The sequence below is a fragment of the Phormidesmis sp. 146-12 genome, from assembly GCF_052939495.1.
The window spans coordinates 1-56427 of the sequence record NZ_JBJPHS010000030.1; the positions used below are offsets into that span (position 1 = coordinate 1).

A 56427-nucleotide genomic window follows, 5' to 3' on the forward strand; every position below is an offset into this window, starting at 1 on the left:
CAATCCTTTCACCAAGCCAACTTCAGACCCGGTGGAACGATCTAGAAATGGGTGCTACTATGCTCAAGCAAGAATTTCTTAGAACTGTTTGAGCCGCTTCCCAGATCCAAAACGACCTTTAAAACAAGTTCACCTGCCTTTTTCCTCTTAGCCCTCCCAACTGCCATGAAACTGGTCTGCGCCCAAAACAACCTCAACACTCACCTCTCACTGGTCAGCCGTGCCGTTTCATCACGCCCCACGCACCCAGTCTTAGCCAACGTCTTACTCAACGCTGATGCCACCACTCAACAAGTCAGCCTGAGCGCCTTTGATCTCAGCTTAGGAATTCAAACTAGCTTTGCTGCCAAAGTTGAAGAAAGTGGCACCCTTACCCTGCCTGCCAAACTGCTCGGTGACATCGTTTCACGCTTGCCTGATGGCGACATTACCTTAGACAGTGACCTCAACGCCGAGACCGGAATGTTGACCACCCTGACCTGTGCATCGGGACGCTATCAAATGCGAGGACTGGGAGCCGAAGAATTTCCCGAACTACCTGCGATCGCAGAGGGCGAATTAGCTCACCTCTCCACCGAAGCACTCATTGATGGACTGCGTGGCACCCTCTTTTCTTCGAGCGCGGACGAGACCAAACAAGTTTTGACGGGTGTTCACCTCAGTTTGCAGCCCGATGGGTTGGAGTTTGCTGCTACCGATGGGCACCGTCTCGCCGTCGTGCAGACCCTCAACCAGGAAGAGGATGGATCACCCGCCAGCAAAACCGAAAACGATGCCAGCTTGAATGTGACGATTCCTGCCAAGGCGCTGCAAGAATTGATGAAAATGTTGGGGCAAAGTGGCGCGTCGATCGCAGTCCGATTTGATCAAGGGCAAGTCGTTTTTGAATGGACGGATCAACGCCTGACCAGCCGCTTGCTAGAAGGGCAATATCCCAACTATCGGCAACTGATTCCTCGCCAGTTTTCGCATCAGATGACGCTCGATCGTCGCCTTCTACTCGGTGCTTTAGAACGGATCTCGGTGTTGGCTGACCAAAAAAACAACATCGTCAAAATGACGCTCGACAGTAGTAATCAAGAACTTACGCTGTCAGTAGACGCTCAAGATGTGGGAAGTGGTCGCGAGTCGATGCCTGCTCAAATCACGGGCGATGGGTTAGACGTTGCTTTTAATGTGAAATACCTTGTCGAGGGTCTCAAAGCAATCAATACATCCGAAGTTCAGATGCAGCTAAATACTGCCACCAGTCCCGCGATTCTCACACCGTTGGGAAGTCTGAAGATGACTTATTTGGTGATGCCTGTGCAAGTAAGATCTTGATCTCTTGATCTATAGCAATCCTAAATGAGTCAGGAACAGATTTTTGTCGCTCCGTTCCAGTCCGCTTCGCCCCCTAAATCCCCCAGAATGGGGGACTTTGAAACTGGGGAATGGGTCTTGAAATCTAGGAAGTCTCTCGGCTCAAAGTCCCCCAAAGTTGGGGGATTTAGGGGGCACGATCAAGTCTGCATTTCACGAGTGATTTGGGATTGCTGTACAAATGTCAACTCTAGAAAATTTGTAGGCTTCGTTGTTTAGATCTTCTGCCCCCCAACCCCCAATTCTGGAGGACTTTAGAGCAAATGTTTGAGTTCAGAGTTCCTCACGGGTGGGGATTTGGGGGCATTTTCAGGTGGATATGGATGAAAAATTTGATCGAATTCACACAATCTGAGTGTTAAAGTCGTTAAGTAAAGCGAACGCTACAAATATTTTTGCAATAAGAGCGCCAGCTTCTCTTTAGTTGCAGCAGGGACTTTTTCTAACGGCGTAAGAATGGCGTATTTCAAGGCGGAGTGAGCGTCAGAAACAGGTGGGTTTTGAGTCAGGCGGCGCACGGTTTCTTGAATAACTTTTTGAGCGTTGGCGGCATTTTTTTGCAAGTTGCCAATCACCATCTCGACCGTTACGCTGTCATGATCAGGATGCCAACAATCGTAATCTGTGACCAGGGCCAGCGTTGCATAGGCGATTTCGGCTTCTCGTGCCAGCTTTGCTTCGGGCAAGTTTGTCATGCCGATTACCGTTGCGCCCCAACTGCGGTGCAGGTTTGATTCGGCTTTGGTCGAGAAGGCAGGGCCTTCCATGCAGACATAGGTGCCGCCTCGATGCAGCGTGACTTCAGAGAAATTGAGATCGGCAACCGTATCCGCTAATAGGTTGGCTAAACGAACGCAAATCGGATCACCAAAGGCAACGTGAGCGACAATGCCATCGCCAAAAAAAGTGGAAATGCGATTTTTGGTACGATCGATAAACTGATCGGGCACCACCATATCCAACGGTTTGGCTTCTTCTTTAAGCGACCCGACCGCCGACGCAGAGATCAAGTATTCAACGCCCAAACTCTTCATGGCGTAGATGTTTGCTCGAAACGGTAGCTCGATTGGCAACAGATGATGGTTGCGTCCGTGACGAGCTAGAAATGCAACTCGCGTATCCTCCAGGGTGCCCAAGATCAGCGCATCCGAGGGTGACCCAAAGGGCGTTGTGATCTGGACTTCTTCTACGTCTTTGAGGGCATCCATTTTATAGAGACCACTGCCGCCGATGATGCCGATTTTTGCTTGAGACATATGAGGTTTTTGCGTTTGCGAATCGGGATTATTTTACTGTGTTCTGTTGAGCTTGAGAATTGAGCAGCCAAAAGCCTGTGTAGGTCATCCCCGAATCGTCGGGTTGGATCAAGAGAAAATGGAGTCCCTGGCTAGCTTGTTTGCGCTGTTGGTAGAGTTGGGCAGCCGATCGTACCTCTGAGTCTTCAAAGGTGGCGACTATCCAGCGATCGACGGCTCCCGCTTCTAAAATGAGTCCGTCGGGTGCGCCTGCAATGTGATTGAGTGAGACAGGTTGGGCGGTTTGTAGCCAGCGAGCGATCGCGAGCGATCGCCGTCCTCCATCAATGACAACCCCCGGAATCAGTGTGATAGAAGCGACACCCAACGCGATCGGCAGCCATTCTGTCGGCATTTCTAGAATGGGAATCAGGCGATCTCTAAAGGCATCTTCGAGATCAGCGGCGGGTAGGGAGGCAAATCGCCAGCGATCGCCCCAAAGATTATCTGGTAGAGGTTGAGGTGGATTTCTCATAAATAAAGAAAAAGAAAAGCGCTAAAGATGGTTTAATAACGACTCGCCATCTGAGGATTCTTGACGTTTCCTCGTAGTCTGTCAAGAAATTTTGGTTAATCGAGCGTGAATTGATCAAACAGCTTATCTATTAAATAGAGATAAATAGAGAACTTTGAACCAGAACGCTGATCTTAAAGTCCTCTAGAATTGGCAGTTTGGGAGGCAGAAGCGCTTGACAACGAAGCAAAAAATCTTCATCGAATTCAAGTTAGCGCCAATGGTCGGTAATTTTTTGGACGGTGCCGAATTTGGGATAATAGAAGATCCCTCCGTCCGCAGGATTTAGGACAGAGATAGAAAATTTTGATTTGCGCCTCAATTTTTAGCGGTGTCATGACTCAAACTTTAGTGGTCAAAATTGGTACTTCTAGCCTGACTCAACCCGAAACGGGACAATTGGCCCTCTCGACGATCGCCACCTTAGTTGAAGTTCTCAGCACGTTGCGGCAGCAGGGTCATCGAGTCGTCTTGGTGTCGTCAGGGGCGGTGGGAATTGGCTGTGCAAGATTGGGGTTAACCGAACGGCCCAAAGCGATCGCCCTCAAACAGGCCGTAGCCGCAGTGGGTCAAGGTCGTCTAATGCGAATTTATGATGACTTTTTTACGGCAATGCAGCAACCGATCGCTCAGGTTCTCTTAACTCGCGGCGATCTGGTCGAGCGAAACCATTATGTAAATGTGTACCGAACGTTTCAAGAATTACTGCGGCTGGATGTGATTCCGATCGTCAATGAAAATGATACCGTTGCGGTCGATGAATTGAAGTTTGGCGATAATGATACGCTGTCGGCGCTGGTGGCGAGTTTGGTGGATGCCGATTGGTTGTTTTTGATGACGGATGTCGATCGTCTCTACTCGACCGATCCCCGTAGCGATCCCAATGCTCAACCGATTTCACTTGTGCAGAATATCGAGCAGTTGACCGTCAAAACGGGCAGTTCTGGCTCTAATTGGGGAACAGGCGGCATGGTGACCAAGATTTCGGCGGCCCAGATTGCCACAGGTGCGGGCGTGAGAACGGTGATCATGCAGGGTCGATCGCCCCACAATTTATTCAAAGTGCTGCAAGGGGAAGCGATCGGGACGCAATTTGAGCCACAGCCCCGACCGATCAACGCCCGCCAACGCTGGATCGCCCACGGACTCATTCCCACAGGCAAACTCTTGTTAGATGATGGAGCCGTCAAAGCCATTCGCAAAGATGGCAAGTCGCTCTTAGCTGCCGGGATCATTCAAGTCGAAGGCAAGTTTGAGAGCCAGGATGCGGTGAAATTGTGTGATCATTCCGGTCACGAAATCGCTAGAGGTCTCGTCAACTACACCAGCACCGAACTCCAAAAAATTCGCGGTCACAAGTCCGAAGAGATTGCCGAAATTCTGGGTTATGCGGGGGCAGAGACGATCGTCCATCGAGACAATTTAGTTTTGAAGTAGAGGCTTCTAGACGCTGGACACTAGACGTTGGTTTTAAAGTCTCCCAGAATTGGCAGCTTGGGGGGCAGAAGATGTAACCAGCGAAGCGAAAGAACTGCATTGGACAGAAGTCGATTTGTCGATTTAGAGAATTGATATCGTTCCTCACGAACCATTTCATAACATTTTGTCGCATTTCCTCAAGCGTTACGCCTGATCGGTAAGATGAAAACTGTCAGTTCGTTTCAGGACGGCTAACGGAGTTTAACAAGATGCAACAAAATCAGAATTTGACGGTTGTGGTCACCGGGGCCTCTTCTGGTGTTGGGTTGTATGCTGCAAAAGCGCTGGCCCTACGGGGATGGCATGTAGTGATGGCGTGTCGAGATCTAGAAAAAGCCAAACAAGCCGCCCAATCTCTAGGAATGTCGCCCGATCGCTACACCTTAATGCACATTGATTTGGGGTCACTGGCCAGCGTGCGTGAGTTTGTCAAAACCTTTCACGAAAGTGGCAAATCGTTGGATGCTCTCGTCTGCAATGCTGCGGTTTATCTGCCGTTGTTAAAAGAGCCGCTGCGATCGCCCGAAGGCTATGAGTTAAGTGTGGCAACCAATCATCTGGGTCATTTTTTGCTGTGCAATTTGCTATTGGATGATCTCAAACATTCCGCTTCGGGTGCAGCAAGACTGATCATTTTAGGAACGGTAACCGCAAATTCCAAGGAGTTAGGCGGCAAGATTCCCATTCCTGCGCCTGCTGACTTGGGCAATCTCGAAGGCTTTGAAGCGGGCTTTAAGGCACCCATTTCGATGATTGATGGCAAACCGTTTAAGGCAGGCAAGGCTTACAAAGACAGCAAACTCTGTAACATGATCACCAGTCGAGAACTGCATCGCCGCTATCATGACTCGACGGGCATTGTGTTTAACACGCTTTATCCGGGCTGTGTGGCAGATACGCCGCTTTTTCGCAATAGCTATCCGCTGTTTCAAAAGGTCTTCCCGTGGTTTCAGAAAAATATTACGGGGGGCTATGTGTCGCAGGAGTTGGCCGGAGAGCGCGTCGCTCAAGTGGTGGCTGACCCACAGTTTAAGCAGTCAGGCGTGCATTGGAGTTGGGGCAATCGTCAAAAAGAAGGGCGTGAGTCGTTTGTGCAAGAGCTATCCGAAAAAGCCAGCGACGATCGTTTAGCTGCTCGCATGTGGGACTTGAGCGAAAAGCTGGTATCCGTAGCGTAGACTTCACCATTCTATTTGTGATTCACCTTTTGATAAGGTTCCCATTCGACATAACGTTTCTCAAAGTACTCTGCGATCGACCTTTTTCAGCCTGAGATGTGATCATCTTGGGTTTTTTGATTTGAGTGAATGAGCGTCGATCGCCAAAATGTCGTTCACAAAACCGATGTCACACGCGGTACAAAAGTAACCTTCTAGAAATTGCTCAAGCGGTTTTTCTTCGAGCACTTCGGGATTGCACTCGTCGATCGCAAGCTGATCTTTTCGGTGATATCCACAGCGTTCTTCGTCACCAAATAAAGCTTTAGGGCTTTTGGCTCCAATCAAAATCAATTTTTTGATCACGTTGTGGTTACTTTGACAGTTGGGGCACAGGTTTTCAGAATTCTCAACCATAGAATCCTAGCGTCTTCAGCGTGAGTTGCATTTTGATGCATTGATCGTAGTCGATCGTCGATTTATTTTCCTAGATTGCTTTTGATGGGAGGAGTGTCGATCGCACCTGGCAAATCCTCACAGTCAAACGTCACAAAAAAGTCACCTGCCGGAACGCTTCGCCGCAGAAAACGCACCATTGCATCCGCGTCACTTCGATTATTAAATTGTCCAATTTCTCTCGGTTTGTGTCCTGGCATCACTGCAACCACCGCATAAGGACGATGGAAATGAGGATTCGGTCGGGAATCTCGCATCGTTTGGCACCTCAATTTACCCATGCAATCTTATTGAAAAGCATAGTCTTACCCGTGTAAAATTGCAACTACCAAGCATGGGTAAAATAAGGGGGTGTTGCATGGGGAATCGTGATGCCAAAAGCTCGGAAAGCCGAACACGGAGAGCCAAAGCGAGATGTGACCGTGACCTTGACGGAGCGCGCGATCGTCGGGCTGGACAATTGGGCGAAGAATCTGGGAATCAGTCGATCGGAGCTGATCACCCAACTGGGACTAGGCAAAATTCAGGTGCATCCCGACTTGAAAGCCTTGGGGGAATCTATAGCCAGTTGTTAGAAGAAGCCGAAGAGCAACTGGCCGAACTAGAAGATCGGCTCGAAGAATCAAAAACAAAAACAATTCGATATGAGCAAAAAATAGAGAAAGTGCGATCGCGCCGCCAACAAATTCTAGAATCGCTGGAATCTTGGCGACAAACCTTGCAGGGCTGATTGGCTCCTCACAAGGCTAGATTTCATCTGCATTCACACCCATTGCTCTCAAGCGATCGGCTAGACGATCGGCACGTTGACGTTCCACTTCCCGACCTTCTGCGCCCGTGGGGATGACTTGACCTTGACGATCGCACCAACGTAACCAAAGTCCAGTCTGCTCTTCAAAGGTTCCTTCCCAGACCGTTAATCCGAGTCCAACTGACTCCAACCAAACGGGGGCAGCGCATTCCCGATAGTTCTTCCCGGTCAACTCCCAAACCTTGAGAAGCGATCCATTCAGTTCGTCCTGACCCTGAAGCTGCTTTAACGGGTCAAACACCGCATAGTAAGCAACACCAATGCGGGCATAGTCAGCTTTTTTGGTAGCCAACTCATTGCCTTTGCGATTGGAGACAATTTCAATACAAACCTCCGGCAGCTTGCCAAACTCCCAAACAAAATAGGAGCGGTTTTGCTTTTGGCTCCAGTCCGCAGGCATTTGAAGATTGAGACTCAGAAACGCATCAGGGACGATCGGGTCTTGCTTTAACGCATAAAACAATCCTACATTTGCCGCCGCAATGAATGAAACTTCTGGCGACCAAGAACTATAGAGCGGTTCTACTAAGAGCCGTTGCTGCTTTTCAGATTGAAAGTTGTCCACCGGGATGTCGTCCTCAATCACCAAATGACTAATATCAAGCTGGGTGACGAGTTCGTCGTTATCTACGTCATTGTTTAGAAGTTGTCCAGTCATGGGCAGTGACCAACGCTGATGCCTTATTATCGTCTGAATTTTGGGTAAGGATTGCGCCAAACCCTGTGGGGCTGATTTATTCTATTAGCATGATTTGCTTGAATGGAAGTTCTTTCGCTTCGTGGTTGAGATCTTCTGCCCCCCAAGCTGCCAATTCTGGAGAACGTTGCTGTTCAGCTGCTGCAAGCAACTTTGGCATCCACGCCAGTAGGGCAAACGCATACAAAAATACATATCTCAATAAGCCCCAATTCTGACCGCTTTATTGCGAATGGTCTCATTAATCAGAGCTTATTGCGAAAAAGGTTGGCTGCTTTAGTGTTGTGTAACTCTAGCTTGCGCTACCCCTAGCGTGTTAAGAAACGTGTGCGTTCGCCCTATCCACGCCAGAGGTTTTCGACAGTCCGCCAGCGTTGTTGTGCTGCTGCGACTAAACGTAAAGCTAGAAGACCTGAGCTTCATTTAGAAGTTTAATATCATCTGCTGTGAGTGCAATCGATGCAGCAGCAATATTTTCTTCGAGGTGTGAGATCGTAGTAGTTCCAGGAATTAAAATGAGATTTGGCGCACGATGGAGCATCCAAGACAAGGCAATCTGACTCGGTTTCACATCTTGACGAGCCGCAATTTCTGTCAGGATTCCTTCGGTATTGGCAAGGGGTGCGCCACGTTTAAGTGGGTGTGCACCAAGTGGTGAGTATGAAATAAATGCAATGTTGTGCTGAGTGCAGTAATCAAGTATATCCTCCCCATTCCGTTCTGCTAGATTTAATCGATTTTGTACCGAAGAAATGTCAACAATCTGACTTGCTGCTTCGATCTGGGCGATCGTCACATTTGATAATCCAATATGGCGAATCTTGCCTTCTCGTTGTAGTTCTGCCAGCATCCCTATGGATTCTGCAAAAGGCACATTTGGATCGGGACGATGCAATTGATAGAGTCCAACTCGATCGACTTTGAGGCGTTGCAAGCTAGCTTCGCAACTGCGTTGTAGGCTTTTGGGTGAACCATCAGTACGAATGTTGTCAGGCGCAGTTTTGAGAACACCACCTTTGGTTGCAATAACGAGATCGTCTGGGTAAGGATAGAGTGCGGATGCAATCAGTTCTTCGTTGTATCCGGGGCCATAGGATTCAGCCGTATCGATGAAATTTATCCCTAGCTCAATAGCACGACGGAGCAACTGTTGTCCGGCTGTCCAATCAGCATAGCGACCAAAGTTTCCAGGCTGTCCAGTCAATCGCATCGCACCGTAACCAAGACGATTTACACTCAAATCACTACCCAGTTGAAAAGTGTTTGCGATCGCCGTTTTTTGAGACTCGTGAGCCATGATGAAATCCTCTAGAAATTACTGCACAGAATCTTGCAAGGGAGTAACAAACTCGATGAGATTGCCGTTATTGTCTTTCACAAAACAGAGCCGAACTCCAGCATCAGGGTAGCTACCCAGTTCAACAAAGGCTGGAACCCTGCGTCGGTTCAATTCAGCTAGTACTGCATCGACATCATCAACTCGAAAACAGAAATGTCCAATACCACTGGTACGTAATCCTTCACCAAAGTCTTTAGTTTCAGGCATCCCAGAGCGTGACTGAGTGCTGCTCACAATTTCAATCCGAAATCCATAGACGTTCAAGTAAGCCAGTTTCAGGTCTGGGAAAATGCCTACTGTCCATTCTCGTTCGATCGTCGCATCCAACTTGTCTCGATACCACGCAAGCGTTTCTTCATAGTTAGAAACATTGAGCGCAACATGGTCGATTTGCAAAGAACTCAGGCTAGATGTGGATACAGGATTTTGAGTCGTCATAATTTTCTCCTTGCTTAGATTTGAATGATTTCGATTTAGATACCAACCCAACTGTGAATCAGTTCAAGCTCTTGCCAGATGTCATCATCTGGTGTGTCATCCTGAAGCATTGAGTGGGTGCTTGAACACGTTGTGCTGCGATGCAGTTTTTGCGGGCAGTCAATTTGGGTCAAATCAGATTTCGGCTGAAATGATTGTGGGTGCGATTGGCGATGCTTGCATGATTGTTTTCCTTCCAACGTTAAGTATTTCCTGTTAGAGCTAGGGTGAATTTGGCGATTTATCGTCGAAACAGCCTCTTTAGTTTGAATTGAGCCAGCGATGAAACAGCCTCGTCAGCTTCGGCATAACGATGTAGGTCATCAAATAGACAAGCGCTCCAGTCAAAATCAAAGTCCGCAGAGGCAGCGGAAACAGGGAGAGAAACGAGCCGAACAGCCAGAGAATCGCTGTAATTAGGGGATAAATCGCAAGCCAAGTTAGCAAAAACATTTTGTAACGTGGTGGTGTAGCTCTTTGGGCTGGATGCATAGAAGAACTTCCTTGCCTGGGATACCTTCTACTCAGATGAAATGCACTCATAATGGCGCTCCTCTGTCAAAAAAAGTAGGCAATTACGTGACGTAACGTTAATTAATTAGCTGTAAATACTTCACCTGGCTTTTCGAGGTCAGCACTTTTTGCCTGTGGGCTTGATTGTTGAGGTAAATCCTGCTTTAATACCGTTACGTCACGTAACTAAAGTATCTTGAGGAAGCAGATCATGTCAAGGGGGGTCAATAAAAAAGTTTCCGTTGCTCGAAGTCCGGGTCGTCCTCGGTCGGATGAGGCTCACCAGCGCATCTTAGAGGCTGCCTACGAATTGATGAATCAGACAGGGTTCAATGATCTGACAATTGAGGCGATCGCGGCTCGTGCTGAAGTTGGGAAGCCCACTATCTATCGCCGCTGGTCAAGCAAAGCCCATTTGGTGATGGATGCATTTCTGGCAGCGATCAATCCAGAATTGACATTCCCAGATAGCGGCTCCGTTAAAGAAGACATTCGTTTACAAATGCAGCAATTGGTAAAAGTACTGCTTAGTCCACCTGGACAGATTATTGCCATGTTGATCGGTGGCGGACAGACAGATACTGAATTAATGGAGGCATTTCGAGAAAACTGGCTGATGCCGCGTCGTAAAGTTGCCAGTGAGGTATTCAACAAAGGCGTTGAACGGGGAGAATTACGCTCTGATGTGGATGTAGAAGTAGCGATTGATTCACTCTACAGCCCGCTTTTTTACCGCTTGCTGCTCAGGCACGCACCACTCACTCAAGATTTTGTAGATGAATTAGTTGATGTCGTAATGAAGGGACTTAGCGTTTAGAGTTTGGAGGAAGCGATCGCCCCATCATCTAACCTAATCTAATCCTAAACATCGACAAGTAGCCTTTAAACTACTGCCACAACCTGAAATATGAGCGGCACAGCTCTAAGTTTAGCTTCAGTTCAACACCCTACACCCCAAACCTCAAATTCGTATTCAACCAAACGCTGAGAGTAGGATTCGGATGACAGAATGGTACGATCGCAACTTCAACCCGCAGGTATCGACATGACTCCCACCCCGATCATCATCGCCAGAGAGGTCGAAAAGTGGTACGGCAACAACTTTCACGTCCTCAAAGGCATCAGTTTGACGGTCAATAAAGGCGAAGTCGTCGTGATGATGGGGCCCTCTGGGTCAGGCAAATCCACCTTTATTCGCACCTTCAACGCCCTCGAAGAGTATCAAAAAGGCAGCATCGAGATTGACGGCATTCAGCTATCGCAAGACATGAAAGATGTGGGAGCGATTCGCCGCGAAGTGGGCATGGTGTTTCAGCAGTTCAATTTATTTCCGCATCTGACGGTGTTAGAGAATGTGATGCTGGCTCCCACCCACGTCCGCAAATGGACAAAAGCCAAAGCCAAAGATGATGCAGGTCAACTCCTAGAGCGCGTCGGCATTTTAGAACAGGCGAATAAGTATCCCGGTCAGCTTTCGGGAGGACAACAGCAGCGAGTCGCGATCGCCCGTGCCTTGGCCATGCAGCCCAAAGTTATGTTGTTTGACGAACCCACCTCCGCCCTCGATCCCGAAATGGTGCAAGAAGTCTTACAGGTGATGCGATCGCTGGCCAACTCTGGCATGACAATGGTCTGCGTCACTCATGAAGTCGGATTTGCCCGCGAAGTCGCCGATCGTGTGGTCTTTATGGACGAAGGCTTACTCATCGAAGACACCACCCCCACCGAGTTTTTCACCAATCCCAAAGGCGATCGGGCTAAAAAATTTCTCTCACAGATTCTGCATTAAAGAGAGACGTAGAGGACGTTAGACGTTAGACATTAGACTGGAGACTTTAAATACTGTCCAAAATCCAAAGTCCAAAGTCCCCCATGTCTGCTGATTTAACAAAAAAGGGCATCTTTCGTAGTGTTGTAGTAAGCCGATCGCCATGCTCGACCCCACACCCGATCCAGCACCCGACCCCACACCCGACCCACAAGACTCGCTAGAATCGTTGCCCGCAATGACTTTAGACGAATGGCTGGACAAGCTGAGACGAGCCGATCGCGCCTTCTACAACATCATGGCTATGGAAGTGTGGTCGATCGCCAAAACAATGGACGGCATCATCCCCGGCTTTTGGAGTCGCTTTATGACCAATCGCCGCATCGCCATGAAGCAATTTATCGAAAAAAGTCGCATTCAACATCCCGGATCAGCCTCAGCAATCGACGAAGTAAAGGAACAAGCAGACAGCGATCGCTAATTAATTTTCTCTCAGCTTCAAGTAGCAGGATTGTAGCCAGAAATGCTTGTAGCACAGCTTAACCATACAGTAGGATCACCGAAGCGTTGACAAAGCAATCCATCGGCTGCTTTAGCTCGTACTCCTGACGTTCCCGCACTAAAAAGACCATGAAAGCTCCTAATTCACTCTCGGTCTGGCAACAACTCAAAAACCGTGAAATCACCTGCGAACAAGCGCTTCATCTGCTGGTCGATTCAGAAAACAACGTCACACTGGAACTATTGGATCGAGAAGTCAGCCATCGATTTTTGCGAGAATTTCCCGATCGCAACGCCCTGCCGCCTCTAATTCCCCTTTTACTGTGGCGCAACTGTTTTTATCTGGGCAGCCCCGTAACGCTCTCTGACAAGCAGGTTCAGGAACTGAGCGATCGCACCTTCACCAACGTCAAAATTATTCCCGTCACCGATAAAAGCTACCGCGCCTGGTATCACACCGCCAACCTCGACCACAATCAAATTAGCTCGACTCCCCTGGTCAACCCCCTCACCGGAGAACTCGAAGCCGAAAACATTGGCGAAGTCACCGAACTCTATCTCTCAAAAGCAGCCGACCAAATCGGACGGATCAGAACCATTATTTCGGGGGCCTTGCGAAATCGGGCCAGCGACATTCACTTAGAGCCGACCCCTGCTGGACTGCGCGTTCGCTATCGAATTGACGGCATTTTGCGCGACATTACCACCCTGCCTATCGAAGTGAGTCGGCGAGCGATCGTCGCCCTCAAAGTCATGGCCAACATGGATATCTCAGAAAGCCGTCGCCCTCAAGATGCCCGCATCGGAGAAAGCTACGCCTCTGGTCAAGACACCGATCTGGGACTGGATATGCGCGTCAGCACCTTGCCCTGTGTCGGCGGAGAAAAGGCCGTCATCCGACTGCTGCCCCGTCAAAATCCCTTCTCAAACATGGAAGAATTGGGCTTTTCTCCCAAAACGCTCGAAATCTACCAGCGCTGGCTGCGTCAACCTCAAGGCATGATTATCTTTACGGGCCCGACGGGATCAGGCAAAACCAGCACTCTGTACACGAGCTTGCAGGCGATCGCTACTGAATTTGTCAACGTCGTCACCGTCGAAGATCCGGTCGAGTACATTCTGCCGCGCATTACGCAAACTCAAGTCCATGAGGCAGCGGGGATGACCTTTGCAGCCGGACTGAGAGCCATTTTGCGCCAAGACCCCGACATCATCATGCTGGGCGAAATTCGCGATCACGAAACTGCTGAAACGGGCATTCGAGCCGCCCTAACCGGACACCTGGTTTTGACAACGCTACACACCAATGATGCAATGAGCGCCGTTCCCAGACTTAAGGATATTGGCCCCGACCCCGGTTTGATCAGTGATGCGTTGTTGGGAGTGGTGGCCCAGCGCCTCGTGCGAAAAAATTGTCCCCACTGCTCTGAGCCTTACCAACCTAGCGAGAAAGATCTCAAAGCTTTGGGCATCGATCGCGACCACATCGGACACGAATGGCGCAAAGGCAAAGGCTGCAATCGCTGCTTTAATTCGGGGTATTTGGGACGCGAGGCAATTATTGAGCTACTCAACGTCGATGATACGCTGCGACAAATTATTTACGAAGGCACGATGACCCAGCTACAGCGCTACTTATTAGATGGCGACAATTTTGACTCGTTTCGGGTGTCGGCGATCGAGAAGATCACCCAGGGGATCACGACCGTCGAAGAAGTGCTGCGCGTTTTGCCTCACAGTTCGCTTTATCGCAAATCAACAATGAGCGAAGTCCGCCCAGCCCACACCAAAAAGAAATTGATGAATGCGTCTGGCAGTTGAGGGCGCAGGCTGTGTCAAGATTTCAGTATCCATGTCTCGTTGGTTGAAGCGATCGCTTCCCCAGTGTCCTCTATGTCCAACTTTGACAGTCAACCGCTCTCTCAGATCAGCGTCACCGAACTGGCCCAAAAGCTGGCCGATCCCCAAGACTTACAGCTTGTCGATGTGCGAGAAGTTTGGGAAGTCGAAACGGCTGGCTTGCCTGGGTTCATCGTGTTGCCCCTGAGCGACTACGCCGAATGGTCTGAAGAGATTCACACTCGTCTCGATCCTCAAAAAGAAACGTTGGTGCTGTGTCATCACGGAATGCGATCGGCGCAAATGTGCCAATGGCTAATTCAACAGGGCTTTACGCAGGTGAAGAATATTATGGGCGGGATTGATGCGTATGCGATCGCCGTGGATCGATCAATTCCCAGATATTAGCGAGGGATGAGGGAGAGCTTCGATGATTTGTTCCCCCTTTGGGGGTAATCCGCTGCGCGAGGAGGCCGTAAATTGCCCGGAAGTCCCCAGAACTGGGGGGTTGGGGGGCAAAAGCGCTGAAGATCGAAGCGAAAGAACCTCATAGAATTTAAGCTGACGAATGTGGGAACCGCTTCGATCGCCAACCAAAGCCTTGTAGACCTGTCTTGTGTCCAAAGTCTAAAGTCTCTTCTGTCTTCCTGCCGCGTTTGCTACCACAGCGATCCCAAATAAAAGCCAAAATCAAGAATCTGCTATCTTAGGTTCAATTGGTGTATCTGACCTGGTTGACTGACAAAACTCCTGAAACCCTCGATTCTTCGTAGGTTGGTGTTGAGCAACGCGAAACCCAACAGCAGTCTTTCTACCGTTGCTAACGTTGGGTTTCACCAGGTTTAACCCAACCTACCTGAAAAGATTTGTCAGTCAATCAGGTATCTGACTGAGACTGAATCCTAGTCTGAGATTTAAGATTTAGCTTTTCAAAATGTCTACTCACATGAATCTGACGAATCGACAGCAGCAAGTTCTTTGGGCAACGGTGCGCCACTACATCGCGACGGCCGAGCCTGTCGGATCTGAGGCCCTCGTGAAAGGATATCAACTTAGCGTTAGTTCGGCGACGATTCGCAATGCGATGGGCTTTTTAGAAAAAGCAGGATTGCTCTATCAGCCTCACACCTCGGCAGGGCGCATTCCGTCTGATTCGGGCTACCGCATCTATGTTGATCAGCTAATTACCCCTTCGACCGAGTTGAGCTATCAGGTTGAGCAATTGTTAACAGGTCGGCTCAATTGGGACGAATGGAGTTTTGAAGCGCTGCTCAAAGGGGCGGCTCAAATTTTGGCGACGTTGAGTGGCTATATTACGCTGATCACGATGCCCTTTAGCCGGACGACTGAGTTGCGTCACTTGCAGCTTGTGCAAATCGACCCCCAGCGCGTCATGCTGATTGTGGTCAATGATACTTACGAAACGCAATCGGTCTTGATGGAGTTGCCGCAGGTTGAGGAAGATGGCGATCCAGAACTGGTCGCACGAGAGTTGCAGATTCTCTCTAACTTTTTGAACGATCAGCTTCGGGGGCGATCGCCTGCTGAGATTGCGACTTTAGACTGGAGTGAGTTGGGGCGAGAGTTCGATCGCTACAGTCAGTTTCTCACCTCGCTGGTCACAGATCTGTCGCGCCGTCTGTCTAAATCATCAGCCCCTACCCAGATTATGGTCAGCGGTGTGTCTGAAGTGCTGCGTCAGCCAGAATTTTCGGAACTCAGCCAGATCAAAACGATCATGCACCTGCTCGAAGAAGAACAACATCAGTTGATGCCCCTGATTTTCGAGCCACCCGATTCTGAACTGTTGGGCAAACGAGTCACCGTTCGCATTGGTTCCGAAAATTCGCTAGAGCCGATTCGCACCTGTACGCTGATTTCTTCGACCTATAATCGCGGCACTGTCCCTGTCGGAAGTGTTTGTGTGTTGGGGCCGACGCGCATGGTCTACGAAGATACGATCGCCCTTGTCGAAGCTACCGCCGATTACATTTCAGACGCTCTGAGTTAGGGATGAGGGATGAGGGATGAGGCTATTTCTCGCTACGGTTGTAAATTCGGGCAGCCCCCTAAATCCCCCACGAGTAGGCGACTTTGAACCAGAATTCTTCTCTTAAAGTCCCTTAGAATTGGCAGCTTGGGGCAGAAGCGTCAAATATCGAAGCGAAGAATTTACCAATTCACGATCAGCGATCGTCCTACCGATCGACGTTACTTGGGATTGGGAGGTTCAAGTTTGTGATGGCAGCAATCACGGCATCGGGTTCGATCGGTTTCGTCAAATAGGTTTGAAATCCGGCGGCCATTACTTTTTGGCGATCTTCTTCTCTGGCGTAGGCGGTGATGGCGATCGCGGGAATGTCTGCTTGCTGTAGTTGCAGTTGGTTGATCAACGTGTACCCATCTTGATCGGGCATTCCAACATCACTGATGAGCAGGTTGGGGACGGCTTGTTTGACGGCAGATAGAGCGGCTTGGACGGATGAAACAGGAGTCACGATCGCGCCTGCTTCTTCGAGCAAAAAGGTCAGGAGGTCGAGGGTGTCTTTTTCGTCGTCTACTACAAGAATCTGCATACCTGCCAAAGGCGCTGACACGAGAGGAGGGGCAGGCGTTGGAGCCGAGAAGTTGTCTGCGGTTTGTTTGAGGGGCAGCTTTACGGTAAAGGTTGAGCCTTGTCCTTCTCCGGGGCTGTCTGCATGGACGGTGCCGCCGTGCAATTCGACGAGATGACGAACGATCGCCAGTCCGATTCCCAGTCCGCCAAAGGTGCGAGTTGTGCTGCCGTCTGCCTGACGAAAGTAGTCAAACACATAGGGCAAAAAAGAAGCGGGGATGCCTTTTCCGGTGTCGGTGATTTGGATTTGAGCAATGCCCCCTTCAGGGTGTGGATCGCTGGCTGTGATGTGAATTTGTACCTGTCCGTTGGGCGGCGTAAATTTGATGGCGTTGGAGAAGAGATTCCAAAAAACCTGCTGGAGCCGACTCGCATCACCAACGATTTGAAAGGCTGGCGCTTCAAGATGATCTGAGATGGAGAATGTCAGGTTGACCGCTTTCGCTTCTGCGGATAATCGTACCGTTTCTAACGCTGATTCAATAATCGGTATGAGGCTGACCAAATTGTGTTTTAAAGTTAGCTTTCCGCTGAGAATTCGAGAGACATCTAAGAGATCTTCGATCAGTTGCGTTTGGATCTGGGCGTTGCGTTCGATCGTTTCCAGCCCGCGTATCAAAGTGGTGCGATCGTAGAGTTTTGCTTTTAATAACTTTGACCATCCCAAAATCGGATTGAGTGGCGTTCGCAATTCATGAGACAGGACGGCTAAAAATTCATCTTTGAGGCGATTAGCTTCTTGTGCTTGCTCATAGAGTTGGGCATTGTCTAATGCGATCGCGGCCCGGTTGGCTAATTCTTCTACAAGTCGGAGATCGGTTTCTGTATAACGTCGCCCGGAAGCAGCGGTATAGCCACAAGTCAACACGCCCAAGCGTCGATCGTGAATCACCAACGGCACCACAATTTCTGATTGAAACTGAAGCGCTCGCATAAATTTTAAATGTTCGTCACGAGTCGCGATCGTTTGCATCCATTCATCCGTGACGACGGGCGTTAGAGCAGATCTGCCACTGGCGATCGCTTGTCGAGTGGGATGATGAGCAAAACGCTGAGACGGGACAAAGGACTGAATCTGAGCAAACCAATCAGTCTGAGCGCGATCGCAATAACTCCAGGCCGCCCGCTGGATCTCTCCTTCTGAAGTGACCACATCAAAAAAACAAAAGTCCGCCAAAAAAGGCACTGTCAGACTCGCAATATTTTCGAGCGTGATTTTGTAATCGAGAGACGCGGTGAGAATGACGCTGGCCTCCGCCAAAAATCGCAGACGATTCTCACTCTCTTGTAGGGCAAGTTCGGCTTGTTGGCGATCGCGTCGAGCCTGGGCTTCTCGCAGGGCCCGCTTGACCGAGGGAACTAGCCTGTCAAGTCGCTGTTTGAGAATGTAATCAGTTGCGCCACTTTTGAGCATCTCGATCGCCAGTTCTTCGCCCAGCGTCCCCGATACGATGATAAACGGCACTTCGGGACGCACACTTTGAGCCACCGCGAGGGCAGAAATCCCGTCAAACCCTGGCAGCGCATAGTCTGACAATATCAAATCAAACGAATCTGTCTCTAGCGCCTCAACAAAGTCCGATCGCGTGTCTACCCGTTTCATTTCACACTCAATTTCTCCGTCTGCCAGTGCAATTTGCACCAGTTCTGTGTCTAACAAACTATCTTCTAACAGCAAAAAGTAAAGTGGACTCATGAGAGGGAAGGGATGAGGGGTTGTCTTCGACACGCTTCGCGAGAGGAATGAAGGATGAATGCAGATATCAAAGATCTGAATTGATCGTTCTTTGCTGATCAGTTAAGTAACGTTGAGGTTGGGAAGACATTAGACAAAAGGCGTTAGGCAAAACAGAAAAGGCGTTAGGCAAAGTAGAAAAGGCGTTGGGTAAAACAGAAAAGACGTTGAGCGAAAGGGAAAAGACGTTGAGCGAAAGAGAAAAGGCGTTAGGCAAAACACAAAAGGCGTTAGGCAAAGTAGAAAAGACGTTAAGCGAAATAGAAAAGACGCTAGACGAAACGCAAAAGACCTTGAGCAAAACAGAAAAGACGTTAAGCGAAAGACCTTTGGCTTTAAATACTATTTTGTCCAAAGTCTTTCACCAAATTGACCACCAAGCAGAAATGAGAGACCAACGATGAATAAAGCAAAACAGTATTAGAATCACAACACAAAGCTTTATTCATCCCTCATCCCTCATTCTTCCTCCCTCATCCCTACCTTCTATCGGTTACTGCTCGCGGAGGGCAACGATCCTGGTGGGGGTTGGTTGACGACGGCCCAGAAGAGTCCGACCTGTTTGATCACATCCACAAATTCGTGAAAGTCGATCGGCTTGACAACATAGGCATTGGCTCCCAACTCATAACAGTTGAGCAAATCAGGTTCCTCACGGGAAGAAGTCAGCACCACCACAGGCACTAATCGAAAGCTAGGCTCCGATCGAATCTGAGAAAGCACCTCCATCCCATTGACTCTAGGCAACTTGAGATCGAGCAAAATCACCACAGGATTGCCTTCCATCCGCATCTTAAAAATGCCGCGACGATAAAGATAATTGAGTGCCTCCTCTCCATCTCGTACGACCACCACTTCATTTGCCAGGTGATTGTCAGACAGCGATGTCAAAATCAATTCCACATCATTGGTACTGTCTTCGACGAGCAAAATACGTCTCATATCCGTTTCTGTCATGGAATCGTTGTCATCTCCTTTACTCCGTAGTGCGTAGTCCGCAGTGTTAGTTTACAGTGCGTCGTCCGTAGTGCGTTGTGAGAAACGCGATTAGGAAAAGCATTCAATAACAGATCTGTAGTGCGAAGACACTGCCCACTAGAGATGCAGACCATTCGCCGCAACAGTTCGCCTCATTAAAACCCTTCTACCCAAAAATCGCGTCTACTGGAAGATAGGGATACAGAGATGCCGATCGCACCTGTGTAACCGTCTACTCGATCAAGTCCGCTTGATTAATCGCAACCGGGTAAACAACTTTGGATTTTGGACTTTAAACATTGGACACTGAACTTTAGCCTTTGAGATTCAGGTCTCCGGTCTAGCGTCTCTCGTCTCCATGCTTTGCCTGTTGCCTAATTTAGGGAATTGATATCAGACTCTACCTGCCTCTTTTGGCAACGAAAAGTAGAACGTCGCACCCCGATCGGTTTCTCCCTCTGCCCAGACTCGCCCACCATGACGGTGAATGATGCGCTGGACGTTTGCTAAACCAATCCCAGTGCCTTCAAATTGAGACTGAGTATGGAGTCGCTGAAAGATGCCAAACAGTTTGTGAACATAGCGCATATCGAAGCCGATGCCATTATCCCGCACAAAAAACACAATTTCTGTTTTCTGGTCAAGGCTACCAACTTCAATTTCGACTTTGGGGGTCAGACGGCTATACTTCACGGCGTTTTCTAGAAGGTTTCGCCAGACGAGCCGCAGCATAGAGGGGTCAGCCTGCACCGAGGGCAATGGGTCAATCTTCCAGGTAATCGATCGTCCCTGAATTTCGACCTCTAATTCGCGCTTGACTTCTTGCAACAGCTCCATCATCTCAAAGGAGATAAAGCGCATCTCCGATCGCCCCATCCGCGAAAAAGACAAAAGATCGTCGATCAAAGTGCCTGCTTGTTTGGTGGTGTGGGCGATCGTGGTTAAGTATCGTTCACTCGTCGGGTCAAGACAGGTTGATTTGAGGTTTTTTTGCAGCAGTTCGACAAACCCACCAATGTGGCGCAGCGGGGCCCGCAGGTCGTGTGACACCGAGTACGAAAAGGATTCTAACTCTTTATTGGCGGCTTCGAGTTGGGCGGTGCGCTGATGGACTCGCGATTCCAAACTTTCGTTTAGCTGACGGATTTCGAGTTCGGCTTGTTTGCGATCGTGGACATCGGTAATCGTCCCCACCCATTCGCGCACCTTGCCATCTGAGTCAAATAAGGGAACGGCGCGAGCTTCAAAGTAGCGATAGTTTTGAGTGGCCGCGCACCAGAGACGACCCGCCGTTTCATAAAAGGAGTGATTGTTTAGCGACTGTTCCCAACGAGCTTTCAGGGTTTCCCGATCGTCAGGATGAACCATTTGCGCCCAACCCCAACCTTGATGCGCTTCCCAAGATTGCCCGGTGTACTCCTCCCAGCCTAATTGCCGCTCGGCAAAGCGCCCTTCTGCATCAGTCGTCCACAAAACAGACGTAACGGTGTTGACGATCGCCCGATAGCGTTCTTCTCCTTGGCGAAGGGCTTCTTCGATCTGTTTGCGGCTGGTGATATCGTGAGCGACCGTATACAGCTTGCCTTCTTTGGGAACGGGAGCCGTCATCCAATCGATCCATTTATAGCTGCCATCGTGACAACGGTAGCGATTCTCAAAATGCAGCGTGTTGGTCCCCGTTGAGAGCTTTTGTATTTCTGCCAGCGTGGAAGCTTGGTCGTCAGGATGCACCAGTTCGATAAAAGGAGTGTTGAGCAATTCGGCTTCGCTGTAGCCCAAAATTTTCTCAAAAGCAGGATTGATTCGCTTAAAGTAGCCATCCACTCCAGCGATACAGAGCATATCCAGCGACAGGGTAAAGAAGCGATCGCGATCGTCTTCGGACTGTTTGCGACTCGTGATATCTTCGACCACCGAGATAAAGTACTTGGGAGTGTCATCGGCATCGCGAACCAGCGAAACCGTGAGGTGAATCCAAACCAGCGATCCGTTTTTGTGAATGTAGCGCTTCTCGATCGCATAGGTTTTGATCGTCCCCGCCAGCATTTGATGAAAGTAGGCTAAGTCAATTTCTAGATCTGCGGCGTAAGTAATCTCTTGAAAGGTTTTTTGCAGCAGTTCTTGGCGAGAATAGCCAACGATCTCACAAAGTTTTTGATTGACTCGCAGCCATTGGCCATCCAGTCCTACATGGGCGATCCCAATGGCAGCCAGGTCAAATGTAGCTTCAAACTCTACGGCCTGCTCTTGTAGAGCCTTTTCTACTAATGTCCAATTTTCGACCGTCACGATCGTTACTCCATTCCAAACAGGATTCTAAAAACGACTCTCAAGCAGCATCTATTTTGCTCTTAGAGAAGAACAAGATTCCGAGGCGATGGCGCGATCGCACAGAACACACTGTCTTCTATCATGCGATGCAGACCGTAAGGTTACCGATCTACCCAAAGATAGAGCTTGTATCGTCTCAAGAAAGATTTTGGATTTACGTAGACGATCGCCTTGCCTGTTTTCAAGGCTTGTAAGTCTAATCAAACCAACAAGATTTGGTATTACTTAACGTCAGTTCGATGAGAGTGACTCGCTTCGTTTCAATCGGCTTCAGCCCCCTAAATCCCCCACAAGTGAGGGACTTTGAACGAGAAATATTGTCTCAAAGTCCCCCAAAATTGGGGGGTTGGGGGGCAGAAGTGCTGAATAACGAAGTGAGAAAACTCCATCGAATTCACGTTACTTAATTCCCATTTCTAAGATTTTTTACCAAAAACCCTCCAGCCAGGAGATTGTTTGCGTTTCTGCGATCGCTGTTTTAGCCCCATATAACGGCTGCGTTTTTGTCTAGCTTTGGTTTGATCAGACAGCCCATCATCATCGACTTCCGGCTTTCTAGCCGTCTCGGTGTTTTCCTCTTTACTCAGCCACCAATCGACGATCAAGCCACTGGCCATGCCTCCGATCGCCCCCAGGACGATACTCATCTCAGCAGAATATCCCAGCCAAAAAAGACTGATCAAAAACAGCAGCCAGATTTGCAACCCTACAGAGAATCCTTTTGAAATCGGTTGTCGTCTTCGCACGGTGTCGATCCTCGATTTGCCCTAATCAACGTCAGTTCGATGAACTTTTTCGCTTCGTTGCTGAGAGATTTGCCCCCTAAATCCCCCATTCTGAGGGACTTTGAATCAGCATAATTTCTTTGAACTCTGGAACTTTTTCTTTGTCAAAGTCCCCCAATTTTGGGGGATTTAGGGGGCTGAAGCCGATTGAAACGAAGCGAGTTACTCTCATCGAACTGACGCTAATAAGATACAGGAAACAGACCCAAAAAGCACACCTTCGATGAAACGGTTGGCGATCGGTTAAACGTGATTTCGATAAAGTGTTTTCGCTTCGTTAATTCAGGAGTTTTGCCCCTCAATGGTCGTTCGATTCGCTGTGAAAGAGAAAATCTAGCACAGAGAAGTGTCTGATGTCGGCCGACTAAAGATGGAAAAACCCCCGATCAATTACCTCAAACCCGTCGAGGCAAAATCAGCATGGCATCTCCAAACGAGTAGAAACGGTACTGCTGTTCGATCGCCACCTCATACAAATTCAACAATCGTTCTCGTCCGATCAGCGCACTCACCAGCATCAACAGACTCGATTTGGGCAGGTGAAAATTGGTGATCAATCCATCAACCACGCGCCATTGATAGCCTGGATAGATGAATAAATTGGTTTTGCCACAGTAGGGTTGCAGTTCGCTTTGGGAGGCTCCTTCGAGAGATCGTACCGCCGTTGTCCCCACTGCAATAATGCGTCCCCCGTTAGCCTGGGTGTGCCGAATCTTCTCAACCGTTTCTACCGGAATCTCAATCCATTCACCATGCATCTGATGTTGGGTAATATCCTCCGCCTCGACAGGTCGAAACGTACCCACGCCTACGTGAAGCGTCACAAACGCCCGATCAATGCCTTTTTCTTGAAGTCGATCGAGCAAACTGGGCGTGAAATGTAAGCCTGCCGTCGGAGCCGCCACCGCACCGGGACGATCGGCATACACCGTCTGATATTGTTCTGGCTGAGATGCTGACTTTGTAATGTAGGGCGGCAAAGGCACCTGACCAAACTGATCTAACACTTCTAACAACGACCCCTTGCGGGTATCTCCAAGAGATCGCCCGTCTGAAACCTCAAACTCCAGAATTCTCCCCCGCGTCGCCTCATCACTAGAAAGCACGATCGCGCTCAGGCTGATTTCACACTCATTTGACTGCGGTCGAAACAAAATCTTGCTGCCAGGTTTGAGTCGTCTACCGGGCTTGACCAGCGCTAACCACTGATTTCTAGCGGTTTCCTCAACGAGAAGCACCTCCACCTCAATGCCGCTAGTTTTTTGCCCATAAAGTCTGGCAGGAATCACCTGCGTATTGTTGAGAACCAGCAGATCACCCGACTGTAATAGATCAGGCAACTCGTGAAAAATATGGTGACTATAGGTGCCACTGTCCACTACCAGCAGCCGAGAATAATCCCTGGGGGCTACAGGATTTTGGGCAATCCGCTCCTCTGGCAGGTCGTAATCGTAAGCGGAGAGTAGCTGGTCAACATCCACGGGGGCGATCGTCCTTTAGCGTCGTCTTCTCATTAAATCACGCCATCCCCTCTCTAAAACGGGTCAACAACAGCCCTGATCCCGCTAGATTGGGGAGATCCCCTCTGGTATATCGGGGGTTTCTGCCCTACTCGTTTGGTGCTGATCCCGTGATGATGAAGAAGTAGCATTTGCTAGGGCACAGAAATCTCTATGGAATACCTCTACTACCTTGCGAATGCCAGTCTAACCCTGCGGATCGTTGAGCAACTGCACACGATGAACCATCTGCCTGTTGGGTTTATGACTGTCATTCACCAGATTGACGGCTGGGTAGTCAAAGTCAAAATGACCCAACCGCTCAACGCGCAGCAGGATGGCGATTTTCGGGCTTTTATGAATGAATTGGGCATTCCTTACCAACCCGGTATCCGAGTGCAAATGGCGCTTTGGGGGTTAGAAACAGGACAGTCTCCGATCGATGTCATGCAGCGTTATCAAGTGGCGGTGGTGTCACACGGTAGCCCCGATCGCAGCGAGATCGAAGAATTTCGTAAACAATTTGTCCAGGGGTTGGGCTACTGTCCAGAGACACTAGCTTAATCCAGGCTAAAAGCGTTTTGAATGTAAGCGTGTAAGGTTAGCTGATAGCGTGGGGTCTGAATCAATCGGTCTTCAGGCGTTCGGTCTTCCAGCCTTGGGAAAGAGCCAGTCAAAGACTGTGCTTTTTTTTTGGGTTGGCTCAAAGCAGGACGACACCGAACGATCGCCACATCAAACCGACAGGGCAAAGACGCGAGATCGGCATGCTCAGTCAAAAATAGCTGGGCCGTTTTCCAGAGTTTGGCTTGCTTGGTGGGCGTGATTGCCAACAGTCCGTCGTTGTCCCAGTTGCCTTTACTGCGGGTTTTGACTTCGACGAAGGCGATCGTTTCCCCAAACTGAGCGACGATATCCAATTCGCCTAAAGGACAGTGCCAGCGTTGATGCAGCACGATCCAATTTTGAGCGGTTAGCCAATCGACAACCAGATCTTCTCCAAGATTACCGAGGCGAGAAGTCTCACTTTTAGACTGATGAGAGGGGTCAGGAGGGTTCACAAATTCAGATAGTATCAGGATGGGGAATTGGAGGGCGATCGTTCTGAGAAAAGTCGCGCAAATCCAAAGTGCCCCAACGATTCGCTCCATCCTGCAAGGACTGAAAAATTAACGCCATGAGTTGCAGAAAGTTCAATCTTTTAAAGTTCAACCTTCTATCAATGCCCGTTCGCTGGTTCAGAAATTTTTGGGCGATCGCCTCAGTTTTGAGTTTGTGGCTGGCGATCGCTTCTCCTGCGATGGCGCTCGATTACGATAAGCAGTTTTTGGTGGGTGAAGATTTTTCGGGGCGGGTGTTGACCGATTCTAGTTTCACGAAGTCCAATCTCAAGAGCATTAATCTGAGCCATGCTGACCTGAGAGGCGTGAGTTTTTTTGCAGCCAATTTAGAAAGCGCAAATTTAGAGGGTGCCAACTTGAGAAGCAGCACGCTGGACACGGCGCGATTAATTGATGCAAATCTGACCAATGCGGTGCTAGAAGGGGCGTTTGCCTTTAATGCCAAGTTTGACGGAGCGACGATCGACGGTGCTGATTTCACGGATGTAGATTTGCGGGCCGATGCTCAAAAACTGCTCTGTAAAATGGCAAAAGGCACCAACCCAGAAACCGGCCGCAAGACGAGAGAAACCCTTTATTGTGATTAGGTTTGAGCCAAAATTCTGTACGATTTCCAGCGTGAACTCAATACATTCTTCGCTTCGATGACAAATCTCAGCAGCCCCCCAAATCCCCCACGAGTGAGGGACTTTGAATTAGAACTCTTGTCTTAAAGTCCCCCAGAATGGGTGGTTGGGGGGCAAAAGTTCTGAACAACGAAGCGAAAAAACTCCATCAAATTAATCAGTTCTGGAATCAGTTCTGGACTCCTCGCAGACAGTCTTCCTCAAGACTTTTAATTTACGTCTCCAGCGATCGGAGCCTGCACCAAATCTCCAAAATTGACGTTGCGCTGGCGATCGAGTTCTCGAATTCGCTGATCTTCAGCGTGGATTTTTTGCTGATAGTATTGACCAAGCTCTGAAGTGGCTACGCAGTCTGTGTTTTTCCACAGGTCGAGAAAGTGACGGCGGCGTTTTTCACACATGACTCGTTCCATTGCGGCGGCGGCCGATCGGATCACTAAGGGCGCTCTGAGAATGTCACTTTTGGTTTTTTCGTCAAGCTCAAAAAGCGAGTAAACCTGAGCCATTTCGCGGGGAAAGTCAGTGCAGCGATCGCGCAATCGAGACAATAAATCGGCGGTCGGATCGGCTTCAGCGAAGTTTTCTAGCTCTACAATTTGCCGCCACAAAAAGCGATGGTGAGACAAACTGAATTCGAGATCTTGAGCATCTAAAGCGGTTTGGATCGCCGATCGGTGGTCTGGTGAATGTAAATAAAGGCGCAGCAGTTGAGTTTCTGACTCGGCTAAGAGAGAGCGATCGCCGGGAGTTTGCCATTTTTGAGATCGACCGTGCCAGCGCTGTCCTTTGACTTGCATCCGCAAATTTTCTTCGAGTTGACGCAACAGCCGGGTATTGCCCTGACTCAGCAATTCAGCACAGTGATGAATGTAGTGAGTCCTGATGCTAGGATTTGGCAGATTTCCTAGTAACGCCACAATTTCAACTATCGATTGCTGAAATTGATCTGCTTGCTTTAGATCTCGACCCTCTAGGATTTGTTGAATTTGCCAGTTAATCCACAAAGGAGCTTGGTTCAGACAGGCTTTACACTCCTCTGGAGAAAGAGCAGCAAATCTCTCCTGACTCATCTGCAAGAAAGGTGACTGTCCAAAATGTACTGAGGAATCTACAAGAGCCTCGTACTCAGCAGGAGAGTGGTTCTGAAGAAATTCATCAGAGTCTTTGCCGAGCGGCAGATTTAGAACTCGTAACTGGATTACTCCACTGTATGCTAAGTCTTCGACCTCTTTAATCACTCTTGCAGCAGCCTTGACACCCGCCGAGTCAGCATCAAAGTTAAGCAAGATCTGTTTTGATTCGGTGTAGCGCAGTAGTAAGTTCACTTGAGCAACACTGAGAGCCGTTCCCAGAGAAGCAACTGAGTTTGTGATTCCAGCAGCATGAAGGGCGATCACATCAAAATATCCCTCAACGACAACAGCCTGATCTTTTTTGGCGATCGTCGCGCGGGCTTTATCCAACCCATACAGCGTTTTGCCTTTGTCAAACAGTTCTGTCTCCGGTGAGTTGAGATATTTGGGCTGTTCGTCGGTCAAAGTCCGGCCGCCAAATCCGATCACCCGCCCCTGCAAATCGTGAATCGGAATCATCAAACGGTTGCGAAAGCGATCGTAGTAGCCATCTCCCGTTTTGCGCGGCACAATCAAACCCGCCTGCTCAACCAGCGCCACCGGATAGTGTTTTTGCTCAACCAGATAGCCATACAGCGTTTCCCAGCCTGCCGGAGCAAAGCCGAGTTGAAACTGCTGAATCGTTTCTACACTGAGTTGACGATCGACCTTGAGATAAGCGATCGCCTCCTTGCCGTGGATTTGATGCAGCGCATGTTCATAAAACCGAGTCGTCAGCGCCAAAATCTCATAAAGCTGCTCTCTGACTGACAACTGACGCTGAAGTTCTTGTCGTTGTTCGGGTTCGAGCGTCTGGACGGGCACCTGATAGCGTTTTGCCAGATCAAACACCACTTCACTAAACGGCCGCTTGCCCAACTCCATGAGAAACTTAATCGCGTTGCCCCCCGCTCCACAGCTAAAGCAATAGTAAAACTGCTTACTCGGACTGACGCTAAAACTGGGCGACTTGTCATCATGAAACGGGCACAAACCGACAAAATCCTTACCCTGCTTTTTGAGGACAACTTGTTCGGAAACAATATCCACAATGTCGGCGCGTTGTTTGACTTGCTCGATCGTATCGGGGTGGAGGCGAGGAACGTTCATGGAGGGAGGAGGGAGGAGGACGGAGGACGGAGGACGGAGGACAGAGGAGGAATGAATTTAGTACATGTGTACTTTATATCGAATCGTGCTGATAGTCTGCCATAAAGGTAAGGGGTTTTTAGAGTTTCAATCACTTAATTTCACAAGATGGTCAACAATCATACGCGACTCCACGATCAGCTTCGGTTCATTGTTGAAATCGACAAGCTTAAACATGTTTTGCGGCAGACCAGTTTAATTGACAAGTCGAGACGAGAAAATGATGCCGAACATTCCTGGCACCTGGCGATGATGGCGATCGTGCTCTCTGAATATGCCGCTCAAACAGTCGATCTGGTGCGCGTTCTCAAAATGGTGCTGATTCACGATCTGGTGGAAATCGATGCGGGCGACACGTTTTGTTATGACGAACAAGGCACAGAAACGCAGGCAGATCGAGAACGTCAGGCCGCTGACAGAATCTTTGGTCTTCTCCCATTCGACCAAACCACAGAACTACGATCGCTCTGGGAAGAATTTGAAGCCAAACAAACCTCAGATGCCCAGTTTGCGGCAGCCCTTGATCGCATTCAGCCCGTGTTACACAACTACTACACTCAAGGCGGCACCTGGAAAAAAGCAGGCGTGACCATCGAGAAAGTGAGAAAAAGGATTGCGCCGATCGCCAAGGGTGCCCCGATTCTCGCCCAGTTTGTTGACGAATTGATTCAAGATGCGGTCGAAAAAGGATATCTAGCATCAGAAACTCCCGCCCAAAGTTCACCGATCACTTAAAAGCAATCTGAATTAAATGTTCAAACCCAGGATTAAACGTTAAAAAGGTGAGAAGCCTGAGACTTTTAGTTTTAAACTTCTAAACTTGGGCAGCGAATGAGATCGAGGGGAACCGCGCAGATGGGACGAATTTTTATTTCAGCCGGACATGGCGAACGGATCAACGGCGTTAACGAACCTGGAGCGATCGTCGCCGGAACCACCGAAGCCAGGGAAATGATCTTGACTCGTGATCTGGTCGTCGCTGCCTTGCGATCGCGCGGTGCCGAAGTGCTGGCTGTACCAGATGACCTCAGTTCTAGTGGCACGCTCACCTGGATCAATTCTCGCGATCGACCTGGAGACGTGGCCCTCGAAATTCGCGCCAATGCCTTCTCAAATCCCGCAGTACGCGGAGCGACGGTCTTCTATATCGCCAACAATGCCCAGCGCAAAAGTCACGCCGATCTGGTGTTGATGGCTCTGCTGCGGCGCGTTCCTCAACTTCCCAGTCGAGGCAGTCAACCCGATACCGCCAGTGGTCTGGGAAGTCTGGCCTTTTGTCGGCAACTGGTGCCTCCGTCTCTGTTGATGGAAGTCGGATTTTTGACCAATCCTGACGATCGCTTCATTCTCCAAAATCAACGTCAAAACCTCGCCGCCGGAATTGCAGACGGTCTGATCGCCTGGAGCCGCACCGTATCCGGACTGCCGCCAACGCCAACCCCGACCCCGACTCCCACTCCTGCAGTTTCTCCCCCAATCACCATCAACATCAATGGGCAAAGCTACGGAGAACAGGGCGTTTTGATCAACGGCAACGCTTTTATTCCGATCGACCTCGTAGACCGACTCGGCGTAGACCTCTCCAAAGCGCCTCAAGTGCGGCGGGTTAACGTTCGTAATATTGTGTTTGTCAAAGCGATCGAACTGCGCGAGTTCAATATTTCGGTCAACTGGGATACTCAGACACGAACGGTGTTTTTGCGATCGATTCTCAAAATTTGTGGAGGGTCACTCGATCGCATTATGGGGCCCGGCAGCACGACGGATGTGCAACTCACCATGTTTCTCAAAAGCAACCATGAAGCGGCCGTGACTCAGTTTCCTGACATTGCCAAACTCTACCGCGAAGAAGGCACCATTGAAGGAGTCAACTACGACATTGCTTTCTCGCAGATGTGTCTGGAAACCAACTTTTTGCGGTTTGGCGGCGAGATCAAACCAGCTCAAAACAACTTTGCGGGACTCGGAGATGTCGGCGGTACGGCCGCAGGGGCTTCGTTTCCTAGTGCCCGGATTGGGGTGAGAGCGCACATCCAACTGCTCAAGGCCTACGCCAGCACAGAGCCGCTCACTCAGGAAAGCGTCAATCCTCGATTTGGCTTTGTGACTCGTGGCGTGGCTCCTTTGGTCGAGTCTCTCAGTGGACGCTGGGCCGCCGATTTGCAGTATGGTGCCAAAATTACGGCGATCTTGAGACGACTGTACGAGTTTGCTCAAATTTTGTAAGCAGAAATCTTATCAGAAGCGCAATCATTCCTCCTTGGGCGGGGGTTCTGTACGGGGCAACTCCTCAGAGCCAAAGGTTTCGGGCCAGGGTCGAGTCATCGTACTCACATCGTCTTCAGTGACACTGGGCGGAAGTTCGATCGTTCCTCCAAAGGTCGAGGCGTTGGAGAGTTTCTTTAAGTCTTGAATGGCTTCGAGAGCAGATTGATAGCGATCGCGAAAGTCGTAGCGCACCATTTTTGACAGAATATTAGCCAATCCGCTACTGACTTGAGCCTTGTCCTGCCAGGTAATTTCTTTAGTGTCAGGGTCTTCTTTAAGCTGGCTGGGGGGCAGGCCCGTCAGCGCTTGAATGCCCATCATGCCGACTGCATAGACATCACTATTGGGTTGGGGTTTGCCTGCGCCCTGTTCGGGGGCCATGTAGCCTTGAGTGCCGATGCCGACGGTGAGATTGGTTTGGGTCTCTTCGCTGGCCAGCTTGTTGTATTGATCTTTGACCGCGCCAAAATCGATTAAGACTAGCTTGCCGTCCGATCGCTTAATAATATTGCTGGGCTTGACATCTCGATGAATGACGTTCTCTTCGTGGACAAAGTGCAAGATCTGCAAAATTTCTTTGAGCACATGGACGACTCTGGCTTCGGGTAACTGTCTCCCTAAGAAAAACTCTTCACTCAAGGGGCTTCCAGCAATGAATTCTTGGACTAGATAAAACTCTTGATCTTCTTCAAAATAAGCCAGCAGGCGAGGAATCTGATCGTGTTTTTTGCCCAGCCGTTCTAAAATTTCTGCCTCCCGCGCAAACATTCGACTGGCTAGCCTGAGATGGCTGGGGTGATTGCTCACAGGGTGCAGATGCTTGACGACGCATTCGGGGTCTTGAGGGCGCTGCAAATCTTTGGCAATATAGGTTTCACCAAATCCCCCTGATGCCAAAACTTTGTCGATTTTGTAGCGATTTTTTAGCGTCTTGTTGGCGATTTCTAGTTCCCGTTCTCGCAGCAAATCTTTGAGATCATCCTGCTCTTCGATAATTTCTTGAATCATCGGTGACCGAGAACGCCGCATCAAAGCTTGGCGAGTCCGTTGACTGTTGAGCCGATCGGTTGCCACACCCATTCCCAAATAAGACATCCCTACCAGCACGATCGCCCCCATCGGAATCGCCGTCGGCAAGATCACCAGACTGTTTGTAAACGCCACATAAGACAGACTGCCCCAGCTAAATGCGATCGCTCCCGCAGCCAACAGTCGAGCGATCGGATGGCGTGTCCGAGTTTGTACAAACGCAGCGCCCAAAACTATCACCAAAACCATCCCACCTGCGGCCACAGGATCAGGAAACGCTTGCCGAATAGATCGATTTTCGAGTAGGGTGGCGATCGCGTTGGCGTGAATTTCGACCCCCGACATATCAGAAAAGGGCGTATTGTGAATGTCGTTTAGCTGCGTTGTAGTCGGGCCAATCAGCACAATTTTGTCTTTGAAAATTTGCCCTTTTTTTAGATACTCACTCTCCCAGTTTTCGGGAGACAAGACATTCCAGAAAGAGATTGTTTCAAAGGTTTTAGCCCCTCCATAAAAGAAGATATTTTCGCCTTGAGGTGGCTCGTAGCTAATCTTGGCCGCCTGTAACGTTGCATCCGCAAAAGACGACAGTTTGGCATCTCGAACAATCTCCGCTTCCTCAGTCGGGAGCGTTGCCAAAAACTGATTGCCCAGGCGATGCATTCGACCATTGAGTTCAACTAAGAAATTAGTGGTGCCGATCGCGGCTCGCTCCGTCCGAAATGGGCAGTAGGGTAGCGAAACGTTGGCTTGTTCTCCCTGACGCACATTTTCATTGTTAAATTTGGCAGCGAGAGAGATCCGTCCGTCATAGCGTTTGAGAACGGTTTGTAGCTGGCGATCATCCTCTGAAATGTCTCGCTGCTCACCGGGTACACAGCCTAACTGCGTCTGATCGGTCGATCCATAGCTGCTGGGCAAATCCCAGATCACATCGACACCGACCGCTTTGGCCCCCGCTTTCATCACTTTATCGATCGTCTGAGCATAAACCGCCCGTCTGAGTGGCCAGTTAGACAACTGTAAAAGGGATTCTTCGTCGATCGCCAGAATGATCACTTCACTCGGAGGCGCAACCGTCCCGCGCACTCGTACTAACAAGCTTTGGGCTTCTCGTTCGAGAGACTGCACCGAGGGTAGATTGGCCGCTGTAACGGTGGCCGCCACAATTGCCCAAACGCCTGTCAGCAGATGTCCAACGTGCTTAATAGAGAGGAACGATCGCGCCTGTTCGGGTCGGGTTGGCTGACTAGGAGAGGGGCGAGTAGTCCGGGCGGCGGGAGAATTTTCATTAACCGGGGAACTCTGGGTGTCAGGTAAGGCCTCGGTCGGCGGCGATGAATCGTGGGGACGAAAGGACGGATTGGGGGGCGGGGTGGACGGATCTCTGGCCATAGTCTGTCTCAGAAGGCGTTTAGGTCTGTTCGATCGGTCTGCACCCATTACGGAGAAGGCTTTCTACAGCCACCATTCCCCTTCCATAAGATAGTACTCTTTATGCCAAAAAGCGATATTTTACTCTACTCAAACCCAGCGATCCCTACCCAGGGGATGATAACCAGTTCTTATCGATTGTGGAGCGAGAGTGAGCCTGTTCCTTAAGGCAGCTTTGCGATCGATCTTGCAGCACATCTCATTCGATTGTTGTAAACTTTTGTAATAATTAGAGGTGTCATAAATCTGTCTTATTGATGAGGAATCTCATCGATCGCTCAGAGTTCACTTTATACAGATTCCTCAAATTGACGAGATCAAATGTCGTTCTAGATATTAGGAGAGTTACCAAAAAGTTGTTGTTTTAAGTGGATAAAAATCCTACTTAGAGTAGTTTTCTACTACATAACCTCTATCTTCAGAGAGATATCTGATAATCACTTCTAAGAATTAAGTGTTGCATGAAAGTTGTCTCGACTTATGGAACAACTTTAGGTCAAGGTTTATCAACAGTTGTCAAAGGATTAATCTCAGCGACGTGATTTTCAGCGATTGACTGGTTTTACATTGCTAGAATTAATTATTCCAATTTTTCTACAATTTTTAGGTCTAAACTTTCTATGCATTATTCAATGAATCGTCTCTCTATATTTGTAGACGGCAACAATATGTTCTACGCTCAACAAAAAAATGGCTGGTTCTTTGATCCCAAGCGAGTCCTAGAGCATTTTATTAGCGAACCAGATGTTGAGTTAGTCAACGCTTTTTGGTACACCGGGCTAAAAGATCCCCAAGATCAACGCGGATTTCGGGACGCATTAATCAGTTTGGGCTACACCGTTCGTACCAAAATTCTCAAAGAATATTATGACGATACATCGGGTCGCTACTCCCAAAAAGCGAATTTAGATATTGAAATTGTTGTCGATATGTTTAACACCGTTGACCAGTACGATCGCGTAATTTTGTTTAGTGGAGATGGCGATTTTGAGCGAGCGATCGAGTTTCTTCGATGCAAAAGTACGCACATTACAGTCGTTTCTACAGAGGGAATGATTGCCAGAGAATTACGCAATGCTACTGACCGCTACATCGATTTAAATGACATTCGGGGGCACATTGAGAAAGCCGATTACTGAAAGCAACCTTCCCCTGATGCTGAGGTGTCAGGCGTTGTGAATAAGCGCCCGATCGTTCGAGTCCAACCTAAGTAGATTTGGTTTGCGACTATTGCTAAACATCTTGGAAAACAGCAAGATATGGGGCGTAAGAAAAAGCTCGATTACGCTTTTGTCCAGTGATTTCTTTTAGAAGACCAATCTCGCTAAGATCCTTGATCAAAGTGTTGGCATTGGGATAGGACAGCCCCGTGATTAACTCAGCATGTTCAACAGTAAAAATGGGCTTGAAATAAAGGCTCTCAAGTAGCGCGATCGCATTACCGGATCGTCGCCCCATTACGCTGAGTACCAATTGGCGATGTTCTTCTTTCAGGTTGACTATTTTGCGGGCGGTTGCAGCGGCTTCCTGGGCTACTTCGTAAACCCCACGCAAAAAAAATTTTAGCCAGCCTTCCCAGTTGCCGCTATCCCTGACAGCCTGAAGGCGATCGTAGTATTCGGCCCGATATTTCTTGAAATAGTGAGAAATGTAGAGGAGCGGTCGTTGTAATGTGTTTTGTTCACACAATAGAAACGTGATAAGTAATCGCCCTGTTCTTCCATTACCGTCCAAAAAAGGGTGAATTGTTTCAAATTGAGCATGAGCCAGACCCACTTTAATTAAGGTAGGCATCGGTTGTGGGCTATGCAAAAACTTCTCCAGATTATCCAGAGATTGAAGCATTTCATACGGTGGAGGAGGAATATAAGTCGCCTTCTCTAATGCACATCCTCCTGCACCAATCCAATTTTGGGTGCGACGAAACTCTCCTGGTTCGCGTTCGTCCCCTCTGACCCCTTGCATCAACTCTTTGTGAATTTCTCGAATCAGTCGCAACGATACAGGCAAACTCTTGAGTCGTTCAAGACCATAGTTGATTGCAGCAATATAGTTGACAACCTCAGCCACTTCTTGAGGATTATCTGGTTCTAAAGCTTGAGATTCAAACTCCAGGACATCTATCAAAGAGGCTTGGGTGCCTTCAATTTGACTCGATAGAACGGCTTCTTTACGAACGTACATAAACACAAACAGATCTGGATTAGGAAGTGCATCGGTTGCTCCGTCTAACCGCCCCAACGCACGATCTGCCTGGGACAAGAGGTTCCACATTTCCTGATCCATAGTGACTTCAGGAATGGGCGGTAGTGGGTTAGGGATGAAAGCCTTGTATCCTCTCATCTGTTCCACATATTGACCCGCTCTAATCCCTCTGACCATTGTTATCGGTTCCGCTAATACTGAATTGTTTGCAACACTATATTATCAAGATCGACCTCTTTTCGTTAATAAGCCCCGTTAACGAGTTGATCTGTGAGAAGCCATAAAAGAATTTTTACGCTGCGTCCAAGGTCTTGAAAGGCACCCTGATATTGCGTCAAAGCCAATCGTTCGGGGATATCGGGTTCAGTCTGAACGTTTACTCAGAGAGAATCATTGAGATAATCGCATCTGTCTCCTCTTCAACAATTCCAAAGCTGACGGTTTAATGTCAAAAGGTGGGTACTAGAATAGGTGGAATGGCGCAACTGCCACAAAATTCTTACTACCAAACTTATTCGATCTATGAACGTTCCATCTCCAGACCGGATCATCATTTTCGATACCACTTTGCGCGACGGTGAACAGTGCCCTGGCGCAACGCTCAATGTGGATGAAAAGCTGGCGATCGCTCGGCAACTGGCGCGACTTGGAGTGGACGTGATCGAAGCGGGGTTTGCCTATGCCAGCCCTGGAGATTTTGAAGCCGTCGAACGGATCGCCCAAACCGTCGGGACTGAGGACGGGCCGATCATTTGCAGTTTGGCACGCGCAATTCCCGCTGACATCAAAGCGGCTGCCGAAGCGCTCAAACCCGCCGCCCATCCGCGAATTCACACCTTTATTTCCACCTCAGACATTCATCTGGAATATCAGTTGAAAAAGTCTCGATCGCAAGTGCTAGAAATCGCCGAAGAAATGGTCGCTTATGCCAAATCTTTTGTCGATGATGTTGAGTTTTCACCGATGGATGCAGCGCGATCTGATCCTCAGTTTCTCTATCAAGTGTTGGAGCGGGCGATCGCCGTTGGGGCCAAAACAATCAACATTCCCGATACGGTTGGCTACATGACTCCGAGTGAGTTTGGCGACATGATTCGCGGCATTCGTGAAAACGTTCCCAATGTCGATCAGGCGATCATTTCCGTTCACGGTCACAACGATTTGGGGTTAGCAGTGGCCTGTTTCTTAGAAGCGGTCAAAAACGGCGCGAGACAGTTGGAATGCACGATCAACGGTATTGGCGAACGAGCCGGAAACGCTGCTCTCGAAGAATTGGTGATGGCGCTGCATGTTCGTCGTCAATACTTCAATCCGTTTTTGGGCCGTCCGGTTGAGTCCGAAGCGCCTCTGACCAACATCAACACCCAGGAGATCTACAAAACGTCGCGGCTGGTGTCCAATCTGACTGGAATGCTGGTGCAGCCCAACAAAGCGATCGTCGGTGCCAACGCCTTCGCGCACGAGTCGGGCATTCATCAGGATGGAATGCTCAAAAACAAGCAAACCTACGAGATTATGGATGCTCAGTCGATCGGCTTGACGAGCAATCAGATTATCTTGGGCAAGCACTCTGGGCGCAACGCTTTCCGCACTCGGCTTAAGGAATTGGGCTTTGATTTGTCTGACAACGAGTTAAATAAAGCCTTTTTGCGCTTTAAAGAACTGGCCGACAAGAAAAAAGAAGTCACCGATTGGGATCTGGAATCGATCGCCAACGACGAAGTTCAACAAGTTCCCGAACTGTTCAAATTGGAAATGGTGCAGGTGTCTTGTGGCGATCGCGCCTTTCCGACGGCAACGGTGAGTCTGCGAACGCCTGAAGGCGAAGAACTGATCGATGCTGCTACGGGAACCGGGCCCGTGGATGCCGTTTATAAAGCGATCAATCGGGTGATCAATGTGCCCAATCAGTTGATTGAATTTTCGGTGCAGTCTGTCACAGCAGGCATTGATGCGATCGGAGAGGTGACAATTCGGATTAAGTATGGCGATCGCATTTTCTCAGGTCACGCTGGAAACACAGACATTATCGTTGCCTCTGCTCAGGCTTACGTGAACGCGCTAAACCGCCTTTATGCCGCTCTACAACAGGTCGAAAGTGAACCAGAAGCGGTCTCTGCTCAGGGACGAGTCTAACTTAGGAGATTTCCAAGAAAAACTGGCGTTGCTGAATCCGAATAGGAATCTATCTGTCGAAGCTGAATCCTCTTGCCCCCAAAATTTGGGGATTTAGAGAGCGTTTCAGGATAGGTGAATTCTTTAGCGGAAACCTCCTTGATCTCAGCGACCCGACCCCCAAGAGGTCACGCTTGCAATTGCAGCGCGATGGTCGGGTTCGCTGCGGTGCAGGGTTAGGTGTTGACTTTGGGCTTGCCCGCTGCAAGTGCCTGCACATCATGAGTGGTGAGGGGATTGCCGCCCACTCCCCAGTCGCCGCTCTTCACCTCTTCGATTACTACCCACGTCACGGGGCGCAGGTTCTCACCTTCGATCGACACCATCGTGTCAGTCAATTTGCGGATCATGTCCTGTTTTTGCGCTGACGTAAAAACGCCTTCGAGCAGTTTCACATTCACTAAAGGCATAGCTTTTCTCCAATCTGTAAGTTTAAACTGTTGTAAAGAGCAGTATATAAAAACGACCGTTCGTTCTTTTACTTGTCTCGATTATGACGACCGTTCGTGCTATTGTCAATGTACGAATGTTACTTTATGTTATGAGCGTTAATTCGTTATCCACTATCAGTTCAGAAGGCAGTTCAGAAGGCAATCAACCTACTCGATCGAAGGGGCAGTCCAGTCGCGCCACTATTCTGCTCACGGCGGCCAGGCTGACAACCACGAAGGGACTGACTGGCTTATCACTTGGAGACCTGGCTACCGAAATTGGGATGAGCAAAAGTGGACTCTACGCGCACTTCAAATCCAAGGAAGAATTGGAGTTGGCGACGATCGAAACGGCAGCCAGGATTTTTGAGCGTGACGTGCTTCAGCCTGCAAAGAAGGCGCAAGCCGGAACTGAGCGGCTCAAGACATTAGCGAGTTCGTTTCTTTCCCATCTCGAACGCAGGGTTTTTCCGGGTGGATGTTTTTTTGCCTCAGTTGCTGCGGAACTTGGCACCCGTCCTGGTGTGGCGCGCGATCGCGTCGTTGAGGTATTGGGCAATTGGCTAGCCTTATTGAGGCAGTGCATTCTTGAGGCGCAGGACTTGGGAGAGATAGATCCCAACACGGACGTTGATCAGGCGGTTTTTGAAATCGAGTCCATGCTTTTGGCTGGGAATTTTCTTTTTGTTATGATGAACGACCCGATTCATCTGACCCAGGCACACAGAGGAGTGGAAAATGTATTAGCTCGACTCAGGGTGAGTGCGGAGCCGAAGAAAAAGCGATCGGTGCGTAAGATGCCATGATTTTGCCCGGATGCAACTGAGGTTATAGGTCATTCGTCATGGGGAAAAATCTGGTAGCCCTTCCTTGCGAAACATCACAGGCTTGATGATATCAATGATATTTTGTGGGGTGGATATTCAACTGTCTGCCCTTTATTTTTTTAAAGCTTATGCAAGACGATGTTTTACGCAAAGAGCAGGACTTTCATGACCAGTGGGCCAGCACGATCGAGGTAGATGGCATTCGAGTCGCTGATTACTTTGAGGCTTGTACGGCTCCCGAAAATCGCTTTATTCTCCGACAGCTTGGCGATGTGCGCGGCAAATATTTACTCGATTTGGGCTGTGGCGCGGGTGAAAACAGCGTCTACTTTGCAAAACTGGGCGCAAACTGTGTGGCAACTGACTATTCTCCTGGGATGGTGGAGGTTGCCTTAAAGCTGGCTGAAGCTAATCACGTCAAGGTCGAGGGACGAACGATTAATGCAATGGCGATCGACTTTCCTGACAACACGTTTGATATTATTTACGCCTCCAATCTGCTGCACCACATTCCCGATCCGCGTCTGACTCTCAAAGAAATGCACCGCGTTCTCAAGCCAGGGGGCAAAGCCTGTTTTTGGGACCCGCTCAAGCACAATCCCGTAATCAACGTCTATCGACGCATCGCCACCAAAGTCAGAACCGAGGACGAAACGCCCCTGGATATCGATCTGGTCAACTACATTCGATCGCTCTACTCTCAAACCAACTATGACACTTTTTGGATCGCGACGCTGTGGATTTTCTTGCAGTTCTATCTGATCGAGAAAGTCAATCCCAATGAGGAGCGCTACTGGAAAAAAATCATCGTCGAACAAAAGCGCCTGGAGAAAACCTATCTGAGATTAGAAAAGCTCGATCGATCGCTCAAAAAGCTGCCCCTGGTCAAACGGTTTGCCTGGAATCTGGCCGTCGTCGCCACCAAATAAGCCACGGATCAGGGAAGTCACACACAAAATATCGGTAAAATCAATCCACCCCTGATTTGCTGCCGCTATGCGTCGAACTTCTCAATTTTGGCGATCGCTCTCCCTTTATGCGGTGTTGGGGGCGATCGCGCTGGTGATGCTCATTCCCCTGATCTGGCTGGTCAGTACGTCGCTCAAGTCTCCGAGTGAGAATATCTTTCAGTTTCCGCCTCAGTTGATTCCCAGTCAGCCAACGTTTGAGAATTTTGTGACGGTTTGGCAGAGTAATCCGTTTGGGCAATATTTGTTTAACAGTACGTTCGTCTCTGTGTTGACGGTGGTGTTAAATTTGCTGTTCTGTTCGCTGGCTGCTTATCCGTTGGCGAGATTAACGTTTCGAGGTCGAGAAGTTATCTTTAGTTTGATTGTTTCTACGATTTTGATTCCATTCCAAATTGTGATGATTCCCCTATATGTATTGGCAGTACAGTTAGGGTTGAGAAATACGTATCTGGGCGTGATCTTTCCAGCGATCGCTTCAGCATTTGGCATCTTTCTGCTTAGACAGGCCTTTCAGGGGGTGCCCAAAGAACTTGAAGAAGCGGCTCGAATGGATGGCTGCACCGAGTTGGGGATATGGTGGCATGTGATGATTCCTTCAATTCGTCCGGCTTTGGTAACGCTGGCAATCTTTGTCTTTATCGGTTCCTGGAGCGACTTTTTGTGGCCGTTGATCGTGCTGGATCGTCCCGAACTTTACACCCTGCCGTTGGGCGTTGCTAACCTGGCAGGAACCTTCACCCTCGATTGGCGACTAATTGCAGCCGGGTCGGTGATCTCGATCGCCCCCATTCTTCTATTCTTTCTCGTCGCCCAACACTACATCGTCCCCACCGAATCAGGCAGCGGCGTAAAAGGCTAATCACGTTCTCATCGAGACTCTATGAACTCACCCATTCAACTCTTGCTGGCGATCGGTCTGATCGTGGCGGCGATCGCCCTTTCTATGTGGCAAAAACTCGGACTCGAAGGCAACTTGATTGTGGCAACAGGTCGCACGATCGCTCAACTCGTCGTGGTCGGCTACTTGATCGCGGTCGTGTTTGCGCTCAATAGTCCCTGGGCTGTTTTGGTGTTTTTGCTGGCGATGGGTGTAGTGGTCACGATCGTCACTCGCAATCGGATCAGCCCAAAGATTCCGCAGTTGGTGCCGTTAATCGGGGGGTCGCTGTTGGTGAGTGTGGCTCTGACAGTGGGATACGCCAACTTTTTGATTGTGCAGCCCGAAGTCTGGTATGCGCCCCAGGTGATTATTCCGCTAACTGGGATTATTTTGGGCAATGCGATGAATGGAGCGGCGATCGCGGGAGAACGACTCGTCAATACCTTAAATTCCAGCAAGCTAGAAATTGAGACTCACTTAAGTTTGGGAGCGACTCCTCAGCAAGCAGTTTCTCACTATCGTCGAGAGGCGATTCGATCGGGCGTGTTGCCGACTCTGAATTCGATGGCGAGCGTCGGCCTCGCAACGGTTCCTGATCTCATTTCTGGACAGCTATTGGGAGGCTCAGACCCGATTCAAGCGACGGCTTATCAGGTTTTGATTCTATTCATGTTGGCGTTCTCAACCCTATTAACTACGGTTTTGATTACTCAAGGGCTATGTCGGCAATTTTTTAATCAGGCGGCGCAGTTGGTTTTGTGGTGATGCCATTCTCAGACAGCGTAAAACAAAGGCCTGATTGAACGTCAATCCGATAAATTTTCCCCCTCGTTTACAGACTCGTATTGTCTCTAAATTCTCTGTAGATAGAGGACTTCACACCAAAAGTCTTATCTGGAAGTTTCCCAGAATTGGCAGCTTGGCGGGCAGAAGCGCAAAACACCAAAGCGACTAACTTTGTCAAACTCACGGATCGCAACTCAGACAATCCCTTTCTCAAGAGGAATGGATTAGACTCTCTTTGTATACGACAATAAATTCACTTACTGTTCTAATTCGCCCTTGAATCCTCATCTCAGGCGTTCGATTCCCTCAATCTTTAAAGGCATCGCTCTGTTTACGCCCGGTGGAGATTTGGTGTACTGCATTGACCCCGGCAAACAAGGACGATGGCACCTGAACCTGTGTGCAGCACTTCAAGAAATTTTGGAACTATCAGAACCGCCTCACTTTCTGGTTCCTTGTTACACCGCGACCCTCGATCGCTGGTTTGACTCCAAATCTCAGCAGGTGAGAACCTTTGCCGAAGCCTATCCCGCTGTCTTTCGCTATCGAGCGCTGTTGAACGCTGTCTTTGAAGCCGAGCAGGTCAATTGGCAAACCGCTCCCCTCCCCGAAGGACTGTGTGAGCCAGCTTTACTCGCTACTTATCGCCATCAGTTTCCTCAACTTTGGGAAAGTCACGATCTGGTTGTCCGGCTCGAAGGGCACCCCTCGACTCAGGTTGACCAAAGTCCTCACTCGTCTGGGTTGTTTCCACCGCCTTATACTCAGGGCTATGTTTTACGCTTGTTTGTGTCGGGCTACAGTCCCGCGACGCAGCGAATTCTCCAAAGCCTGCACCAATTGCTTGAAGAATCCCTCGGCTCTCCTTATACACTGAAGGTAATCGACATCTTCAGACACCCCGAACAGGCCGAAGCGGATCAGGTTTCGGCTACACCCACTTTGGTGAAGGTCTATCCTCGGCCGGTGCGGCGGATTGTGGGCGATTTGGATGATGTCGATCGCGTTCTCCGCATGTTGGGAGCGCCGGGAGAGAGATGAGGGATGAAGGATGAGGGATGAGGGATGAAGGACTTGGTTGAAGGGATTTTGGAGCGGGCGTTGGCGGGGGCAGATCTCTCGGTTGAGGAAGGAGTGACGCTCTTGAGGCAGACAGAGACGGGGGCGATCGAACAAATTCGTCAAACGGCCGATCGACTTAGACAGCAGCAATCTGGCGAAACCGTGACCTATGTGGTCAATCGGAATATCAACTTCACGAATATCTGTGAGCAACATTGCAGTTTTTGTGCGTTTCGGCGAGACAGCGGCGATGAAGGGGCATATTGGCTCGATTGGGCACAGATTTTAGAAAAGGCAACGGATGGCGTGAGGCGAGGCGCGACAGAAATCTGTATGCAGGGCGGCTTAAATCCGCAGGCAACGCTAAACGAAACTATGCTGCCTTATTATCTGAAACTGATCGAGACGATCAAAAGCGAATTTCCGACGCTGCATCTCCACGCCTTCTCGCCTCAAGAAGTGCAGTTTATCGCGAGAGAAGATGGGCTGACTTATGCAGAAGTGATCGCAGCGCTCCGAGATGCAGGCGTTGGCTCGATGCCCGGAACGGCGGCCGAAGTTCTCGACGATCAGGTGAGAAAGGTACTTTGCCCCGAAAAGATCGATAGCGAAACCTGGCTCGAAGTCGTCAGCACCACCCATCAGCAAGGGTTGCCCACTACCAGCACGATGCTTTCGGGACACATTGAAACGCCAGAGCAGCAGATCCGACACTTTGAACAACTGCGATCGCTCCAACAGTCTGCCAAATCTCACGGCTACACGGGCATTACCGAATTCATTCTGCTGCCCTTTGTCGGTCAAGAAGCGCCCAAACCGCTCCGTCGTCGAGTCGGACGCGATCAGCCCGTTCTCTCAGATGCGCTGTTACTCACGGCCGTCGCCCGGATTTTTCTAGGTCACTGGATTCCCAACCATCAGCCAAGCTGGGTCAAACTGGGACTGCCAGGGGCGATCGAAGCGCTCAAATGGGGCTGCAATGACATCGGCGGCACTCTGATGGAGGAGCATATCACCACAATGGCAGGCGCAAAAGGCGGCACCTGTATGGAAGTCGAAGATTTGAAGCAAGCGATCGCCAGTCTCGATCGGCCTTCTCAACAACGGGACACGCTTTATCAGGCGATCGGCTGATAGTCCGATCAGCGCTTTGTTATGCCGCAAGTCTTCAGCGGAGGTGTGCATACAGGCGCTATTTGTCTGAGTTCAGCATTACAGAATGAGATTGGTTAGGCAGATTTGTTATAATTGCTGCTTAAGAATAGGAGTACTGATCTGTTTTTGGCACACCTGCCGCTTATATTTATTAGATGGCGTATAATTACTCAAGGTTAGATGAAGAGAACCTTAAATGGTTCCCAAAAGATAATTCGTGTGCAACTTTACGTACGATAAAGGTTTCGCGCGGTCAGATACGAGGGCTTAGAAAGGTCACTATCAATTTTTGCTATCCCATTACAGCCATAGCTGGACGCAATGGCTCCTGTAAAACTACAGTCCTTGCCCTATCAGCATGTGCCTTTCACAACAGACCTAATGGCTTTAAACTATCTGGGAGAAAACAACCTTACTACACTTTTTCGGATTTCTTTATCCAGACTAAAGAAGAAGTAGCATTAGGCAACATACGTGTTGAATGTGAAATTCTTTACGACAAATGGAAGGGTGATGAACCTGGAGCAGGTTGGCAACATCGCATCAAAAAGTTAGGGGGTCGCTGGAATAACTATGATTCCAGAGTTGTTCGTACAGTTGTATTTCTTGGCGTTGAACGAATTGTTCCACACTCTGAAAGAAGCGTTTCTAAAAGCTATCGAGGTAGATTTAAGCTAGGAACTGATCATGGCTGGGAGGATAATGTTCGTGAGATCGTAGGCAGAATTCTCGGTACTGACTATACCAGCTTTAGTTATAGACGACACTCAAAATATCGTTTGCCCATCGTAGCTAAAAGAGACCAAAAGCTCTATTCTGGCTTCAATATGGGGGCAGGAGAGCACTCCTTGTTTGAATTATTTGCAATTATTAATGAGTGCCCAAATGGCTCTCTCATTTTGATTGATGAAATAGAGCTAGGTCTTCACGAAAAAGCTCAAGAAAATTTAATCAAAGAACTAAAAGAAATTTGTAAAAAGCGTAAATTTCAAATTATTTGTACTACTCATTCTTCTCGTATTCTGGAATGTTTGCCTCCAGAAGGCAGAATTTTTCTCGAACGTACTGGGACTGAGACTGACATTATCCCTGGAATTTCTCCAGCTTATGCAACTGGTAAACTTTCGGGTCGATCAAACGTTGAGTTAGACATTTTAGTAGAAGATGAAGCAGCAAAATTAATATTAGAAACAGTTTTAGATAAAGAACTTCGGTTACGCACAAAAGTTTTGCCTATTGGGTCAGCCGCAGCAGTTATGAGGCATGTTGCGGCAAGATATAAAGAAGCCAGACATAAAAAAGATGGCACGGTGGAAGTCCTTGTATTCCTTGATGGTGACAAGTCGTCGAAGAAGACTGAGCAAATTAACCAGTTTATAAAAGCTGTTGAGAACCCGACAGAACAGCAAGAAGCCAAAGACTGGATAGACAAACGTTTACTATTTCTACCAGGTAGCAACTGGCCAGAGTCGTGGATTGTAGCACCTATCAACAGACAACCTTTTTATGAAAGATTTGGGCGAGACTTGCAAATGTCAGAAGCAGAAGTCGATGAGATGTTAGATTCAGCATCTAGGGCTGGTAAGCATAATGAGTTTTATGAGGCTGCAACAATATTGACTCTTGATAAAACGGTTGTAGCAAGTTATCTAATCAAGAGTGCATTTGAGTCTGCTCCAGAGGAATCACAGAAAATTATTGATGTTGTTCGAGGATTTCTTTGATATGCGATATGGGTTGCAGTTACGGCATAACAACCCGGTTGGAGTGGACTGTCGAGAGATCTCGGTGGTGATGCAAAAGTTAATCGCAGCCCCGCTCAACCGGAACGTTATGCAACCTGAGCGTTTGGCGACTCGACGGAAGAAGAAAGCGATGAGTCAGGAACCTGAAGCAACTCTCAATGATGAGATGAGACCGGAATATGACTTTGCAGGTGGTGTTCGCGGTAAGTATTATGAAGCGTACAAACAATCCATTAATGTTGTAGTGCTTGACCCAGACGTGGCGGAAGTCTTTCGAGATTCGGCTTCTGTGAATGAGGCGTTAAGGGTGCTTACGAAAATTGCAAAATCAACGGTGGTTTAGCGATCGCCATACACCAGCAAACTGAGATAACTCACAAATCCTATGAGTAATTCCCAATAGAGGAAACTGAGGCAGCGATCGGATTATCAGTAGCAGAGTTGAAAAGCCAACTTGATGAGTCACTTAAGCAATTATCACCAGAGCGATTACAGGTGCTTGCTGATTTTGCGGCTTACCTGGCAAACGCCGAAAGCGAAGCTGCAACTCAAGAACTATTGGCAATTCCTGGATTACTAGAGCGAGTTAAGCAAAACCAGGCAACCCCAGAAACCCTTTACACCTCCTGGAAAACCCTTCGCTCCGATGTATGAAGTTCTTCTGCATCCGAACGTCTAAGGAGTTGATGCGATCGCCCTCGCCCACAAAGAAAACGATCGCCTTTTTTCAATTACCTCAACTTGCTGTCTCAGGAGTCGCAATCATCGCCATTTCTACCTTGTCTTCAGCAGGGCTTTCCACCTTGACTTGCACACCAGGGCCAAAGAAAGTTGTCAATTTAGCTTGCTTTTCTTGCCAGGTCTCAAACGGAATCAGCGGCGAATCAAACTCCAAAACCAGCGCATACGCCCCATCCAGGCTCTCTTCCCGAATCCCCTTCAAAACAGGGCGCTCCTGATCAGTCGGACTCAAACCCAAATGACCCAGTGCCAGATCCAAATGCGCCTCCTGCCCATAGCGAAACCGAGTCACATCCTTAAAAATTTGCTTTTGGGTAGGCGTGGCCTGCTGAGTTTGTAGCGCCTTGACCTCTGGAGAAGTCGGCTTAGTGACCGGGACTGGCTCCAACTCAGAAGCCTTGAGCGCCAAACCTCCCAGCAACAAAGGAATGCCGTAGAAAAAACCCGCAAGATTGAGGGTAGCATAGTCCAAAAAGTAGGCGGTAAAGCCCACGATCGTGATCACACCACCCACAGACAAGCCCAAGACTGCTAGAGAAATTCGACGGAACATAGGGATAATCTTCTGAATTTAGAACGCTCTCAGATTTAATTATCCCTGTTTCGGGGGCAAGTATTGGCGATAGTTAAGTGATTGCTCCATTTCTCAGACTTCTCACTCCAAATATCGCAGGCACCGCCACTTTTTTCACCCACTCGCACAAAACGGAAGCAACGCTTCGAGACATCCGCAAGGAGGCACTCAACTTCCCCAATGGGGTATCAAAGGTGACTATGATAGACGAAGAAATTTCGGTATCATCATTGACTCATCTCTAGCCTGGAGCATCTCCCGTGTTGAATAACGAAGGTCATCGGGTTCCCGCCAAAAATTCGGTGTCTGACCAGATCAAGTCGCTTAGAAAAGAAGACGAAACGCTGTACAACATTCTGGCTGTGGACGTTTGGGCATTGGCGAAGACGATGGAAGAGTTTCACCCTGGCTTTTGGGCGGCCTTCATGAAAAATCGCGAAAAGGCCCTCAAACGCTTTATCGGTGAGGTCGTCAAAACCAAACCCTCTGATATTCGTCGTCCCCCCTTCTTGAGATGAAAATCTGAACGGGACATTTCCAAGAGAGACTTTACCCTCTACCCCAACGCTAGATTCCAAAATTAAAGTCCCCCAGAATTGGGGGATTTAGGGGGCGAAAGAATCATCAACACTCACAGAGTCATTCAATCAGCTCAAACTTCTTCACTTCTAAAACTGGGCCGATCATCGCGATCGTCATTACATCCTCCCGAATGTCTCCCTCAACCTTCACCTTTAGACCCGCCTTTTGAATGTCCTTGGGCGGCTTGTGTAGTTCGTAGGTTTGCCCTTCTTCAGCATCGATCGCCCAGGTGCCTGTACCAAATCCTTTGCGATCGATGGTGCCTTTGATGGTGATGCTCATGAAAATCTCTCCGCTGGTTTACTGGCAAGACGGGCTAATCCAAAACATAACAGAGCATTGACGACCAGAAACAGACGAGCGATCGGCCCATCTCCCAGCCACAGCAATTGAGGATCGATCGCCGCACTCACCGCAAGACAAGCAGAAACGCCCAACGTGGAGCCGATCGCAAACCATTTCCACTGGGCATGACCCAAGAGCAAAACCACCAGACCTAAAGGAATCAGCACACTCGCGGTAATCGGGTTCAATACACCACTACCCTGAACTGCGCTCCCCAATTCCGGTAGAGAGCTACCGAGAATCCGCATCGGAAATTGAGGCGCGTCGAACAGGTAAAAGCCTTTGAGAAAGAACAGCCCCGAACTTCCAGCCACCAGCCCACTCGCCATCGACCAACTCCAGGTAAACGGAAAGTAGTTTCTCAAAAAGAACGCCAGCAGATAAGACCCCAACATCATGAGAACTTTGGGCCCTAGCGCGATCACGCCGCCATCGATCCAAAACCGAGGGTTGAGATAACCATTGTCCCGCAGCCACCGGAAGAAATCATTGAAGGTAATTTTGCCTTTGAGGGCCAGCTTCACCGCCGCCGCCGCGTCTAACTTGCCTGCTCCAAAGTGGTTTAATTCGTCATCCTGTACCTTTCTGGCTGACTGAATTAGAACCTCTGCAACCTCATCTGCATCTTTGACTCCGGCTGCTTTGACCAGAGCCGCAACGCCAGCGACGTGAGGAGCCGCCATGCTCGTCCCTTGATAAGCCGCAAAGATAGATTCTCCGGTGGAAGGGTCGATCGTATTCTGCAAAATTCCACCCGCTTCATTCTCCCCAGCCGTAGAGCCACCCGGAGCAGAAATATTCACCCCTGCGCCAAAGTTAGAATAGGGAGCCTTTTGTCCTGATGCATCCAGCGCAGCTACGCCGATCACATGGGGATAGCGGGCTGGATAAGAGGCAGAATTTTGAGCAGCATTGCCAGCCGCCCCAATGATCACCACGCCTTTTTTGTGGGCATAGTCGATCGCTTCCTGCATCACCAAACTTTCTCCGCCACCGCCCAAACTCATGTTGACCACATCAGCCCCATGATCGGCCGCAAACCTGATCGCTTCGGCAATGTCTGCAACCGTCCCGCCGCCCCCTGCACTCAAAACTTTCAGTGGCATCAACGTCGCTTCGTAAGCAATTCCCGCAACGCCAAATCCATTGTTGGTCGATTGAGCGATCGTCCCCGCTACATGAGTGCCATGTCCATTGTCATCGCTGGCATCCGTTTGGTCGTTGACAAAATCGTATCCTTCCGCAAACCTGGTCTCCTTGAGATCGGGCACTTGAGAAATGCCAGTATCAATCACCGCAACCGTCGCCCCACTGCCCTTGGTTTCTTGCCAACTGGTTTCAACTCCCAGGCTGTGCAAATTCCACTGTTGGCTGTAGAGCGGATCGTTAGGTGCCTGAGTGGTCGGTTGAATCGGTTGAAAATTTTTGCCGACTTTCTCAAAGTTTTTCGGCTCAGGAATGCTGTAGACGTAATCTGGCTCAATATATTCAGTGTACTTGGCAACTTTAGAGCGCTTTAGAGCATTGAGCAGCTTCTGGTCGCCCTTGACCGTGTAGAGGTGATCAGCTTCTGAGAATTGACTATTCAGACTGGGCTGAACGTTGAACTGTTGAGTGATCGCCTGGATCTGATTTTCGATCTGCGCTGACCCCACTTCTTCTCGAAAGTCCAGAACGATCCGATCGTAGGTTCCTTGTGCAGCCAATCCTTGAAACGTGGCGATCGACCAACCCAATCCCACAAAAAACGACAAGCCCAAAATGAGTAGCTTTCTCATGACACCTATCTGTGGTCGTGTTTGATCAAAGATAGCTCAGAGGAGAGAGTTTTGAGTTAAGAGGTTAGATAAATCGAGGGATGCAGAGGGGACGATCGCACAGTTCTTCACAATCTCGATAGGATGAAGGACGACCTCCCACTCAAGATTTTTATGGAACGTGGACTTCTCTGGTTGCCCTTGCTTGCTTTATTTATCGGATTGGCTTGGGCAGGGCGCACCGAGTATCAGAAAGTAGAGGCCTATCGGATCTGGGCCGACAAATTTCAGCGGGCTAAATATGATCTCTATGCAGTGTTGGGGCAAAATGGCAGCGACTTGACTTGGGGAAAGCCGACTCGACAAGAACCCGCTGATCTGAAAACGTTTTCTCTCAAAGATGTTCAGGAAATTTACTTGCGGGTAGATGGACAGTTAATCGATGTGAACATCCCGCCCCAAAAAGGAAAAGCGATCGCTCTAGAATTCGTTCTAGCTGAAGGCAACTCTATTCAAGTGCCCTTTACTCAAATCAGTCTGGCGGCAAAGTGGGGACAAGTCCTGTCTAAAGATTTGCAAGCGCTGCAATCGTGAGCTTTCGATCGAAATGATTCTTTATCTAGTCTAAGTTCAATATTCGCAGCTTTGCCTACAACCCTGTCCATACTAAGCGAGTAATTCTCATATCGCGATCGTTGGAGGCTCACTGCTGTGAATACAATTCCCCTAAAAACTCTCTTCGTTGTCCGTGATCCTCCGTATCCCCCTGTGAGCGGTTTGTCACTTCGCATCTGGCAAAACATCAATATTATGGTCAATCTAGGAGCTGTGGCCGTGTTTACTGCTTGCCGATGGGAACCGAAGCAAAACTCTTTGCCAAAAGTAGATGTCTGGGAACACTACAATGTTGAGCGCCCTCGATCACCCCTTGAACAACTTCAGCGCAAAGTCTGGTGGCTTCGTCCCAAAGGTCATCCCAACGCCGATTGGGTTTATGCTGATGCGGCTGGACAACAATTCGACGAACTGCTGACTCGCTTTCAGCCAAATCTCGTGATTTTTGAGGAGATCTGGATGTATCGATACCTTCCGATTGTTGAGCGACACAACTGTCGGACAATTCTGGTCGAACACAACGTTGAAGCGCCCCTCTTCACCGAAAAATTTCAGGAAAAAGCAGACCTGCGAACTCAACTTAAGGTAAAGCGGCAATTGCCTCAGATCAAAGCGATCGAGCAAGACTTTTGCCGTCGAGTCAATCAGGTATGGGCTTGTAGTCAGCGAGACGCAGATCTGCTGCAATCTTTGTATCGGGAGATCGCTGAGACCAAAATTGTACCCAATGGTGTCGATGTTGAATTTTATGCAGCGGCGCGATCGGGCGAGTTAGAGATTCCAAAAACGCTAAACGATGTACCGCAAAGCATCTTGTTTTTAGGGCAGTTGTCCTACCCGCCTAATGTGGCTGCGGTTGATTGGCTACTAGATTCAATTTATCCAGAAGTTCAGAAGATTTATCCAGATTGCTGCCTACTGCTAGTTGGCCATCGACCTACCGAACGAATGCAGGAAGCGGCAAAGCAAAATCCAAATATCATTGTCACGGGCAAAGTTCCTGATGTGCGTCCTTATCTCGGTGCAGCCAGCCTGATGGTGGTGCCGTTGCGGCAGGGCGGGGGTACTCGTTTAAAGATTTTGGAGGCGTTTGCGGCAGGATGTCCCGTCGTCAGTACTCGCAAAGGGGCAGAAGGCTTAGACGCGATCGCCAATCAACACCTGCTGATCGCTGACGATCCAGAAAGTATGGTAGCGGCGATTGATCAACTTTGGTCAAATCCTGAACTGGGTCAACAGTTAGCACAGTCCGCCTACGAATTAGTGCGAGATCAGTATTCTTGGGAAGCGATCGGGCAACGAGTTGAAATGGCCATTAAGCAGCTTCAATTGGGGTAGCATGATGGACTTCTAGAACAGAAGTAACAGAAGTCTTTGAGGAGAAGGCAAGAGACTAACCTTGTCGGACTCTCACCTTCCTTGTTCTAATCGTCGCCGCCAACCATGAGTTTTTGCAGAGACTCCAACCCCTTTTTGACGCGCCGAGAAACCGTTACAGCACTGATTCCCAATCGTTCAGCCGTTTCTTTTTGCGTCAAATCGTAAAGGAAAACAAACTCTAAAATCTGCTGAGTTCGCTTTTCTAGCTGCACAAGCGCCTGTTGTAGACGAATTTGATCTTCTTGAGCAAGTTGAAAGCTTCGATACTGATGGTCTGGCACCATGTCACCTAGCGAAGCGGTGCCGTTTTCTTCATCTCCAACCGGAGCGTCTAAACTAAGCAGCGATCGATTCTGGCAAGCTAATTTAATTTCCTGCCACTCTGGTAGAGAGATCTCTAAAGCATTAGCCACCTCAGCATCCGTTGGGTTGCGGCGCAGTTTTCCATGTAGGTCACGTGCGACCCAGACTGCTTGGCGTTGAAGCGCCTGCCAGCGACGAGGAATGCGAACCGAAGGACTTTTGTCACGTAGATAATGTTGAATTTCACCCCGAATGTAGGGAATGGCGAAAGAACTAAAGGCGTGACCCTTCGACATATCAAAACGCTCGATCGCTCTAATCAACCCAATACAGCCAACTTGCAGCAAGTCTTCATAACTCTCGGTGCATTGGTGAATCCAATGATGAGCTTCTTTTCTAACCAATCCAAAATTAAGCTCGACCAGTTGGTTACGAGTCTGAGAAGACGGCGACTTCTGAAACTCCCGTAATAGCTGTAAGCTTTCACTCCTCAATTCACTTGTGACTAGGTTCGACATGACGAAGATTCAGTTGGTAGAGCAGATTACTAAACGTGCTGACTCAGTTCTGAGATTTATTCAAAAACTGCTGTGATCCCAAGCATTACTTTCAGAAGGCTACAGGAATTTAGAAAAAATTAAAAGATCTATCCTGGTGAAGTGGCGAATTTTTTCAACTTTAATCCAACAAACAGGCAGGTGATTTCTAACGCCAGCTAACTTCGTTCGTTAAGTAACAAATCAAACTTATTCTCTAGATTAATTACTTACAACTGAATTTCTACTGAAACTATTTTTAGGCGGTCTTTAAATCTTGCTACATCTTTTGAGTGAAGAAATTGATTCTTGAATTGACTAACCAGTTTAACTTTTAGGAGAGAATCGTGAGATGAATTTTTGATGAAAAAAGCTTGCAAAAAAAGGGGCGCGATCGCCCCCCTTCGTTTTTCCTTCTAGCTTAAAGCAAGCTGTTAGAGATCCGCTGGTGCAACCCGTGCGTAGAACAGTCCTCGAATCTTCACATCGCTGGCAGCCTTAGACCCCATATCTGTGTCAGAGGGCTGTTCACTTTCAAACGTCCCAGCAATTTCGCCCGTAGAGCTGTCAATTTTAGCAACGCTCAGAGCAATCTTGCCTTTGTCTAGCTGAAACTGCTTGACATTCTCCTTTCTCAGTTCTTCAGCGTCAGCTTGAGAAGGCAGGCCAACCGCATTGTCATATCCTGTGGTCAAACCACGACCTTTGGGATCTAAGAAGTTAGAAGTCCGATAAGAAGGAACCTCAAACTCCCCTACGAGGTCAGTCGAAGTCGTAATGCTGCTTTGACCAGGCTGACTGTTGGCAACCAATCTTTTGATGGTAAACAAGAAAGGAACCCGCTCTCCGCCAGGGAGTTGAACGGTAATCGCCTGAAAGTCAAGGCCATCTTCTTCCTTAAAGGTCAAACTGCCATCTGAATTCAGCTTTAGGCTGCCAGACACCGCATCGATCGACGAGGTGTAGCGAGTCATCACCTTAGTGGGGACAAATTCAGCTTCTTTACGCTTGTTTGCCGATTCTTCTTTCACAAAGAAACTAGTGGGCTGTAAGCACAGACTCGTAAGGCTATAGGACTTGCTGCTGTCAAGCGCGATCGCTCCCCGCGAAGTTTCTTCTAGCTGAGGGCAGCTATTGGCTAGACCAGTCCCTCTGATTTGGTCGTAGGTCAGGGCTTCAGTGCTGGCGGCCGGGGCCTCACTGCAAGCGGTTAATACACTCAGGCACAGTGCCAAAAGTGTGACGAGTAAAGCGCGATACCTCATGGTCAACCTCAAAGTAGTCAGTGTAAAAATCCTGTTATCACAATTCGGGGCTAGTCGCTGATCAGCACTGCTACCAGAACTCAGTGAACTGCTGCCAGGTCGCATCGAAATTACTATAAGCTCTGGATTAGCTCAGGCAGAACCTCTCATAGCATTTTACAGACTTTAGTAAACTTTTTAATAATCCAGAAACGACTGGAGATGAGTTTGCAGAAAATCGGCAAGATTTGCAGGAACTTAGGGACGATTCAGCAAACAAACGAACCACACCTGATTAAGCTGTTAAGTGTTTGTAACGCCACACCAGATTGGCAAAGTATTTTTAGAGGTAAGACTAAATGGAACGGGATCAGGCGTTTGAGTCACAGGTGCCTTCTGAGCTTCAGCAAGTTACCAGCCAAATTAGAGAATTGGCCCAGATGGCCCAAGGGGATAGCCTGGAGCTTTTGGCGCTGTTAAGAGTGCTAGAAGGTTTACACCGAGAAATCTGTGAGGGGCTGTTTCAAGAATCTCTGCCCAACAATCGTCGAGCGCTCTATTCACTTCTCAAGGATATCGAAGCTCAGGGCGGCTGGCCGTACATTCACCGCATGAGACTGCACACTTTTTTGAACAATGTGCTCCAGGAAGAGGAGTCGGATGGACAGGCGGAGGGCGATCAAGAATCTGAGACAAATTCTTAACTTACCTTAACAAGGCGGTTCACTCTCTCATAAACACTTCCATCAAAAAGCGCTGAAGAACTCAAATCTCCAGCGCTCCTTGAAACAGCCTTGGTCAGTGAGACGAGAATTAATCGTTTGGCTGACGACTTGCCGTTTGGATGTAAAGAATCAGCAGAAAAACACTCGGCACCAGGACGAATAGAATGCTTGCGATAAATCCCAAATCGTTGACTTGCATAAACTCTATCCCTATCTAAATCTCGGCAGTGACACCTTTTAGAATAGCACTAAGGCTTGGTTTTAACGCTCACAGCGCCGTGAACGGTTGCCTGACAAGCCAGTCGATAAGTTTCGGGCTTTTTCTTGAGTTTTCGGGCCTCAAAGTCTGTGCGAGGCGAGAGGTTTTCCAGACCTTCGACCACCTCAACAACGCAGGTGCCACACTGACCATAGCCACCACAGTTAACCAGCTTGCCCTTAAAGGTGTAGAGATCAATACCATGCTCGATCGCCTTGATTCGCAGATTTGCGCCATCCGTTGCCATGACTTCTTTGTTCTCTTTTATGAACTGAATGCTGGCGGATTTAAACGTTGATTTGACAGGCTCTGAAGCCTCCTCAGCGATAGCGGGCTGAATCTCATCCACGGATTGGAGATCCTGATCTGTTGGCTGCATAGCTTTAACCTTTTGGAAGAGTATGGTGTGTAAACCGAGTAAAGAAGCTGCTATTTAAGTTGTAACTTATTGTTGACAAAGATGAACAAATATTAAGAAGCTGAGGTTCAATTCCCGTCCACGGTTGAGAGATTTCTAATCTGCTTGCAATAGGCTCTAACACTGGTTACACTTCTTTATACACTTTCATTTTTACGATCGCCTTGTCAAACGATTCATGCTCTTCTGATAAGAGGGGCTGAGGGCGTGAATTACAAGTTAGAAGTCGCCCTAAACTCTGGTAAATTTACCAGTAATTGGCACTTTAACAAAATGCTGAAAGAAGCGTTGCAGTAGACACAATTTAGAGGAGGAGCGTAGTCAATGGGACTACCCTGGTATCGAGTCCATACTGTCTTGATTAATGATCCGGGACGGTTGATCGCAACTCACCTGATGCACACCGCTCTGGTTGCAGGCTGGGCGGGTTCGATGGCGCTGTACGAACTAGCGATCTTTGATCCTAGCGACCCAGTGCTCAACCCCATGTGGCGGCAAGGCATGTTCGTGTTGCCCTTCATGGCGCGTCTAGGCGTGACTTCTTCTTGGGGCGGCTGGAGCATCACAGGTGAGACGGCGGTTGATCCTGGCTTTTGGTCGTTTGAAGGCGTTGCGATCGCTCACATTGTGCTATCAGGTCTGCTGTTTTTAGCAGCTTGCTGGCACTGGGTTTATTGGGATTTAGAACTATTTAGAGATCCCCGCACAGGCGAACCCGCTTTGGATTTGCCCAAAATGTTTGGGATTCACTTGTTTTTGTCTGGGTTACTTTGCTTTGGGTTTGGGGCATTCCACCTAACTGGGCTATTTGGCCCTGGGATGTGGGTGTCTGATCCTTTTGGTTTAACTGGAAGCATTCAGCCCGTTGCGCCTGAATGGGGGCCGGCCGGCTTTAATCCATTCAATCCTGGCGGTGTTGTGGCTCACCATATCGCAGCGGGGATTGTCGGCATCATTGCAGGTCTGTTCCACCTCAGCGTGCGTCCTCCTGAGCGACTCTACAAAGCGCTGAGAATGGGGAATATCGAAACGGTGCTGTCGAGCAGTATTGCTGCGGTGTTCTTTGCTGCATTTATTGTAGCGGGCACCATGTGGTACGGAAATGCGACGACTCCGATCGAACTGTTTGGGCCAACCCGTTATCAATGGGATAGTGGCTACTTTAGACAGGAGATCAATCGGCGCGTTCAAACCCAAGTTGCGGACGGCGTAAGCGAAGAAACTGCCTGGCAAGGGATTCCTGACAAGCTGGCGTTTTATGACTATGTGGGTAACAGCCCTGCCAAGGGAGGATTGTTCCGTACAGGTCAGATGAACAAAGGCGACGGGATTGCTCAATCCTGGTTGGGTCACCCCATCTTCAAAGACAGCGAAGGCAGAGAGCTTTTTGTGCGTCGCTTGCCTAACTTCTTTGAGAACTTCCCGATCGTCTTAACGGACGCAGACGGCGTAGTTCGGGCTGATATTCCGTTCCGTAAGGCTGAGTCAAAGTACAGCTTTGAGCAAGCTGGTGTGACCGCGACCTTCTACGGAGGCGCTTTAGATGGTCAAACCTTCTCTGACCCCGCAGTCGTGAAGCGCTATGCACGGGCTTCTCAATTGGGCGAACCCTTCCAATTCGATCGTGAAACCTTGAACTCTGATGGGGTTTTCCGCACCAGTCCTAGAGGATGGTTTACCTTTGGACATGCGGTCTTTGCTTTATTGTTCTTCTTTGGGCATATCTGGCACGGTTCTCGCACCATCTTCCGGGATGTGTTTGCTGGGATTGACCCCGACCTTGCCGAAGAACAAGTCGAGTGGGGCTTCTTCCAGAAGT

Annotated in this window: 58 protein-coding genes (1 of these 58 only partly in view); 33 read left to right on the forward strand and 25 right to left on the reverse strand. The window is 49.0% G+C overall.

What is annotated here, in order from left to right; translation table 11 throughout:
• The first annotated feature begins 165 nt into the window (after window positions 1-165).
• Window positions 166-1323 carry a DNA polymerase III subunit beta gene (gene dnaN, locus ACKFKF_RS14370; RefSeq protein ID WP_446858938.1) on the forward strand — a complete coding sequence of 386 codons (1158 nt, stop codon included), beginning with the start codon at window positions 166-168 and terminating at the stop codon, window positions 1321-1323.
• Between the two features lie 422 nt (window positions 1324-1745).
• On the opposite strand, the gene ACKFKF_RS14375 is transcribed toward dnaN, so the two are convergent.
• Complete coding sequence (locus tag ACKFKF_RS14375; protein WP_446868314.1) at window positions 1746-2618, reverse strand: S-methyl-5'-thioadenosine phosphorylase; 873 nt, start codon at window positions 2616-2618, stop codon at window positions 1746-1748.
• Between the two features lie 28 nt (window positions 2619-2646).
• Entirely contained in the window at window positions 2647-3132 is a 486-nt protein-coding gene (locus ACKFKF_RS14380; RefSeq protein ID WP_446868315.1) for a Tab2 family RNA-binding protein, read from the reverse strand.
• Between the two features lie 375 nt (window positions 3133-3507).
• Between ACKFKF_RS14380 and proB the strand changes: the two genes are divergently transcribed.
• Both proB and ACKFKF_RS14390 read left to right on the forward strand, forming a co-directional pair.
• The gene (proB, locus tag ACKFKF_RS14385; protein ID WP_446868316.1) at window positions 3508-4608 is read left to right on the forward strand and encodes a glutamate 5-kinase; all 1101 of its coding nucleotides are present in this window, start codon (window positions 3508-3510) and stop codon (window positions 4606-4608) included.
• A gap of 251 nt (window positions 4609-4859) precedes the next feature.
• Window positions 4860-5828 (forward strand): protochlorophyllide reductase, encoded by a 969-nt coding sequence (locus ACKFKF_RS14390; protein WP_446868317.1) that lies wholly within the window; start codon window positions 4860-4862, stop codon window positions 5826-5828.
• A gap of 102 nt (window positions 5829-5930) precedes the next feature.
• Here the strand turns inward: ACKFKF_RS14390 and ACKFKF_RS14395 are convergent, their stop codons facing one another.
• Together ACKFKF_RS14395 and ACKFKF_RS14400 are read right to left on the reverse strand one after the other, a co-directional pair.
• Window positions 5931-6224, reverse strand: a complete 294-nt coding sequence (locus ACKFKF_RS14395) for a hypothetical protein (RefSeq protein ID WP_446868318.1) — start codon at window positions 6222-6224, stop codon at window positions 5931-5933.
• Between the two features lie 62 nt (window positions 6225-6286).
• Entirely contained in the window at window positions 6287-6520 is a 234-nt protein-coding gene (locus ACKFKF_RS14400) for a hypothetical protein (RefSeq protein WP_446868319.1), read from the reverse strand.
• Window positions 6521-6634: 114 nt separating this feature from the next.
• Here ACKFKF_RS14400 and ACKFKF_RS14405 point away from each other — a divergent pair, with 114 nt between their 5' ends.
• Window positions 6635-6838 carry a hypothetical protein gene (locus tag ACKFKF_RS14405; RefSeq protein ID WP_446868320.1) on the forward strand — a complete coding sequence of 68 codons (204 nt, stop codon included), beginning with the start codon at window positions 6635-6637 and terminating at the stop codon, window positions 6836-6838.
• The gene (locus tag ACKFKF_RS14410; protein ID WP_446868321.1) at window positions 6832-6993 is read left to right on the forward strand and encodes a hypothetical protein; all 162 of its coding nucleotides are present in this window, start codon (window positions 6832-6834) and stop codon (window positions 6991-6993) included. Before ACKFKF_RS14405 ends, ACKFKF_RS14410 begins: the two co-directional genes overlap by 7 nt.
• A 16-nt stretch (window positions 6994-7009) precedes the next feature.
• Here the strand turns inward: ACKFKF_RS14410 and ACKFKF_RS14415 are convergent, their stop codons facing one another.
• The 4 genes from ACKFKF_RS14415 to ACKFKF_RS14430 form a co-directional block, all read right to left on the reverse strand.
• A complete protein-coding gene (locus ACKFKF_RS14415) occupies window positions 7010-7732 on the reverse strand; it encodes a Uma2 family endonuclease (protein ID WP_446868322.1) in 723 nt (240 codons plus the stop codon).
• A 442-nt stretch (window positions 7733-8174) separates the two neighbouring features.
• Window positions 8175-9068: an aldo/keto reductase gene (locus ACKFKF_RS14420; RefSeq protein WP_446868323.1), complete on the reverse strand. Its 894-nt coding sequence runs from the start codon at window positions 9066-9068 to the stop codon at window positions 8175-8177.
• 18 nt (window positions 9069-9086) lie between these two features.
• Window positions 9087-9548, reverse strand: a complete 462-nt coding sequence (locus tag ACKFKF_RS14425) for a VOC family protein (RefSeq protein ID WP_446868324.1) — start codon at window positions 9546-9548, stop codon at window positions 9087-9089.
• 300 nt (window positions 9549-9848) lie between these two features.
• Complete coding sequence (locus ACKFKF_RS14430) at window positions 9849-10040, reverse strand: hypothetical protein (protein ID WP_446868325.1); 192 nt, start codon at window positions 10038-10040, stop codon at window positions 9849-9851.
• A gap of 271 nt (window positions 10041-10311) precedes the next feature.
• Between ACKFKF_RS14430 and ACKFKF_RS14435 the strand changes: the two genes are divergently transcribed.
• The 6 genes from ACKFKF_RS14435 (at window position 10312) to hrcA (ending at window position 16219) form a co-directional block, all read left to right on the forward strand.
• On the forward strand, window positions 10312-10917 hold the full coding sequence (locus ACKFKF_RS14435) for a TetR/AcrR family transcriptional regulator (RefSeq protein WP_446868326.1): 606 nt from the start codon (window positions 10312-10314) through the stop codon (window positions 10915-10917).
• A 192-nt stretch (window positions 10918-11109) separates the two neighbouring features.
• Window positions 11110-11889: an amino acid ABC transporter ATP-binding protein gene (locus ACKFKF_RS14440; protein ID WP_446858928.1), complete on the forward strand. Its 780-nt coding sequence runs from the start codon at window positions 11110-11112 to the stop codon at window positions 11887-11889.
• Window positions 11890-12031: 142 nt separating this feature from the next.
• Entirely contained in the window at window positions 12032-12349 is a 318-nt protein-coding gene (locus ACKFKF_RS14445; RefSeq protein WP_446868327.1) for a hypothetical protein, read from the forward strand.
• 149 nt (window positions 12350-12498) lie between these two features.
• Entirely contained in the window at window positions 12499-14190 is a 1692-nt protein-coding gene (locus ACKFKF_RS14450) for a GspE/PulE family protein (RefSeq protein ID WP_446868328.1), read from the forward strand.
• Window positions 14191-14262: 72 nt separating this feature from the next.
• The gene (locus ACKFKF_RS14455; RefSeq protein WP_446858925.1) at window positions 14263-14616 is read left to right on the forward strand and encodes a rhodanese-like domain-containing protein; all 354 of its coding nucleotides are present in this window, start codon (window positions 14263-14265) and stop codon (window positions 14614-14616) included.
• A 526-nt stretch (window positions 14617-15142) separates the two neighbouring features.
• A complete protein-coding gene (gene hrcA, locus ACKFKF_RS14460) occupies window positions 15143-16219 on the forward strand; it encodes a heat-inducible transcriptional repressor HrcA (RefSeq protein ID WP_446868329.1) in 1077 nt (358 codons plus the stop codon).
• Between the two features lie 187 nt (window positions 16220-16406).
• On the opposite strand, the gene ACKFKF_RS14465 is transcribed toward hrcA, so the two are convergent.
• Window positions 16407-18521: a response regulator gene (locus tag ACKFKF_RS14465; protein ID WP_446868330.1), complete on the reverse strand. Its 2115-nt coding sequence runs from the start codon at window positions 18519-18521 to the stop codon at window positions 16407-16409.
• 185 nt (window positions 18522-18706) lie between these two features.
• Here ACKFKF_RS14465 and ACKFKF_RS14470 point away from each other — a divergent pair, with 185 nt between their 5' ends.
• Window positions 18707-18964 (forward strand): hypothetical protein, encoded by a 258-nt coding sequence (locus ACKFKF_RS14470; RefSeq protein ID WP_446868331.1) that lies wholly within the window; start codon window positions 18707-18709, stop codon window positions 18962-18964.
• Between the two features lie 82 nt (window positions 18965-19046).
• On the opposite strand, the gene ACKFKF_RS14475 is transcribed toward ACKFKF_RS14470, so the two are convergent.
• Entirely contained in the window at window positions 19047-19517 is a 471-nt protein-coding gene (locus tag ACKFKF_RS14475; protein ID WP_446862679.1) for a response regulator, read from the reverse strand.
• A gap of 414 nt (window positions 19518-19931) precedes the next feature.
• Entirely contained in the window at window positions 19932-21827 is a 1896-nt protein-coding gene (locus tag ACKFKF_RS14480; RefSeq protein ID WP_446868332.1) for a PAS domain S-box protein, read from the reverse strand.
• Here ACKFKF_RS14480 and ACKFKF_RS14485 point away from each other — a divergent pair.
• Window positions 21806-22063, forward strand: a complete 258-nt coding sequence (locus tag ACKFKF_RS14485; protein WP_446868333.1) for a hypothetical protein — start codon at window positions 21806-21808, stop codon at window positions 22061-22063. The two genes, ACKFKF_RS14480 and ACKFKF_RS14485, sit on opposite strands and share 22 nt — an antisense overlap.
• A 222-nt stretch (window positions 22064-22285) precedes the next feature.
• On the opposite strand, the gene ACKFKF_RS14490 is transcribed toward ACKFKF_RS14485, so the two are convergent.
• Both ACKFKF_RS14490 and queA read right to left on the reverse strand, forming a co-directional pair.
• Window positions 22286-22615, reverse strand: a complete 330-nt coding sequence (locus tag ACKFKF_RS14490) for a hypothetical protein (RefSeq protein ID WP_446862587.1) — start codon at window positions 22613-22615, stop codon at window positions 22286-22288.
• 434 nt (window positions 22616-23049) lie between these two features.
• Window positions 23050-24135, reverse strand: coding sequence for a tRNA preQ1(34) S-adenosylmethionine ribosyltransferase-isomerase QueA (queA, locus tag ACKFKF_RS14495; protein ID WP_446868334.1), 1086 nt, complete (start codon window positions 24133-24135; stop codon window positions 23050-23052).
• A 192-nt stretch (window positions 24136-24327) separates the two neighbouring features.
• On the opposite strand from queA, the gene ACKFKF_RS14500 reads away from it, so the two are divergent.
• Complete coding sequence (locus ACKFKF_RS14500) at window positions 24328-24717, forward strand: hypothetical protein (protein WP_446862589.1); 390 nt, start codon at window positions 24328-24330, stop codon at window positions 24715-24717.
• On the opposite strand, the gene ACKFKF_RS14505 is transcribed toward ACKFKF_RS14500, so the two are convergent.
• A complete protein-coding gene (locus ACKFKF_RS14505; protein ID WP_446868335.1) occupies window positions 24714-25304 on the reverse strand; it encodes a YraN family protein in 591 nt (196 codons plus the stop codon). The genes ACKFKF_RS14500 and ACKFKF_RS14505 overlap by 4 nt on opposite strands.
• Before the next feature lie 71 nt (window positions 25305-25375).
• Between ACKFKF_RS14505 and ACKFKF_RS14510 the strand changes: the two genes are divergently transcribed.
• Window positions 25376-25861, forward strand: coding sequence for a pentapeptide repeat-containing protein (locus tag ACKFKF_RS14510; RefSeq protein WP_446868336.1), 486 nt, complete (start codon window positions 25376-25378; stop codon window positions 25859-25861).
• A gap of 248 nt (window positions 25862-26109) precedes the next feature.
• Here ACKFKF_RS14510 and dnaG read toward each other — a convergent pair whose 3' ends face one another.
• Complete coding sequence (dnaG, locus tag ACKFKF_RS14515) at window positions 26110-28122, reverse strand: DNA primase (protein WP_446868337.1); 2013 nt, start codon at window positions 28120-28122, stop codon at window positions 26110-26112.
• Window positions 28123-28269: 147 nt separating this feature from the next.
• On the opposite strand from dnaG, the gene ACKFKF_RS14520 reads away from it, so the two are divergent.
• A complete protein-coding gene (locus tag ACKFKF_RS14520) occupies window positions 28270-28896 on the forward strand; it encodes an HD domain-containing protein (RefSeq protein WP_446868338.1) in 627 nt (208 codons plus the stop codon).
• A gap of 120 nt (window positions 28897-29016) precedes the next feature.
• On the forward strand, window positions 29017-30387 hold the full coding sequence (gene tftA, locus ACKFKF_RS14525) for a hormogonium tapered terminus morphoprotein TftA (RefSeq protein WP_446868339.1): 1371 nt from the start codon (window positions 29017-29019) through the stop codon (window positions 30385-30387).
• 24 nt (window positions 30388-30411) lie between these two features.
• Here tftA and ACKFKF_RS14530 read toward each other — a convergent pair whose 3' ends face one another.
• Window positions 30412-32853: a CHASE2 domain-containing protein gene (locus tag ACKFKF_RS14530; protein WP_446862595.1), complete on the reverse strand. Its 2442-nt coding sequence runs from the start codon at window positions 32851-32853 to the stop codon at window positions 30412-30414.
• A 671-nt stretch (window positions 32854-33524) separates the two neighbouring features.
• Between ACKFKF_RS14530 and ACKFKF_RS14535 the strand changes: the two genes are divergently transcribed.
• Window positions 33525-34031 carry a LabA-like NYN domain-containing protein gene (locus ACKFKF_RS14535; protein WP_446862596.1) on the forward strand — a complete coding sequence of 169 codons (507 nt, stop codon included), beginning with the start codon at window positions 33525-33527 and terminating at the stop codon, window positions 34029-34031.
• 94 nt (window positions 34032-34125) lie between these two features.
• Here ACKFKF_RS14535 and ACKFKF_RS14540 read toward each other — a convergent pair whose 3' ends face one another.
• Entirely contained in the window at window positions 34126-35274 is a 1149-nt protein-coding gene (locus ACKFKF_RS14540; RefSeq protein WP_446868340.1) for a Fic family protein, read from the reverse strand.
• A 345-nt stretch (window positions 35275-35619) separates the two neighbouring features.
• On the opposite strand from ACKFKF_RS14540, the gene ACKFKF_RS14545 reads away from it, so the two are divergent.
• Entirely contained in the window at window positions 35620-37233 is a 1614-nt protein-coding gene (locus ACKFKF_RS14545) for a 2-isopropylmalate synthase (RefSeq protein WP_446868341.1), read from the forward strand.
• 215 nt (window positions 37234-37448) lie between these two features.
• Here ACKFKF_RS14545 and ACKFKF_RS14550 read toward each other — a convergent pair whose 3' ends face one another.
• Entirely contained in the window at window positions 37449-37682 is a 234-nt protein-coding gene (locus ACKFKF_RS14550) for a tautomerase family protein (protein WP_446868342.1), read from the reverse strand.
• Between the two features lie 131 nt (window positions 37683-37813).
• Here ACKFKF_RS14550 and ACKFKF_RS14555 point away from each other — a divergent pair, with 131 nt between their 5' ends.
• The 9 genes from ACKFKF_RS14555 (at window position 37814) to ACKFKF_RS14595 (ending at window position 45783) form a co-directional block, all read left to right on the forward strand.
• On the forward strand, window positions 37814-38509 hold the full coding sequence (locus tag ACKFKF_RS14555; protein ID WP_446868343.1) for a TetR/AcrR family transcriptional regulator: 696 nt from the start codon (window positions 37814-37816) through the stop codon (window positions 38507-38509).
• A 149-nt stretch (window positions 38510-38658) separates the two neighbouring features.
• Window positions 38659-39459, forward strand: coding sequence for a class I SAM-dependent methyltransferase (locus ACKFKF_RS14560; protein WP_446868344.1), 801 nt, complete (start codon window positions 38659-38661; stop codon window positions 39457-39459).
• Window positions 39460-39526: 67 nt separating this feature from the next.
• Window positions 39527-40360 carry a carbohydrate ABC transporter permease gene (locus ACKFKF_RS14565; RefSeq protein WP_446868345.1) on the forward strand — a complete coding sequence of 278 codons (834 nt, stop codon included), beginning with the start codon at window positions 39527-39529 and terminating at the stop codon, window positions 40358-40360.
• 21 nt (window positions 40361-40381) lie between these two features.
• Complete coding sequence (locus ACKFKF_RS14570; protein WP_446868346.1) at window positions 40382-41146, forward strand: ABC transporter permease; 765 nt, start codon at window positions 40382-40384, stop codon at window positions 41144-41146.
• 297 nt (window positions 41147-41443) lie between these two features.
• The gene (locus tag ACKFKF_RS14575) at window positions 41444-42208 is read left to right on the forward strand and encodes a circadian clock KaiB family protein (RefSeq protein ID WP_446868347.1); all 765 of its coding nucleotides are present in this window, start codon (window positions 41444-41446) and stop codon (window positions 42206-42208) included.
• A 24-nt stretch (window positions 42209-42232) separates the two neighbouring features.
• Entirely contained in the window at window positions 42233-43363 is a 1131-nt protein-coding gene (gene cofH, locus ACKFKF_RS14580) for a 7,8-didemethyl-8-hydroxy-5-deazariboflavin synthase subunit CofH (RefSeq protein ID WP_446868348.1), read from the forward strand.
• A gap of 176 nt (window positions 43364-43539) precedes the next feature.
• Entirely contained in the window at window positions 43540-45108 is a 1569-nt protein-coding gene (locus ACKFKF_RS14585; protein WP_446868349.1) for an ATP-dependent nuclease, read from the forward strand.
• Window positions 45086-45472, forward strand: coding sequence for a hypothetical protein (locus ACKFKF_RS14590; protein ID WP_446868350.1), 387 nt, complete (start codon window positions 45086-45088; stop codon window positions 45470-45472). The genes ACKFKF_RS14585 and ACKFKF_RS14590 overlap by 23 nt, the downstream gene beginning before the upstream one ends.
• Window positions 45473-45570: 98 nt before the next feature.
• Window positions 45571-45783 (forward strand): hypothetical protein, encoded by a 213-nt coding sequence (locus tag ACKFKF_RS14595; RefSeq protein WP_446868351.1) that lies wholly within the window; start codon window positions 45571-45573, stop codon window positions 45781-45783.
• Between the two features lie 82 nt (window positions 45784-45865).
• Here ACKFKF_RS14595 and ACKFKF_RS14600 read toward each other — a convergent pair whose 3' ends face one another.
• Window positions 45866-46423 (reverse strand): DUF2854 domain-containing protein, encoded by a 558-nt coding sequence (locus ACKFKF_RS14600; protein ID WP_446868352.1) that lies wholly within the window; start codon window positions 46421-46423, stop codon window positions 45866-45868.
• Window positions 46424-46704: 281 nt separating this feature from the next.
• Between ACKFKF_RS14600 and ACKFKF_RS14605 the strand changes: the two genes are divergently transcribed.
• Window positions 46705-46962 carry a hypothetical protein gene (locus ACKFKF_RS14605; RefSeq protein WP_446868353.1) on the forward strand — a complete coding sequence of 86 codons (258 nt, stop codon included), beginning with the start codon at window positions 46705-46707 and terminating at the stop codon, window positions 46960-46962.
• Between the two features lie 121 nt (window positions 46963-47083).
• Here the strand turns inward: ACKFKF_RS14605 and ACKFKF_RS14610 are convergent, their stop codons facing one another.
• Window positions 47084-47308, reverse strand: a complete 225-nt coding sequence (locus tag ACKFKF_RS14610) for a hypothetical protein (RefSeq protein ID WP_446868354.1) — start codon at window positions 47306-47308, stop codon at window positions 47084-47086.
• Window positions 47305-49149: a S8 family peptidase gene (locus ACKFKF_RS14615; protein ID WP_446868355.1), complete on the reverse strand. Its 1845-nt coding sequence runs from the start codon at window positions 49147-49149 to the stop codon at window positions 47305-47307. Before ACKFKF_RS14615 ends, ACKFKF_RS14610 begins: the two co-directional genes overlap by 4 nt.
• Before the next feature lie 153 nt (window positions 49150-49302).
• Here ACKFKF_RS14615 and ACKFKF_RS14620 point away from each other — a divergent pair, with 153 nt between their 5' ends.
• Together ACKFKF_RS14620 and ACKFKF_RS14625 are read left to right on the forward strand one after the other, a co-directional pair.
• A complete protein-coding gene (locus tag ACKFKF_RS14620) occupies window positions 49303-49722 on the forward strand; it encodes a hypothetical protein (RefSeq protein WP_446868356.1) in 420 nt (139 codons plus the stop codon).
• 117 nt (window positions 49723-49839) lie between these two features.
• Window positions 49840-51081, forward strand: a complete 1242-nt coding sequence (locus ACKFKF_RS14625; protein ID WP_446868357.1) for a glycosyltransferase family 4 protein — start codon at window positions 49840-49842, stop codon at window positions 51079-51081.
• 86 nt (window positions 51082-51167) lie between these two features.
• Here the strand turns inward: ACKFKF_RS14625 and ACKFKF_RS14630 are convergent, their stop codons facing one another.
• Both ACKFKF_RS14630 and psbO read right to left on the reverse strand, forming a co-directional pair.
• Window positions 51168-51944 carry an RNA polymerase sigma factor SigF gene (locus tag ACKFKF_RS14630; RefSeq protein ID WP_446859469.1) on the reverse strand — a complete coding sequence of 259 codons (777 nt, stop codon included), beginning with the start codon at window positions 51942-51944 and terminating at the stop codon, window positions 51168-51170.
• Window positions 51945-52396: 452 nt separating this feature from the next.
• On the reverse strand, window positions 52397-53227 hold the full coding sequence (psbO, locus tag ACKFKF_RS14635; protein WP_446859470.1) for a photosystem II manganese-stabilizing polypeptide: 831 nt from the start codon (window positions 53225-53227) through the stop codon (window positions 52397-52399).
• A gap of 338 nt (window positions 53228-53565) precedes the next feature.
• Here psbO and ACKFKF_RS14640 point away from each other — a divergent pair, with 338 nt between their 5' ends.
• Entirely contained in the window at window positions 53566-53910 is a 345-nt protein-coding gene (locus tag ACKFKF_RS14640) for a hypothetical protein (RefSeq protein WP_446868358.1), read from the forward strand.
• 109 nt (window positions 53911-54019) lie between these two features.
• Here ACKFKF_RS14640 and psbM read toward each other — a convergent pair whose 3' ends face one another.
• Both psbM and ACKFKF_RS14650 read right to left on the reverse strand, forming a co-directional pair.
• Window positions 54020-54130 carry a photosystem II reaction center protein PsbM gene (gene psbM, locus ACKFKF_RS14645; RefSeq protein ID WP_446859472.1) on the reverse strand — a complete coding sequence of 37 codons (111 nt, stop codon included), beginning with the start codon at window positions 54128-54130 and terminating at the stop codon, window positions 54020-54022.
• 49 nt (window positions 54131-54179) lie between these two features.
• A complete protein-coding gene (locus tag ACKFKF_RS14650) occupies window positions 54180-54569 on the reverse strand; it encodes a 2Fe-2S iron-sulfur cluster-binding protein (RefSeq protein WP_446868359.1) in 390 nt (129 codons plus the stop codon).
• Between the two features lie 363 nt (window positions 54570-54932).
• On the opposite strand from ACKFKF_RS14650, the gene psbB reads away from it, so the two are divergent.
• Window positions 54933-56427, forward strand: partial view of a photosystem II chlorophyll-binding protein CP47 gene (gene psbB / locus ACKFKF_RS14655; protein WP_446868360.1) — the 5' portion only. It continues 38 nt past the right edge of the window; 1495 of the gene's 1533 nt are visible here — the first part of the coding sequence; its start codon is at window positions 54933-54935; the stop codon falls past the right edge of the window.

Coding starts and splice junctions, on each gene's coding strand:
- dnaN (WP_446858938.1), top strand. CDS start 166: ATGAAACTGGTCTGCGCCCAAAACAACCTCAACACTCACCTCTCACTG.
- ACKFKF_RS14375 (WP_446868314.1), bottom strand. CDS start 2,618: ATGTCTCAAGCAAAAATCGGCATCATCGGCGGCAGTGGTCTCTATAAA.
- ACKFKF_RS14380 (WP_446868315.1), bottom strand. CDS start 3,132: ATGAGAAATCCACCTCAACCTCTACCAGATAATCTTTGGGGCGATCGC.
- proB (WP_446868316.1), top strand. CDS start 3,508: ATGACTCAAACTTTAGTGGTCAAAATTGGTACTTCTAGCCTGACTCAA.
- ACKFKF_RS14390 (WP_446868317.1), top strand. CDS start 4,860: ATGCAACAAAATCAGAATTTGACGGTTGTGGTCACCGGGGCCTCTTCT.
- ACKFKF_RS14395 (WP_446868318.1), bottom strand. CDS start 6,224: ATGGTTGAGAATTCTGAAAACCTGTGCCCCAACTGTCAAAGTAACCAC.
- ACKFKF_RS14400 (WP_446868319.1), bottom strand. CDS start 6,520: ATGCGAGATTCCCGACCGAATCCTCATTTCCATCGTCCTTATGCGGTG.
- ACKFKF_RS14405 (WP_446868320.1), top strand. CDS start 6,635: ATGCCAAAAGCTCGGAAAGCCGAACACGGAGAGCCAAAGCGAGATGTG.
- ACKFKF_RS14415 (WP_446868322.1), bottom strand. CDS start 7,732: ATGACTGGACAACTTCTAAACAATGACGTAGATAACGACGAACTCGTC.
- ACKFKF_RS14420 (WP_446868323.1), bottom strand. CDS start 9,068: ATGGCTCACGAGTCTCAAAAAACGGCGATCGCAAACACTTTTCAACTG.
- ACKFKF_RS14425 (WP_446868324.1), bottom strand. CDS start 9,548: ATGACGACTCAAAATCCTGTATCCACATCTAGCCTGAGTTCTTTGCAA.
- ACKFKF_RS14430 (WP_446868325.1), bottom strand. CDS start 10,040: ATGTTTTTGCTAACTTGGCTTGCGATTTATCCCCTAATTACAGCGATT.
- ACKFKF_RS14435 (WP_446868326.1), top strand. CDS start 10,312: ATGTCAAGGGGGGTCAATAAAAAAGTTTCCGTTGCTCGAAGTCCGGGT.
- ACKFKF_RS14440 (WP_446858928.1), top strand. CDS start 11,110: ATGGTACGATCGCAACTTCAACCCGCAGGTATCGACATGACTCCCACC.
- ACKFKF_RS14445 (WP_446868327.1), top strand. CDS start 12,032: ATGCTCGACCCCACACCCGATCCAGCACCCGACCCCACACCCGACCCA.
- ACKFKF_RS14450 (WP_446868328.1), top strand. CDS start 12,499: ATGAAAGCTCCTAATTCACTCTCGGTCTGGCAACAACTCAAAAACCGT.
- ACKFKF_RS14455 (WP_446858925.1), top strand. CDS start 14,263: ATGTCCAACTTTGACAGTCAACCGCTCTCTCAGATCAGCGTCACCGAA.
- hrcA (WP_446868329.1), top strand. CDS start 15,143: ATGTCTACTCACATGAATCTGACGAATCGACAGCAGCAAGTTCTTTGG.
- ACKFKF_RS14465 (WP_446868330.1), bottom strand. CDS start 18,521: ATGAGTCCACTTTACTTTTTGCTGTTAGAAGATAGTTTGTTAGACACA.
- ACKFKF_RS14475 (WP_446862679.1), bottom strand. CDS start 19,517: ATGACAGAAACGGATATGAGACGTATTTTGCTCGTCGAAGACAGTACC.
- ACKFKF_RS14485 (WP_446868333.1), top strand. CDS start 21,806: ATGTCCAATTTTCGACCGTCACGATCGTTACTCCATTCCAAACAGGAT.
- ACKFKF_RS14500 (WP_446862589.1), top strand. CDS start 24,328: ATGGAATACCTCTACTACCTTGCGAATGCCAGTCTAACCCTGCGGATC.
- ACKFKF_RS14505 (WP_446868335.1), bottom strand. CDS start 25,304: ATGGAGCGAATCGTTGGGGCACTTTGGATTTGCGCGACTTTTCTCAGA.
- ACKFKF_RS14510 (WP_446868336.1), top strand. CDS start 25,376: ATGCCCGTTCGCTGGTTCAGAAATTTTTGGGCGATCGCCTCAGTTTTG.
- dnaG (WP_446868337.1), bottom strand. CDS start 28,122: ATGAACGTTCCTCGCCTCCACCCCGATACGATCGAGCAAGTCAAACAA.
- ACKFKF_RS14520 (WP_446868338.1), top strand. CDS start 28,270: ATGGTCAACAATCATACGCGACTCCACGATCAGCTTCGGTTCATTGTT.
- tftA (WP_446868339.1), top strand. CDS start 29,017: ATGGGACGAATTTTTATTTCAGCCGGACATGGCGAACGGATCAACGGC.
- ACKFKF_RS14530 (WP_446862595.1), bottom strand. CDS start 32,853: ATGGCCAGAGATCCGTCCACCCCGCCCCCCAATCCGTCCTTTCGTCCC.
- ACKFKF_RS14535 (WP_446862596.1), top strand. CDS start 33,525: ATGAATCGTCTCTCTATATTTGTAGACGGCAACAATATGTTCTACGCT.
- ACKFKF_RS14540 (WP_446868340.1), bottom strand. CDS start 35,274: ATGGTCAGAGGGATTAGAGCGGGTCAATATGTGGAACAGATGAGAGGA.
- ACKFKF_RS14545 (WP_446868341.1), top strand. CDS start 35,620: ATGAACGTTCCATCTCCAGACCGGATCATCATTTTCGATACCACTTTG.
- ACKFKF_RS14550 (WP_446868342.1), bottom strand. CDS start 37,682: ATGCCTTTAGTGAATGTGAAACTGCTCGAAGGCGTTTTTACGTCAGCG.
- ACKFKF_RS14555 (WP_446868343.1), top strand. CDS start 37,814: ATGAGCGTTAATTCGTTATCCACTATCAGTTCAGAAGGCAGTTCAGAA.
- ACKFKF_RS14560 (WP_446868344.1), top strand. CDS start 38,659: ATGCAAGACGATGTTTTACGCAAAGAGCAGGACTTTCATGACCAGTGG.
- ACKFKF_RS14565 (WP_446868345.1), top strand. CDS start 39,527: ATGCGTCGAACTTCTCAATTTTGGCGATCGCTCTCCCTTTATGCGGTG.
- ACKFKF_RS14570 (WP_446868346.1), top strand. CDS start 40,382: ATGAACTCACCCATTCAACTCTTGCTGGCGATCGGTCTGATCGTGGCG.
- cofH (WP_446868348.1), top strand. CDS start 42,233: ATGAAGGACTTGGTTGAAGGGATTTTGGAGCGGGCGTTGGCGGGGGCA.
- ACKFKF_RS14585 (WP_446868349.1), top strand. CDS start 43,540: ATGGCGTATAATTACTCAAGGTTAGATGAAGAGAACCTTAAATGGTTC.
- ACKFKF_RS14590 (WP_446868350.1), top strand. CDS start 45,086: ATGTTGTTCGAGGATTTCTTTGATATGCGATATGGGTTGCAGTTACGG.
- ACKFKF_RS14600 (WP_446868352.1), bottom strand. CDS start 46,423: ATGTTCCGTCGAATTTCTCTAGCAGTCTTGGGCTTGTCTGTGGGTGGT.
- ACKFKF_RS14610 (WP_446868354.1), bottom strand. CDS start 47,308: ATGAGCATCACCATCAAAGGCACCATCGATCGCAAAGGATTTGGTACA.
- ACKFKF_RS14615 (WP_446868355.1), bottom strand. CDS start 49,149: ATGAGAAAGCTACTCATTTTGGGCTTGTCGTTTTTTGTGGGATTGGGT.
- ACKFKF_RS14620 (WP_446868356.1), top strand. CDS start 49,303: ATGGAACGTGGACTTCTCTGGTTGCCCTTGCTTGCTTTATTTATCGGA.
- ACKFKF_RS14630 (WP_446859469.1), bottom strand. CDS start 51,944: ATGTCGAACCTAGTCACAAGTGAATTGAGGAGTGAAAGCTTACAGCTA.
- psbO (WP_446859470.1), bottom strand. CDS start 53,227: ATGAGGTATCGCGCTTTACTCGTCACACTTTTGGCACTGTGCCTGAGT.
- ACKFKF_RS14640 (WP_446868358.1), top strand. CDS start 53,566: ATGGAACGGGATCAGGCGTTTGAGTCACAGGTGCCTTCTGAGCTTCAG.
- psbM (WP_446859472.1), bottom strand. CDS start 54,130: ATGCAAGTCAACGATTTGGGATTTATCGCAAGCATTCTATTCGTCCTG.
- ACKFKF_RS14650 (WP_446868359.1), bottom strand. CDS start 54,569: ATGCAGCCAACAGATCAGGATCTCCAATCCGTGGATGAGATTCAGCCC.